48 protein-coding genes and 1 pseudogene (2 of these 49 cut by a window edge) are annotated in these 57,671 nt (G+C 30.0%); 8 read left to right on the plus strand and 41 right to left on the minus strand.

The window, feature by feature from the left end; translation table 11 throughout:
- On the plus strand, positions 1-254 hold the final stretch of the coding sequence (locus tag HV819_RS05215) for a manganese efflux pump MntP (RefSeq protein ID WP_154541219.1). Its footprint begins 301 nt before the window's first position; the window shows 254 of its 555 coding nt (coding positions 302-555); its start codon lies beyond the left edge, outside the window; it ends in the stop codon at positions 252-254.
- A 14-nt stretch (positions 255-268) separates the two neighbouring features.
- Here the strand turns inward: HV819_RS05215 and HV819_RS05220 are convergent, their stop codons facing one another.
- The 18 genes from HV819_RS05220 to HV819_RS05305 form a co-directional block, all read right to left on the minus strand.
- Positions 269-1,021, minus strand: a complete 753-nt coding sequence (locus HV819_RS05220; protein WP_154541221.1) for an iron ABC transporter ATP-binding protein — start codon at positions 1,019-1,021, stop codon at positions 269-271.
- Positions 1,018-2,025: an iron chelate uptake ABC transporter family permease subunit gene (locus HV819_RS05225; RefSeq protein WP_176269669.1), complete on the minus strand. Its 1,008-nt coding sequence runs from the start codon at positions 2,023-2,025 to the stop codon at positions 1,018-1,020. Before HV819_RS05225 ends, HV819_RS05220 begins: the two co-directional genes overlap by 4 nt.
- A complete protein-coding gene (locus tag HV819_RS05230) occupies positions 2,018-2,989 on the minus strand; it encodes an ABC transporter permease (protein ID WP_176269670.1) in 972 nt (323 codons plus the stop codon). The genes HV819_RS05225 and HV819_RS05230 overlap by 8 nt, the downstream gene beginning before the upstream one ends.
- Positions 2,990-2,992: 3 nt before the next feature.
- Complete coding sequence (locus HV819_RS05235) at positions 2,993-4,057, minus strand: siderophore ABC transporter substrate-binding protein (RefSeq protein WP_154541227.1); 1,065 nt, start codon at positions 4,055-4,057, stop codon at positions 2,993-2,995.
- A gap of 212 nt (positions 4,058-4,269) precedes the next feature.
- A complete protein-coding gene (locus HV819_RS05240) occupies positions 4,270-4,695 on the minus strand; it encodes a MarR family winged helix-turn-helix transcriptional regulator (protein ID WP_154541229.1) in 426 nt (141 codons plus the stop codon).
- 83 nt (positions 4,696-4,778) lie between these two features.
- Positions 4,779-5,315 (minus strand): phosphoribosyltransferase family protein, encoded by a 537-nt coding sequence (locus HV819_RS05245; protein ID WP_154541230.1) that lies wholly within the window; start codon positions 5,313-5,315, stop codon positions 4,779-4,781.
- 8 nt (positions 5,316-5,323) lie between these two features.
- Positions 5,324-6,379: an NCS2 family permease gene (locus tag HV819_RS05250; protein WP_154541231.1), complete on the minus strand. Its 1,056-nt coding sequence runs from the start codon at positions 6,377-6,379 to the stop codon at positions 5,324-5,326.
- 107 nt (positions 6,380-6,486) lie between these two features.
- Positions 6,487-7,005 (minus strand): peptidylprolyl isomerase, encoded by a 519-nt coding sequence (locus tag HV819_RS05255; protein WP_154541233.1) that lies wholly within the window; start codon positions 7,003-7,005, stop codon positions 6,487-6,489.
- An 8-nt stretch (positions 7,006-7,013) separates the two neighbouring features.
- Entirely contained in the window at positions 7,014-7,805 is a 792-nt protein-coding gene (locus HV819_RS05260; protein ID WP_154541235.1) for a hypothetical protein, read from the minus strand.
- A gap of 68 nt (positions 7,806-7,873) precedes the next feature.
- On the minus strand, positions 7,874-10,378 hold the full coding sequence (gene mprF / locus HV819_RS05265; protein ID WP_176269671.1) for a bifunctional lysylphosphatidylglycerol flippase/synthetase MprF: 2,505 nt from the start codon (positions 10,376-10,378) through the stop codon (positions 7,874-7,876).
- Positions 10,379-10,579: 201 nt separating this feature from the next.
- Positions 10,580-11,776: an elongation factor Tu gene (gene tuf, locus HV819_RS05270; protein ID WP_154541239.1), complete on the minus strand. Its 1,197-nt coding sequence runs from the start codon at positions 11,774-11,776 to the stop codon at positions 10,580-10,582.
- A gap of 18 nt (positions 11,777-11,794) precedes the next feature.
- Entirely contained in the window at positions 11,795-13,867 is a 2,073-nt protein-coding gene (gene fusA, locus HV819_RS05275) for an elongation factor G (protein ID WP_154541241.1), read from the minus strand.
- Positions 13,868-13,875: 8 nt separating this feature from the next.
- On the minus strand, positions 13,876-14,346 hold the full coding sequence (gene rpsG / locus HV819_RS05280) for a 30S ribosomal protein S7 (protein WP_176269672.1): 471 nt from the start codon (positions 14,344-14,346) through the stop codon (positions 13,876-13,878).
- Between the two features lie 135 nt (positions 14,347-14,481).
- A complete protein-coding gene (rpsL, locus tag HV819_RS05285) occupies positions 14,482-14,892 on the minus strand; it encodes a 30S ribosomal protein S12 (protein ID WP_154541245.1) in 411 nt (136 codons plus the stop codon).
- A 291-nt stretch (positions 14,893-15,183) separates the two neighbouring features.
- Positions 15,184-15,945 carry a MurR/RpiR family transcriptional regulator gene (locus tag HV819_RS05290; RefSeq protein ID WP_154541247.1) on the minus strand — a complete coding sequence of 254 codons (762 nt, stop codon included), beginning with the start codon at positions 15,943-15,945 and terminating at the stop codon, positions 15,184-15,186.
- Positions 15,935-16,618 (minus strand): MurR/RpiR family transcriptional regulator, encoded by a 684-nt coding sequence (locus tag HV819_RS05295; RefSeq protein ID WP_154541249.1) that lies wholly within the window; start codon positions 16,616-16,618, stop codon positions 15,935-15,937. The genes HV819_RS05290 and HV819_RS05295 overlap by 11 nt, the downstream gene beginning before the upstream one ends.
- A gap of 84 nt (positions 16,619-16,702) precedes the next feature.
- The gene (locus tag HV819_RS05300; protein ID WP_154541251.1) at positions 16,703-18,028 is read right to left on the minus strand and encodes a 6-phospho-alpha-glucosidase; all 1,326 of its coding nucleotides are present in this window, start codon (positions 18,026-18,028) and stop codon (positions 16,703-16,705) included.
- A 10-nt stretch (positions 18,029-18,038) separates the two neighbouring features.
- Positions 18,039-19,613, minus strand: a complete 1,575-nt coding sequence (locus HV819_RS05305; protein ID WP_154541252.1) for an alpha-glucoside-specific PTS transporter subunit IIBC — start codon at positions 19,611-19,613, stop codon at positions 18,039-18,041.
- 239 nt (positions 19,614-19,852) lie between these two features.
- Here HV819_RS05305 and HV819_RS05310 point away from each other — a divergent pair, with 239 nt between their 5' ends.
- Positions 19,853-21,013, plus strand: a complete 1,161-nt coding sequence (locus HV819_RS05310) for an aldehyde ferredoxin oxidoreductase N-terminal domain-containing protein (RefSeq protein WP_176269673.1) — start codon at positions 19,853-19,855, stop codon at positions 21,011-21,013.
- A 107-nt stretch (positions 21,014-21,120) separates the two neighbouring features.
- Here the strand turns inward: HV819_RS05310 and HV819_RS05315 are convergent, their stop codons facing one another.
- From HV819_RS05315 to HV819_RS05355, 9 genes are read right to left on the minus strand one after another with little or no spacing between them, the layout of a single operon-like run.
- Positions 21,121-23,019, minus strand: coding sequence for a molybdopterin biosynthesis protein (locus HV819_RS05315; protein WP_176269674.1), 1,899 nt, complete (start codon positions 23,017-23,019; stop codon positions 21,121-21,123).
- A complete protein-coding gene (locus HV819_RS05320) occupies positions 23,016-24,233 on the minus strand; it encodes a molybdopterin molybdotransferase MoeA (protein ID WP_176269675.1) in 1,218 nt (405 codons plus the stop codon). The genes HV819_RS05315 and HV819_RS05320 overlap by 4 nt, the downstream gene beginning before the upstream one ends.
- 7 nt (positions 24,234-24,240) lie before the next feature.
- Positions 24,241-24,945: a formate dehydrogenase accessory sulfurtransferase FdhD gene (locus HV819_RS05325; RefSeq protein WP_176269676.1), complete on the minus strand. Its 705-nt coding sequence runs from the start codon at positions 24,943-24,945 to the stop codon at positions 24,241-24,243.
- Positions 24,926-25,546, minus strand: a complete 621-nt coding sequence (gene mobA / locus HV819_RS05330; protein WP_154541257.1) for a molybdenum cofactor guanylyltransferase — start codon at positions 25,544-25,546, stop codon at positions 24,926-24,928. Before mobA ends, HV819_RS05325 begins: the two co-directional genes overlap by 20 nt.
- The gene (locus HV819_RS05335; RefSeq protein WP_176269677.1) at positions 25,546-26,043 is read right to left on the minus strand and encodes a ferritin family protein; all 498 of its coding nucleotides are present in this window, start codon (positions 26,041-26,043) and stop codon (positions 25,546-25,548) included. The genes mobA and HV819_RS05335 overlap by 1 nt, the downstream gene beginning before the upstream one ends.
- The gene (fdhF, locus tag HV819_RS05340; RefSeq protein ID WP_176269678.1) at positions 26,036-28,732 is read right to left on the minus strand and encodes a formate dehydrogenase subunit alpha; all 2,697 of its coding nucleotides are present in this window, start codon (positions 28,730-28,732) and stop codon (positions 26,036-26,038) included. The genes HV819_RS05335 and fdhF overlap by 8 nt, the downstream gene beginning before the upstream one ends.
- A 1-nt stretch (position 28,733) precedes the next feature.
- A complete protein-coding gene (locus tag HV819_RS05345) occupies positions 28,734-29,684 on the minus strand; it encodes a 2Fe-2S iron-sulfur cluster-binding protein (RefSeq protein ID WP_176269679.1) in 951 nt (316 codons plus the stop codon).
- A 4-nt stretch (positions 29,685-29,688) separates the two neighbouring features.
- Entirely contained in the window at positions 29,689-31,227 is a 1,539-nt protein-coding gene (locus HV819_RS05350; RefSeq protein ID WP_176269680.1) for an NADH-ubiquinone oxidoreductase-F iron-sulfur binding region domain-containing protein, read from the minus strand.
- A 9-nt stretch (positions 31,228-31,236) separates the two neighbouring features.
- Positions 31,237-31,737 carry an NADH-quinone oxidoreductase subunit NuoE family protein gene (locus HV819_RS05355; RefSeq protein WP_176269681.1) on the minus strand — a complete coding sequence of 167 codons (501 nt, stop codon included), beginning with the start codon at positions 31,735-31,737 and terminating at the stop codon, positions 31,237-31,239.
- A 336-nt stretch (positions 31,738-32,073) separates the two neighbouring features.
- Between HV819_RS05355 and HV819_RS11940 the strand changes: the two are divergent.
- A pseudogene (locus HV819_RS11940) lies at positions 32,074-32,351 on the plus strand (transposase); the annotation flags it as partial.
- Between the two features lie 422 nt (positions 32,352-32,773).
- On the opposite strand, the gene HV819_RS05365 reads toward HV819_RS11940, so the two are convergent.
- The 9 genes from HV819_RS05365 to HV819_RS05405 all read right to left on the minus strand — a co-directional run bounded on the left by HV819_RS05365 (position 32,774) and on the right by HV819_RS05405 (position 44,988).
- On the minus strand, positions 32,774-33,403 hold the full coding sequence (locus HV819_RS05365) for an ABC transporter ATP-binding protein (RefSeq protein ID WP_154541269.1): 630 nt from the start codon (positions 33,401-33,403) through the stop codon (positions 32,774-32,776).
- Positions 33,400-34,140, minus strand: a complete 741-nt coding sequence (locus HV819_RS05370; protein WP_154541271.1) for a hypothetical protein — start codon at positions 34,138-34,140, stop codon at positions 33,400-33,402. Before HV819_RS05370 ends, HV819_RS05365 begins: the two co-directional genes overlap by 4 nt.
- Positions 34,137-34,937, minus strand: a complete 801-nt coding sequence (locus HV819_RS05375; RefSeq protein WP_154541273.1) for a hypothetical protein — start codon at positions 34,935-34,937, stop codon at positions 34,137-34,139. Before HV819_RS05375 ends, HV819_RS05370 begins: the two co-directional genes overlap by 4 nt.
- Positions 34,930-35,472 carry a DUF5067 domain-containing protein gene (locus HV819_RS05380; protein WP_154541275.1) on the minus strand — a complete coding sequence of 181 codons (543 nt, stop codon included), beginning with the start codon at positions 35,470-35,472 and terminating at the stop codon, positions 34,930-34,932. Before HV819_RS05380 ends, HV819_RS05375 begins: the two co-directional genes overlap by 8 nt.
- A complete protein-coding gene (locus HV819_RS05385) occupies positions 35,472-36,155 on the minus strand; it encodes a hypothetical protein (protein ID WP_176269682.1) in 684 nt (227 codons plus the stop codon). Before HV819_RS05385 ends, HV819_RS05380 begins: the two co-directional genes overlap by 1 nt.
- Positions 36,156-36,199: 44 nt before the next feature.
- On the minus strand, positions 36,200-36,613 hold the full coding sequence (locus tag HV819_RS05390; protein ID WP_176269683.1) for a hypothetical protein: 414 nt from the start codon (positions 36,611-36,613) through the stop codon (positions 36,200-36,202).
- 297 nt (positions 36,614-36,910) lie between these two features.
- Entirely contained in the window at positions 36,911-40,474 is a 3,564-nt protein-coding gene (rpoC, locus tag HV819_RS05395; protein WP_176269684.1) for a DNA-directed RNA polymerase subunit beta', read from the minus strand.
- A 10-nt stretch (positions 40,475-40,484) separates the two neighbouring features.
- Positions 40,485-44,210, minus strand: a complete 3,726-nt coding sequence (gene rpoB / locus HV819_RS05400; protein ID WP_176269685.1) for a DNA-directed RNA polymerase subunit beta — start codon at positions 44,208-44,210, stop codon at positions 40,485-40,487.
- A gap of 265 nt (positions 44,211-44,475) precedes the next feature.
- Positions 44,476-44,988, minus strand: a complete 513-nt coding sequence (locus HV819_RS05405) for a nitroreductase family protein (protein ID WP_154541281.1) — start codon at positions 44,986-44,988, stop codon at positions 44,476-44,478.
- A gap of 108 nt (positions 44,989-45,096) precedes the next feature.
- Here HV819_RS05405 and HV819_RS05410 point away from each other — a divergent pair, with 108 nt between their 5' ends.
- Together HV819_RS05410 and HV819_RS05415 are read left to right on the plus strand one after the other, a co-directional pair.
- Positions 45,097-45,672 (plus strand): hypothetical protein, encoded by a 576-nt coding sequence (locus HV819_RS05410; RefSeq protein WP_154541283.1) that lies wholly within the window; start codon positions 45,097-45,099, stop codon positions 45,670-45,672.
- A gap of 297 nt (positions 45,673-45,969) precedes the next feature.
- Positions 45,970-47,886: a fructose-1,6-bisphosphatase gene (locus HV819_RS05415; RefSeq protein WP_154541285.1), complete on the plus strand. Its 1,917-nt coding sequence runs from the start codon at positions 45,970-45,972 to the stop codon at positions 47,884-47,886.
- A 359-nt stretch (positions 47,887-48,245) separates the two neighbouring features.
- On the opposite strand, the gene HV819_RS05420 is transcribed toward HV819_RS05415, so the two are convergent.
- Positions 48,246-49,487, minus strand: coding sequence for a hypothetical protein (locus tag HV819_RS05420; protein WP_176269686.1), 1,242 nt, complete (start codon positions 49,485-49,487; stop codon positions 48,246-48,248).
- Between the two features lie 132 nt (positions 49,488-49,619).
- Here HV819_RS05420 and HV819_RS05425 point away from each other — a divergent pair, with 132 nt between their 5' ends.
- Entirely contained in the window at positions 49,620-50,417 is a 798-nt protein-coding gene (locus HV819_RS05425; protein ID WP_176269687.1) for a histidinol-phosphatase HisJ family protein, read from the plus strand.
- A gap of 130 nt (positions 50,418-50,547) precedes the next feature.
- Here HV819_RS05425 and hydE read toward each other — a convergent pair whose 3' ends face one another.
- Positions 50,548-51,609, minus strand: coding sequence for a [FeFe] hydrogenase H-cluster radical SAM maturase HydE (gene hydE, locus HV819_RS05430; RefSeq protein WP_176269688.1), 1,062 nt, complete (start codon positions 51,607-51,609; stop codon positions 50,548-50,550).
- Between the two features lie 241 nt (positions 51,610-51,850).
- Here hydE and apf point away from each other — a divergent pair, with 241 nt between their 5' ends.
- Positions 51,851-52,696: an aggregation-promoting factor gene (gene apf, locus HV819_RS05435; RefSeq protein WP_176269689.1), complete on the plus strand. Its 846-nt coding sequence runs from the start codon at positions 51,851-51,853 to the stop codon at positions 52,694-52,696.
- Positions 52,697-52,762: 66 nt separating this feature from the next.
- Here the strand turns inward: apf and HV819_RS05440 are convergent, their stop codons facing one another.
- The 3 genes from HV819_RS05440 to HV819_RS05450 form a co-directional block, all read right to left on the minus strand.
- Positions 52,763-54,391 carry an ABC transporter permease gene (locus HV819_RS05440; protein WP_176269690.1) on the minus strand — a complete coding sequence of 543 codons (1,629 nt, stop codon included), beginning with the start codon at positions 54,389-54,391 and terminating at the stop codon, positions 52,763-52,765.
- Positions 54,381-55,106, minus strand: a complete 726-nt coding sequence (locus HV819_RS05445; protein ID WP_154541297.1) for an ABC transporter ATP-binding protein — start codon at positions 55,104-55,106, stop codon at positions 54,381-54,383. Before HV819_RS05445 ends, HV819_RS05440 begins: the two co-directional genes overlap by 11 nt.
- 252 nt (positions 55,107-55,358) lie before the next feature.
- The gene (locus tag HV819_RS05450) at positions 55,359-57,047 is read right to left on the minus strand and encodes a Na/Pi cotransporter family protein (protein ID WP_154541299.1); all 1,689 of its coding nucleotides are present in this window, start codon (positions 57,045-57,047) and stop codon (positions 55,359-55,361) included.
- 215 nt (positions 57,048-57,262) lie between these two features.
- On the opposite strand from HV819_RS05450, the gene HV819_RS05455 reads away from it, so the two are divergent.
- Positions 57,263-57,671 carry the 5' portion of an SDR family NAD(P)-dependent oxidoreductase gene (locus HV819_RS05455; RefSeq protein ID WP_176269691.1) on the plus strand. It continues 377 nt past the right edge of the window, so 409 of the gene's 786 nt are visible here — the first part of the coding sequence; the start codon lies at positions 57,263-57,265; its stop codon lies off the right edge, out of view.

Raw genomic sequence — 57,671 nt, forward strand, 5'->3', positions numbered from 1 at the left:
TCAAAGATTTAATTTCATTGGGTATTGCCACAAGTATAGATGCCATGGCTGTTGGTGTATCTTTTGTTTTTTTAGATGTAAATATAGTGAATGCAAGTCTAATAATAGGGATAACAACCTTTATCCTATCATCTTTTGCATTTAATATAGGAAGTAAATTAGGTACAAAAAGCAAGCAGATTTCAGAACTTATAGGTGGACTAATCTTGATGTTTTTAGGATTTAAGATATTAATAGAGCACTTGTTTTTATAATACAAGTGCTCTTTTTAATAGCATGCAACAGGTCCGTAAGGTCCTTTTATTATAGAAATATCCGTATCAAAAATTTTAGATAATTTATTATTACACATTATCTCTTCTGGTCTTCCAAATTCTTTAATCTTTCCTTCTTTCATACAACATATATAATCAGAATATTTAGCCGCAAAATTTATATCATGAATCACCATAACAATTGTCTTTTTAAAATCTTTGCTTATATTTTTTAGATGTTCTAACATCTCAACACTACGTCTTATATCAAGATTATTTAAAGGTTCATCTAAGAGTATATAATTTGTTTCTTGACTTAAAACCATTGCTACATACACCCTTTGCCTTTGACCTCCCGAAAGCTGATCTAGGTACCTGTCCTTTAGTTCAGATAAACCAAGATATAATATATATTTATCTACTATTTTTGCATCTTCTTCGTTAAGCCTACCCTTGCTATAGGGAAATCTTCCAAAAGATACCAATTGCTTTACAGTAAGTTTTGTTACAAAATGATTTTCTTGTCTCAAAATTGCAAGATTTTTAGATAGAATATTTGATGGTGTTCTTTTAATATCAAAATCATCTATAAAAATATCTCCCTTATCCATCTCTAAGAGCCTTCCTAGCATAAGTAAAAGAGTAGACTTACCTGCTCCATTAGGTCCTACTATAGATGTAAAAGAGCCTTTTGGAATTTCTAAATCTATAGGACCAATTTTGACCTTACTTGAATATTGTTTTTCTAAACTACTAATCTTTATCATAAGGATTCCTTTCTAAGTATAACAGATAAAAATAAAAGTCCTCCAAATAACTCTATTATTATAGTTACTACTCCTTGAGATGAAAATACATGAAACATTAAGAAATATGATAAACTAAGGATTGAAAAAGCAAGAAGTATTGCCATAATAAATAAATACTTATGGTCAAAACTTTTACATATTTCATAGGTAAGACTTGCTGATAGGAATCCAAAAAATGTCATTGGCCCTACAAGGGCAGTTGATACTGACATTAGTATGGATACTAAAATCAATATTAAGTTAGCAAGTCTTTTATAATTTAATCCAAGATTAACAGCTATATCTTTTCCTAGGCTTAAAACATTTAACTTATTTGCATATAAAAATAAGATAAGACTTGATATAAGCACTATAGGTATAGCTATCTTAAAATATGATGGGTCTGACTTTGAAACTGATGCAAAAAGCTTAGCTTGCAAGATATCGAATTCTGATGGAGATAATATTCTTCTCATGAAAGCAGAAAGTGATCTAAGTCCTGTTCCTATTACAACCCCAATCAAAAGCATATAGTGAATATTTGCATACTTACCATTTAACATAAATCCATAAAGAAGAAGGCAAAGAACCACCATTATAGCTATTTGTAGTACAAAAGATGATACATCTCTAAAAGCTAAAAATGCACTTACTCCAAAAAAGAACATCATAGCTGTATGTATAGTTGAATATACAGCTTCAAATCCTAAGAGTGATGGAGTTATAACCCTATTATTAGTTATAGACTGAAAACTAATAGTTGAAAGAGCTTGACAAACAGAAGCTATAGTAATAGCAATTATTGTATTCATCCTATTTTTAACAATAATCTTATACGAAGAAGAATCTATAGGTACTGGGTTATTATAATTTAACAATAAAAAGCTTAACAATATAGAAATTATTACCATAAAAGTTAATATAAGCATATAATTTTTAAAATCTTTTTTACTTTTAAAAGAACTTCTTATAATATTATACATTTTTCCTCCTTTTATATAAGATTAAAACAATAAATACAAATGAGCCAAATGTTCCCAAAATCAAAGAAACCGGAACTTCAAAAGGCATAATAATAGTCCTAGAAATGATATCTGCTAGACATATTGTTATCATTCCAATTAAAGCAACCCACCAAAGGTTAGTTTTTAAATCATCACCCCTAAAGGTTGATACAAGATTTGGCACTACTAGTCCTAAAAATGGAAGATTTCCAATAACTGATGAAACTATACCCACACATAAAGAAACCAAGCTTGTTCCAATAAGTAAAAGCAACTCATAGTTAAGACCTAAGTTTTTTGAAATATCTTCTCCCAGTCCTATTATAGTAAGTCTGTCAGCTAGAATAAAGATAAGTATTGAAACTAAAATTATTAAATATAAGTATTCATATCTTCCTCTTTCTACTGACGAGAAAGAGCCTTGAAACCAAATTTCAAGTGACTGACTCATCTTAAATACTAGGGATAAAAAAGTGGAAATACTTGATACTACCGCACCAAGCATTATCCCGATTATAGGTACAATGAGAGATGATTTTAGTTTGATTTTTCTTAAAAATAAGAAAAATACCATGGAACCAAAAAAAGAAAAGATAATAGCAAAGCTCATTCTCATTGTTAAAGAAGGTGCCTTAAAGATTAGAAAAGATACTATTATCCCAAGACCTGCCCACTCAATAGTTCCAGTAGTTGTAGGTTCTACAAACTTATTTTGAGTCAAAAGCTGCATTACTATTCCTGACATACTCATAGCAAGACCAGTAAGCATAAGGGATATAGTTCTAGGTATTCTAGTAATAAATATCATCCTAAGTCCATCTTCATTTCCACTTATATCATATGCTCCAGTAAATACTGACAATATGCATAAGGCAATTGTCAGTATTACAGTTAGTATAAAAGGCTGAGTCAAAATTTTATTCTTCTTAACTCTAATTTTCATAAATTACTTAAAACTTTCTGCAAGTGATTCAAAAATTTTAGTAAAGGTTTGAATTGACTCATTTAAATATGTGTCATTTGGTGCATATACAATCTTTTTATTTTTAACAGCATTAGTGTTGGCTAGTGCCTCAGATTCTTCTATAACATCCTTAGCAGGTTTATTTTCTTTATCTGCCATTGACGCATCCCTATCTAAAACTAAAAGATAATCTGGATTAGATTCTGCTATAGCCTCAACTGAAACATCATCTCCCTTATGATCTGATGATGAATCTTTCACTTCTAAAGCAGGTTTAAAGTTAAAGATATCATAAAGTGGTCCCCATACTCTTCCTGAATGAGGAGCAGCAAATCCTATCTCCCCTCCACTTACAACAAGACTCATTACAGATTGATCCTTATAATTATCTTTAACATCTTTAATAGACTTATCTAATTTCTTAATTAATTCATTGGCTTCATCTTCTTTTCCAAATATTTTTCCCAAACCTTCTGTGGATTCTTTTAAGCCATTTATTAAATTTTCTCCAGAATTTCCTTCTTTTGCTGATACATCATAAGAATAGTCTATAATTGTTGCTTCTGGAAGTAATTCCTTTATTTGATCATAGTATTGAGCAAATCTTTGACCGACTATTACTAAATCAGGTTTTACAGCAGCTAATACCTCAAGGTTAGGTTCTCTATGGTTTCCAATGTTTTCTACCTTATCATCCTTAACATAGGAACTATCAGATTTCATAACATCCTTTGGTACAGCCTTTAGTTCAACCGACCAAGATTCAAGTGTCTCAAAAGTTCTATTATCTAAAGAAACTACTGATTTTGGATTTTTCTTAACTTCTACTTCTCCATGAATATCCTTAATTTTTACAGTATCATTTTCTTTATCTTTATTTGAATTATCATTTGAAATTACATTAGATTCTTTTACATTATCACTTGATTTTTCATTGCTTACTAAATCAGTATTTTTATTACTTGCTACATCTGCACCCTGACCTTGTCCACAAGCAGTTAATACAAAGGCAAGTATTGATATTGCTATAATATTTTTTATTTTCATATTCTACCATCCTATTATTATTTTTAATATTATCACGCGCGATCAATATTGAAAGTAATTATCATTACAAATAAGATTTTAACATATGATTTAAAATAAAACAAGTTAAAATATTAAAATTATTCTAATGTTAATATTATTTTAATATTTACTTTATTTTTTAATCCTAAATATTTATATAATATTATGATTTAAAAAACTTGCTGTTTTATTTATAGCAAGTTTTTTAAATTATCTATCTTTTTTAACAATTTTACAAAGTCTTTCATTTCATTAGAGTTTAAATTATTGAAAGAATCTTCTATAATCTTTTGGTTTCTTGGAAAAATTTCATTAATTAATTCATATCCTTTTTTTGTCAACGAAAGAATCTCTCTTCTCTTATCTTTCTTATCCTTGTATGAAAAGATATAGTCTTTTTTCTTTAAATTTCTAACAATAATTGGCATAGTGCCAGATGTAGATAAAATCTTCTTTTTAACTTCTCCAATACACATATCACCTTTGCTATAAAGAGCTTCCATAACCGCAAACTGAGGAAGACTTAAGTCATATTCTCTCATAAGCTTACTAGATCTTTTATCTATTGAGTTTTTTAATCTGGAAATTCCAATAAAGGCTCTTAATTCATAATTCATAATATCTCCTATAATATATATTATATCTAGTTAGATGTAATTTTGAAATTAAAAACTTCCAAGAAAATCTTGGAAGTCTCTTACTATACATAAAATAGAGGTAATTTTTCTAAATATACAATATCATCTCTTTTGCTAGCATCACCTTCAGCAAGTATTGAAAGCTTTTTGACTATCTTACCTCCTGCCTTTGTAACTAAATTAGACAAAGCCTCAAGTGACTTACCTGTTGATATTACATCATCAACTAAAGCCACCCTTTTTCCTTTGATTTTATCTAAATCTTCTTTATCTAGGTATAATTTCTGAATATTCTTAGTAGTTATAGAATCTACATCAACGTCTATAGTTTCATTCATGTAAGCTTTTTTAGATTTTCTAGCTACAATAAAATCTTTCATTCCAAGATTTTTTGCTATTTCATGAGCAAGAGTTATACCCTTAGCCTCGGCTGTAACAATAATATCACACGAAAGATTCTTACTCAATTCATAAGCCGCCTTAGTAGCAAGCTCACAATCTCCAAGAAGCACGAAAGATGCTATCTTAAGATTATCAGATATTTGAATTATAGGTAGTCTTCTTTTAAGTCCACACACTTCTAAGTTATAATATTCCATCTTATCTCCTATAAAATTATAAATTTAAGAATAGTTCCTGCCAACAGTCCCATAAAAGGATCACTCGCAGCTGTGGTTGCCATTGCAATACCTGCTACAAGTATTGTATCACCACCTGCTGCAAAAGCAAGATTTGCATTTGTTGGTACGGTCACTAATGCTCCTAAAACAAACAAAAAACCATGAATAGACTCACCTGGAACATACTTTCCAAGTTTTGGTAAAAGTCCCATAAACATAATTACACCTAAAATCACCATCATCAAAACACCACTATTTACAGGATTATCACTTGCGCCTGTTGCAGAAATTATTGCCTCTACTGGTGCACCACCAAAAAGTGATGATACAGAATCTGCAAGACCTGAATAAATTGTTAAATGATCAATATTTGCTTGAAAGCTTCCTAGAGATGCAGTTATATTTCCAAAGGCAATATTAGCTCCTATTGTAAGACATGCCAATGATAAGGCACCCCTTAAAATATCTTTGTTCATTATAGGTTTTTTTATGGATAATTTTCTCTCTTCTTTTTTTAAATTTTTACCTATTTCCATTTTCTTTACATTTGCATAAATAGATGAAATTGTTACTGATACTATAATTGTATAAACCAAATCCCTATTTGAAATAAAATAAGTAAATAAGGCTGTTAATATTGATATTAAACTTACCATCTTAGTTTCAAGCTTAAGCCCATCTACAGCAATTTTTGCAAGTATAAGTCCAACCCCTGCCATCATACCGTTAAGTACATATTCACCTGCAAGATTTACAATAAAATTTAAACTTCCTGTGATACCTAAAATGGACATTATAATTCCTGCCCAAAATACAACAGAAAGCCTTTCTCTTATATCCTTTCCATAAGAGCCTGCCAAGGCAATAGTCTCAGCCTGCATGGATATAGGTATAGGAGATTGTAATAAAAGACAAGCAATTACTCCAATTGCAAATCCAAGAGATGTAGGAAATGCAGCAAAACCAACAGATAGGCCCAAGAGTGCTTGTGGTATACCATTTATCACAACACCTATAGCAGCCAATAAATCATTAAATGTCATAATTCCTCCAATAATTTTAAATTGTCAATGAATTTATTATACCTTATTATTTTAAATTTCTATAAAAAAAAGAGACTTTTACAATTTTTTTGTAAAAGTCTCTTGCCTTATATTTTTTCTACTTCTTTATAATCATAATCCTTGGTATCAACTGTGATTTTTTTTATTTTTACATCTTCAAGAGGTTTATCATTCATATCTGTCTTAACTTCTGCTATTTGATCTATTACTTCAATACCTTGAATAACTTTTCCAAAGGTAGCATATTCACCATCTAAGTGAGGAGATTTTTTATGCATTATAAAAAATTGGCTTCCAGCAGAATCTGGCATGAAAGATCTTGCCATCGATAAAACTCCTTTATCATGTTTTAGATTATTCTCATATCCATTGTGGGAGAATTCCCCCTTAATTGAATAACCAGGTCCTCCCATACCACTTCCCTCAGGATCTCCACCTTGAATCATAAAATCCTTTATCACTCTGTGAAAAATAAGACCATCATAGAAACCAGATTTTACTAAAGAAATAAAATTATTAACTGTATTTTCTGCAACTTCTGGAAAAAGTTCTGCACTAAAGCTTTTACCATCTTCCATTTCAAATTTTACTATTGGATTTTCCATATATCCCCCTATTTTTTATTCTTAGTTCTTTCTTTTCTATCTAAGTCAATATCCCTCTTATCACTTGACATAGTAGATCTAGAAACATGGATGCTTGACATATCAAAAGAGTCATCAAAATCCATCATTTTATCATTATACTCTTTTTTCTTTCTTTTTTGTTCTAGATATTCTTCTATCTTTGAAATATCAAATCCCTTAACTAAATTATTGATATCAATTTTCTTTTCATAGGAATAATTATTTTTAACTTTTATATTTTCTTTTTTTGTATTTATCTTTATATAAATGGAATCATCTATGTATTTTAGATTATATCCATTATTTTTCTTGATTTTTTCAAACTTATTTGTAAATAGCTTTATTAGATCATTAGGATAGTTTCCATCTCTTATTATCTCTAATTCAGATTTTATTTTCTTTAAGATTTTTTTACTATTTTCTTTATATTCATTACTTAGATCCTTCTCTAAATATTTATTTAAGTTTTTAAAATCATCCTCATCTATATCATCATAATCAAAATGGCTTATAGCATAAGCATCAATTGCGTTTTTGGAATTTTGATCAAGCTCAACCCAATCACTCGGCTTGTCATTATTTATTATCCATGAATACTTAGTGTCTATTTCTATACTCTCACCTTCAAGCTCTTTTGAAATCCTAAGTCCACTATATTCTCCTGACTTATAATCAATAAGTAAGTCTACAGATGTCTTCTTATCCTTAAATATAGTACTAATTTGATTTTTATCGGTAATTTCTTTTATTTTGTTTTTTACTTCTAAAACCTTGTTCATAAATCCCCCTTTATATTTGCTTTTTAATAAATCTACCCTTAATGAGAGTTTAATTTGTAAAATTAATTTTACTTTCTATTTGAAGCATACATTAAAGAAAGAGCTGAAAAGAAAAGTGAAGAGCCTCTTGAATATGAAAGATATCTCTCATCCCATTTTGTAGCATACTTATCTTTATATGATTTTAACCCCTCAAAGGAATAAAAAAAGTCACCAAATTTAAATATCAAATAAACGAGTTTTTCTTGTAAAAAAGAATGTCTCATAACACCAACATTGTATAAGGGTGCCATTCCTAAGTCAAAGTATTCTATATCATTTTGCTTACAATAGTTAAAAATATTTATAAATAAAAAGTCCATAAGCCCATCAGGATTTGCATCCTTCTTATAGCGCATTAAATCAACAGTCATCCAATTTTCAATATTTCCATAAGGAAGATTAGCAAACGCTATAATGTTTCTATCTCTATCATAAACTACGGCTATATCTGATTCATTAAGGTAAGTTCTATCAAAAAAGCCTAAAGAAAATCCCTTTTCTTTTTTACCATCAAGCCATGAATCTGAAATCTTCTTTAGTTGTTGAAGGAATTTTCCCTTATGTGGCTTTTCATAGATTTCAAATACATACCCTTCTCTATTTAGCTTATTTATAGACTTCCTTAAATTCTTGTTCTTCTTGCCATCTAAATTAAAGCTACTTAGATCAACTCTAGCACATTCACCAAATTTCATAAAATTAAATCCATATTCATGAAGCTTTAAAGTGATTTCTTTACTTACCTCATAAAAGACGATATTATAGCCATAATCATCTGCTTCATTAATAAAGGAATCTAATAGGTTAAAAAAGAAAGTTTTATCCCCAATGGGATCTCCCATTACTATTAATTTGTCTGAAACTCTCCTAAATTGAAGGCATGCTAAGTCTTCATCATCTTTCTTGTACCAATATAGATATTTATCATTTAAGAAGGCTAAAAAGGCTTCTTTTGATCCACCTTTATTTTCACAAAGACTTACAAATCTATCTCTATCAAAGTCCTCACCTATAATAATTTTTTTACCTTGAAGATATTTTATTATAATAAACACAACAAAATAAATTAATGAGATACTTACTACTATAGAAATAAAATTATACTCAAAATGTACTACCACAAAGTCACTATTTTTAGCTATGTAAGCATCAATTATGGAGCCTGACTTTAGTATGCCTCCAACATAGATTATAAGCATAGTATTGGTTAGGATAAAATCAACAAGTCTATCTTCATTTGCATAGAGGAATTGTTTTGTATACATACCTTTTCTTGTAAATATCCAAATAATAAGCATTAATAATATATAGACCATAGTAGATATGCTATAGCCTGTAAGATAGGTATAGATTAGGACTAAGGATAATACTATAGGATTTAGAATATTTGATTTTTTTTGCCTTGATATATAGGCCCTTGCCATAATTATAAAAATAAAACCAAATAGAATTGATGGAAACTGGTAAATTGCAGATGCTTTTATAGGATTTAATCTTGCAATAATTCCTGACCCATAGGCCTTACTTGGAAGAGTTGCAGCAAGAATCATAAAAAGACCAAACACATACATCAAAACCGAATTTACTATAATAAGGATATTTCTTGTAAGTCGTCTTATAAATTTTTCATCTTTTATATTAAATACTTTACTTAAATTTTTAATAAAAAATCCAGATGCTATTAAAAATGGAAGTAGGTAATAAAATATCCTATAAAGTAGAATCCATGTGAAAGCCAGCTCCTCATCTATTCCTTGACTTGATAATGCTAGAAGAATTACCAAATCAAATGACCCAATAGAACCTGGAATCATAGAAATATATCCAATAATATTTGCAATTACTACAAGTATAGCAAGTTTAAATATATTAAATTTAACCCCCATTAAAAGTCCTATAACTACAAAGGAACTCATTACACCAAACCATTCAGAAATCGAGATCAAAAATAGACTAATTTGACTTGACTTACTAAATTCAATCTTTTTTAAAATTGAAAGACCCAGTACAAATAGTAAGTATAAACTTGCTCCTATAAGAAGAATATAATAATTTTCTAATTTTTCATTAGGATGAAAATGTAAAGAAATTAAAGACAAAAGTGAGAAAAACCCCAATCCAGTAGGAAGAAAGACTAAAAGCTTCATAATTTTTCCAATCATTTCAGATGAATTTCTTCCCTTGCCATAGTAGGTCTTTCTTAAACCTATTGAAATGAGCCCTCCAAGACCTAGTACATCATTAAAATTATTAATTGTAAAAGCAGTTTCTCCTATATATCTTTTATCTAAATCACTATTTATCTCCTTATTAAAAACAAAGTCATATAAAACTTGGGGAAGGTTGGCACAAATACCGTAAATTGCCATAAAAATTAGTGATATGAAGGACTGTTTTCTAAAAATATTATTTACTTCATCAAAACTTAATTCCTTAGAGATTTTTCTAAATTCTAAAACTATTAGTATTAGCACAGATATAAAAAATATATTTTTAAATACCTTTTTTAATGTCTTAAATTTTTCATTCATAATTACTCCTTAATACCTAAAATTTTAGAATATACTTTTAATATTCTTTAGAAATTTATTTACATATATTATAAATATCATTTTTTTATAAATTTATTTAGGTATTTACTATTTTATCATTATTAACTTATTTAAATTTATGTACTTTAAAAAATCCCAGGCTAAGGCCTGGGATAAATCAAAATATTAATTCTTATTTAATTAAGCTATAACTTTTGTTACAACTCCTGAAGCAACTGTTCTTCCACCTTCTCTTACTGCGAATCTTAGTCCTTCTTCAAGAGCTATTGGTTTTTGTAATGTGATTTTGAATGTTGCATTATCTCCTGGCATTACCATTTCTGTTCCTTCTTCTAATTGGATGTCTCCTGTTACGTCTGTTGTTCTAAAGAAGAATTGTGGTCTATAGCCTGAGAAGAATGGTGTATGACGTCCACCTTCTTCTTTGGTTAGTACGTATACTTGGCCTTCAAATTCTGTGTGTGGGTGTACTGAACCTGGTGCTGCTATTACTTGCCCTCTTTGGATTTCGTTTCTTTGAACTCCTCTTAGTAGTAACGCACAGTTATCTCCTGATTCTGTTACTTCTAGTGATTTGTGGAACATTTCTATTCCTGTTACTACTACTTCTCTTGTTTTGTCAGTTAATCCTACAATTTCTACTGTTGAGCCTAGTTTTAGGGTTCCTCTTTCTACTCTTCCTGTTGCTACTGTTCCACGTCCTGAGATTGTCATTACGTCTTCTACTGGCATTAGGAATGGTTGGTCATTGTCTCTTTCTGGTATGTCAAAGTATTCATCTACTTGTTCCATTAAGTTTAGGATTTTATCTGACCATGGTCCTTCTCCACCTTCTTGGATTGCTTTTAATGCTGATCCTACTACTACTGGTGCTCCATCTCCGTCGAAGTCGTATTCGTTTAGTAAATCTCTTACTTCCATTTCTACTAGTTCGATTAATTCTGGATCATCTACTTGGTCTTCTTTGTTTAAGAATACTGCGATTTTTGGTACTCCAACTTGTCTTGCTAGTAGAATGTGTTCTCTTGTTTGTGGCATTGGACCGTCTGCTGCTGATACTACTATGATTGCTCCGTCCATTTGGGCTGCTCCTGTTATCATGTTTTTAACGTAGTCAGCGTGGCCTGGTGCGTCAATGTGTGCATAGTGTCTGTTTGGTGTTTCATATTCTACTACAGATGTGTTGATTGTGATTCCTCTTTCTCTCTCTTCTGGAGCTTTATCGATTTTATCATAATCAATTGATTCACCTGTTCCGTATTTTTTATTTAATACTAATGTGATTGCTGCTGTTGTTGTTGTTTTACCATGGTCAACGTGTCCTATTGTACCAATATTAATATGTGGTTTACTTCTTTCAAATGTTTCTTTACTCATTTCATCCTCCTGTTTGTTTTATTTATTTAATACTTCTTCTTTTACACTTTCAGGTACTTGTGCATAGTGGTCAAATGTCATTGAATATGTTGCCCTACCTTGAGTTTTACTTCTTAAGTCTGTTGCATATCCAAACATTTCTGAAAGTGGAATGAATGCATTTAGCACATGGATTCCATCTTTAGGATTCATTCCATCAATCTTACCTCTTCTTGATGAAACATCTCCCATTACATCTCCTAGGTATTCATCAGGTGTTGTAATTTCTACTTTTTCCATTGGTTCAAGTAATATTGGTTTAGCCTTAGCTACTGCATTTTTAAGAGCCATAGAACCTGCTACGTGGAAAGCTACTTCTGATGAGTCTACTTCGTGGTATGAACCATCAAATACTTCTACATGCATATCAACCATTGGATATCCACCAAGTATACCTTGAGTAGCTGCTTCCCTAACACCTTCTTCAACTGGTTTAATATATTCTTTAGGAATTGCTCCTCCAACAATTTTGGATTCAAATGTAATTCCTGAGCCTTCTTCGCCAGGCATAATTCTAAGAACAACGTCACCATATTGACCAGAACCACCAGATTGTCTTACAAATTTACCTTGTGCTTCTGCAGGAGCTGTTATAGATTCTCTATATGCTACTTGTGGATTACCTATATTTGCTTCTACTTTAAATTCACGAAGCAGTCTATCTACGATAATTTCAAGGTGTAATTCTCCCATTCCTGAAATTATTGTTTGTCCTGTTTCTTCATCTGTCTTAGTAACAAATGTTGGATCTTCTTCAGCAAGTTTTTGAAGTCCTAAAGCCATCTTATCTTGTGAAGCTCTTGTTTTTGGTTCAATGGCTACCGAGATAACTGGGTCTGGAAATTCCATATTTTCAAGAATGATTGGATCATCTTGAACACATAAAGAATCTCCTGTTGTTGTATTTTTAAGTCCTAGAAGAGCTACAATATCTCCACAATAACCTGTTTCGATTTCCTCTTGTTTGTTAGAGTGCATTTGTAGTATTCTTCCAACTCTTTCTCTTTTACCCTTTGTTGCATTATAGATGTATGAACCTGATTCTATAACTCCTGAATAGATTCTTACATAAATTAACTTACCTACATATGGATCAGTTACTACTTTAAATGCTAAAGCAGAAAGAGGCTCTTCATCTCCAGGGTGTCTTTCAATAACTTTTTCTTCATCTTTTGGATCTGTACCTTGGACATCTGGAATATCAAGTGGACTTGGCATGTAATCAACTATTGCATCAAGTAGTGCTTGAACACCCTTATTTTTGTATGCGGATCCACATAGACATGGGAATATTTTCTTTTCGATTGTTCCCTTTCTTATAGCAGCTTTCATTTCATCTTCAGTTACTTCTTCACCTTCTAGATATTTCATCATGATTGTATCATCAATTTCTGACAATTCTTCTAAAAGATTAGATCTGTACTCTTCTGCTTTTTCTTTCAAATTATCTGGGATTTCGCCTTTGATTGGGTGTGCTCCTAAATCTTCTGTATTGTATGTTACAGATTCCATTGTTACTAGGTCAACTACACCTTCAAATTCAGATTCTGCTCCTATAGGTATTTCTATAGGTACAGCATTTGCTTTTAACTTTTCTTTGATAGTATCTACAGACATGAAAAAGTCAGCACCTGTGGCATCCATCTTATTTATAAAACAAAATCTTGGAATATCATATTTATCAGCTTGTCTCCAAACTGTTTCTGATTGTGGTTCTACACCACTTTTGGCATCAAATAAGGCAACAGCACCATCTAGTACCCTTAGAGATCTTTCAACCTCTACAGTAAAGTCAACGTGACCTGGTGTATCTATGATGTTAATTCTGTGATTATTCCAGTAACATGTTGTAGCAGCAGATCCTATTGTGATTCCTCTTTCCTTTTCTTGCTCCATGGAATCCATTACTGCTGTACCATCGTGAGTATCACCTATTTTATATATCTTACCAGTATAAAATAACATTCTTTCTGTTACTGTTGTTTTACCAGCATCGATATGAGCCATGATACCTATATTTCTGGTTTCTTTTAATGAGACATCTCTTGCCATCGATCCCCCTAATATCTATAGTGTGCGAAAGCTTTATTAGCTTCTGCAGCTCTGTGCATTTCTTCTTTACGTTTAACACTTGCACCAGCATTATTTGATGCGTCTAAGATTTCTTTAGATAATCTTTCAACCATAGTTTTTTCACCACGAGCTCTTGAGAAATTAACTAACCATCTTAAGCCTAAAGTTTGTCTTCTTTCTGGTCTAACTTCCATAGGAACTTGATAGTTTGCACCACCAATTCTTCTTGCTTTAACTTCAAGTGTTGGCATAACATTCTCTAAAGCTTGGTAGAATACTTCTAATGGATCATTTCCAGAAGTTTCTCCAACTATATCGAAAGCATCGTAAACTATTTTTGTAGCAACACCTTTTTTACCGTCAAGCATAACGTTGTTGATAAGTTTTGTTACAACTCTATCGTTATACTTAGCATCTGGCATTACCTCTCTTTTTGGTATATGTCCTTTTCTTGACACTTTGCTTCCCTCCTTTACCAATTTAGTAATATCTTTAGTACTCGACCCTAAGGCCTTAAACGACCTTAAAGCCGTTTGTGTGCACATATACTTTATTTTAAGCTTAGTACATTATGCACTACATCTAAATACTAATTATTCGCCTTTTTTAGCTCCGTATTTAGATCTACCTTGTTTTCTTCCTTCTACTCCTGCTGTATCAAGAGTACCTCTTATAATATGGTATCTAACACCTGGAAGGTCTTTTACTCTTCCTCCTCTTATAAGTACAACTGAGTGTTCTTGAAGGTTGTGTCCAATTCCTGGTATATAAGAAAGAACTTCTGCTCCATTTGTAAGTCTAACTCTGGCAACTTTTCTTAAAGCTGAGTTAGGCTTTTTAGGTGTTACTGTTCTTACTGAAGTACAAACTCCACGTTTTTGTGGTGATTGAACCTTAGTTTGTCTTCTTTTAAGTGTATTGAAGTTGTAACCTAAAGCTGGTGTAGCTGACTTTTCTTTAATTGTCTTTCTACCTTTTCTAACAAGTTGGTTAATTGTAGGCATAATGCACCTCCTTTTCTTTTAAATTTTTTAATGATAATTAATAGGACTGACCTTATGCCAATCCTTATTAATTTTACTATCTAATGTCTCTAATGTCAAATATTTGAAACACTTTAATAAAATATTTCTTTTTATTTATTTTACAAAACTTAATAATTGATTTTTGAATGTCTATAAATTATTAAAAAAATCTTAATCATAGCTATTTATAAAGGTATTTACTAAGATATAGTCCATATAATTATTTATAAAGAAAGAGTCATATTTTTCTAATTTATCAAATATTTTACTTTATGAAGTATTTTTTTTACTTTTATAATTGATATATTTAAGAACTAAAAAATCTATAATAACATAATATTGACTTACTGGAGATATGGATGTGTTTTTTTCATACCTATAGACCTCATGAGATATAAAGTTTAAATTTACATCAGATATCTTTGAAAGTTTATTATTAGAAAGCTTTGTAATTGATACAACAAAGACTTTTTTCTTAATATTATTTAAAAAGTTTATAACTAGCTTATTATCTCCTGAAAAAGATAAGGCAAATATAATATCTTTTTCTTTTATATTCTCATTAATTAAGGCTATATCTCTTCTTGCATCAATGATAATTATAATTTTTCCTATATTAAGAAAATTTCTTTTAAGCTCTTGGGCAAGATTCCTTTGGATAAAGCCTGAATAAATTACATATATGTTTTCAGCCTTGTCTAGATTTTCAAATAAAAAGTCGAGATTTCTATTTTTAATCATATTCATACTTATTAAAATGTCATTATAGGTAAACTCTATTTCGTTTTCATCAAAATCTACAATTTTCCCATCTTCCCACTTTATTAGATACTTAAGTTCTGAGTAACCATCAAGTCCTAATTTTTTAGCTAAATTTACTATAGAGCTTGTTGAAAATTTTGTATTTTTAGAAAAGTCTTTTAAGTTCTTTTCTACAAAATCATCCTTATTTTGAGTTATATAAGAAAATAGTTCTATATCTTTACTATCTAAATTTTCATAAGATTCTTTTACTAAATCACTAACTTTCATTACTTATCCTAAATTCTCTATATTTTTTAAAAAAATCTTCTATCTTCCCTAAATTTTTTGTTATTAGATTTAAACTCTTATCATGAATTTTTTCTAAATTTATAAAATAATCACAAAGAAATGCATTCTTAATTCCATCGCTTATAAGAATCTTTAGACAATCTATATTTGATATTATTGACAAAAGCTCTAGAGCATACTGATCTTTTGATAAATCTATTACAAATATTGTCGAATTTTCTAATAATTTCTTATTAAAGGTTGATAGTTCATCCCTTCCCTGATAACTCTCTGAAAATTGACCAAAATCTTTTAAATATAGTTTAATGGAAGAACACAAAACTTCTTCATATTGTCCATTGCCGTATATAAAGATATTGTTAGTATTAATAAGTTTTTCAAAAATTTCACTTAAGTCTTCTTTAATTTTACTTTCATCTATGCTTTCAGCATTTCTATCCTTATTGATATAAAATTTAAGTTCACTATATCCATTAAATCCTAGTTTTTTAGAAAATCTTAGTACACTTGTCCTTGATGTAAAGCATAGTTTTGCCAAATCATTAATAGATTGGTCTAAAACCCCTCTATTATTTAATATAAACTCTGCAATCGTTAGGTCAGTTTGACTTAGCTTTTTTTTATTTTTACTTATCAATTTTTCTATTGTCATGGAACCTCCAAAAAAATCCTAGTAACATTATACTGCTACTAGGATTTTTATTTCCTATATTATTCTAATTTTCAAAAAATTTAATTATTTTAACTCTGGCCAATAATCTTTATTAGCATTGATTAAGTCATCTAAAATAAGCTTTGCAACTTTTGCACTTGGAACTGTCTTTGAAAGTGTAAGTGCTTGCCATAATTTTTGGTAAGATCCTTCAATCCAAGCTTCTACTGCAAGTTTTTCCACAGATACTTGCTCTTCCATCATACCTTTTTGAAATTGTGGAATTTTTCCTTGGCAAATTTTCTTATATCCAGTTTTATCAACAATACATGGAACTTCTACCATAGCTGTCGGATCAAAATTTGAAATTGCCCCATCATTTGGAACTATTAGCAAGAATACTTCTTTTGTATTTTCAGCTAATGCTATAGCTAAGTCTACTATATATGATGCGTGAGCGTCTATTTCAAAGTCTATACCTTCTGCTGTTCCTCTTTCGGTAATAGTATTACATAGACCAAATACTTCTTTTTCTCTACCTTCTTTAACTTCATCTACCCTGGTGTGCTTGATATCTGTATGCTCCATTACGAAGTCTGGATATAGGTAGTATTTTAGGTAAGTATTTGGAATTGTTTCTGGATCTAGGGCATATACATCTTTTGCCTTTGTAAATGTTTCAACCCATGATTCATCTAGATGTTGAGCTGTTCCTATTCCATCTGCAAAACCATTTTTAGAAACATGTTCTTTAATTTGTGGCATTAAGTCATTTCCTTCTTGATCTCTTATATCTGTAAACCAACCAAAGTGGTTAAGTCCATAGTATGAAAAGTCGAGATCTTTCCAGTGGCTTAATCCAACCATATCTGCCATCTTATACATTAAGTCAATTGGCATGTCACATATATTTATAATCTTTGAGTCAGGTCTTAATCTTCTTGTTGCTTCTGCAACTATAGCTGCAGGATTTGAATAATTAAGCATCCAAGCATCTGGTGAGTATTTTTCCATATAATCAAGGATTTCTATAACCCCGCCTATTGATCTAAGACCGTAAGCTATTCCACCTGGCCCACAAGTTTCTTGCCCTATAACACCATATTTTGGAGGAATTTTCTCATCTTTTGATCTCATTTCATACTTACCAACCCTTATTTGAGCCATAACAAAATCAATATCAGTAAAGGCTTCTTCAGGGTCTAGGGTGTGGATAAATTCAATATCCGGATGTCTTTCCCTCATGAATATATCAAAGGCATTACCAATTTTATCCTGTCTTTCTTTATCGTTATCATAAAGCTTAATAGCTCTTATTGGAAACCTATCAAGGTTGTCCATAAGCATTAGAATCATTCCCGGTGTAAATGTAGATCCACCACCTGCAATAGTTATAGCATATTTTTTCATTTTTCTCTCCTTAATTTTCTTCTAGTATTTTTCCAAATTCATCTGCCACATATTGAATATTTGTCCCAACTATAACATGGACTGATTTGCCATTTCTACTTGTTCCGTAAGTTCCTATTTCCTTAAAATAATCATTTTCCATTATTTTTTCTGGATCATTGACATTTACCCTTAGTCTTGTAACGCAATTTGTAAAATCTTTAATATTTTCTGCCCCACCAAGTCCTATTAGGATTTCATCAGCCATTACTTGAAATTCGTTAGCTTGAGACTTTTTATTTGTATTCTTTTCTCTATAGTCTTTTTTATTATAAAGTTTTATATCAGATTTAACTTCCCTACCTGGAGTTTTAAAATCAAACTTCTCAATTAAGAATTTAAATACTAAATACCAAACTCCAATAGCTACTATTCCTATTATTAACATCTTAACATAAGCTGGCCAATGGTTAGCCATAAGTGGTATCCAGTTAAGCGACGCCATTTCTATGGCACCTCCCGAGAATATTCCTATAACTCCAAAGAAGTACATTATTGTTGATAGACATGCAGCTAAGATAGCATGAACTATAAATAATGGTGGAGCTATAAATAAGAATGTATACTCAATAGGTTCTGTAACACCACACATAACAGCTGATATTGTAACCGGTATTAAAAGTCCTGCTACTTTCTTTTTATTTTCAGGTTTAGCTGTCTTATAAAAGGCAAGTGCTATACCAACACAGCCAAATAACTTTGACCATCCTGTTGAAGTGAAGGCTGCAAATGGTGCAAGTTCTATAAGTGGTTTAGAACTTGCTGCTATTTCTGGCAAAGCTTTTGCCCACGCGGCATATATACCACCAGATACCAATACTGAATCATAATAAATTGGTGCATAAAGTAAGTGGTGGAGTCCAAATGGTATAAGTAATCTTTCGAGTAAGATAAATATCCAAACACCTAGTCCACCTGCATTTGTTACAAATCCTTGGAATGATGTAATAATCATTTGAATCTTAGGCCAAATAAAACACGCAAGGACTGCCACTGGAATCATTACTATAAAACCAAGTCCTACTACAAAAGCAGAACCTCTAAAAACACCTAACCATTCAGGAAGCCTTGTGTCAAAATATCTGTTATGTAGAAAAATTGCTAATCCTGAAATTAGTAAGGCTCCCATCATACCCATATCTAAAGTTTTAATATTAGCAACACTTGCAAGCCCCGTATCAGCTCCAGCTTCTAATGAATAATCTACACCAAAAACACTCCCCCAAGTTCCAAGTATTGAAGCTACATAATAATTGAAAATTAAGTATATAACTAACGATTCCATACATGCTCTTGCATTTTGTTTGCTAGCAAGTCCAATAGGTAACGAAACCGCAAATAATAGCGGCAATTGGTTAAATACTGTCCAACCACCATTTAGAATCATATCCCAAAAACCACGCCAAAATGTACCCTCAGCTGCGATAGATCCTAATATTTGTTCATTTGTAAACAATATTCCAAATCCAATAAGTACTGCAGATACTGCAAATAACATTACTGGGGTAAACATCGCTCCTCCAAACTTTTGAATCTTTTCCATCATTTTTATCACCCTCCTTAGGTAAACGATATCTATATATTGATATGATATTATTATTTTTAGTGATTGTCAATAGATATTGAAATTTCGGGATATTTTGTTATTTTATAAATATATTTTTAAAATGTGAATATTCTCCTTTAATATTTTCACAGATCAAGTACAATCATGAAAACAATTTTAATGAATTAACTTCTATAACTACAAAAAATAAATTTTGAAATAAAGAATTTGAGGTAAGTATGACTTTATATAAATTATTAATCTTGGATTTGAAAGAAAAAAAGAAAAAAATTGAATATATAGATAAGCAAGTAAGTGATTTTTATATGGGAGGTATTTCTCTTTGTCTTTATTGGATAAATAAAAATAAGCAAGTAAAAGATTTTTGGGCTATTTTTACATCTGCTCTTATTAACTATAAGAATCCAATTAGTAAATATATAATTTGTAAAGGAAAAAATTCTAAAATCAAATCATATGCTAGCATAGGAGGAGATTTTTCATATTTTTTAAAAAGTAACTCCTATGACGCATTGATTCTACTAAATAAGGCAGATAAAATATATGACTTATATATAGATGGTACAGATATAAAATTTAATAAAATATCTAATGATAACAGTAATAATGATACTTTCACCTACCTTAAAAATACATATGGCAATGATACATCTTCTATTTATATAACTTCTTCTACAAAAAGAGGAGATAAATTGTCAAGGCTAATTGTTGATAAGTATCGTGGATGCTCTAGAAATCTATCAAATTTTCTATATGAAAAAAATCTAAGATCAATTATAATAAGAAAAAATAAACTTAAATCCATCTACTTAAATTTATATAAAAAATCTTCAAGTCCTTGTGAAGGCTGTCTTATATCATGTAAGTCAAGGAGTAAAAAAGAAGAATCTAGTAACCTATTTTCTAAAAAAGATTCTTATCTAAAAGGCGATTTGAATAAATTAAAAGAAATAAAAGAAAGACTTAACCAATATGGTATAGATATTTTCGGCTTATCTAAAAGCATAGAATTCTCGTTTAATCATCTAAATCACATCTACAATTTCAAGGATTTAAGTCTTAATAGCTTAGATAATATCGTAAAAAAAGTAACATCAGATAGAAGAGATAAATTATATGCTGACCTTTCTAATGGTAGGGAGTTTTTAAAAGATAAATATGGTATAAAAACACTGGAAAAAATGAAAAAAACAGACAATTACTCATATAATAAAAAGATAATTGATTCTATTTGCATTTGTTTATTTGCAGTAAACATAAATGACATAGAAGATATAGTGGAAACAATAAATATAGTTTCTATGAAAAACTTTAAAAAAGATAATATTTATTCTTTAATAGCTGAAATAAAAAAAATGAATGCTTACTATAAAATATAGCTAGCATCCACTTGTACTTAACTAATTAATATTGTGTCAAGTTTGATTTTTATCTTATATAAGTTTTAAATTGATATACAAAATATTTTAACTCCCATTATAGACCTTTATATTATTATAGAGCCACTTTTATCAGTATTGTATCCTCCAAGTTTTTCCATAGTATCCTTGAATTTTTTTGATTTAAGGATTTCAATAATGTCCTTAATTGAATTAAGTTTCAAATTTTTTTCCTTTACTATAAATTGATATTCTTCATCCTTTAAGTAAATAAAGTCAATGTCCATTTTTATGGCAGCCGACTCAACTCCAATAGAAAAGTCACAGTCCCTATTTTTTACAGCAAGAGCTGCTGAAAGATGGGTTGTTACTTCATTGTCATAGCCCTTTATTTTATATTTATCTATATTTTTCTTATCCAATAAATAATCAAATAAAAGTCTTGTTCCAGCTCCCCTTTGCCTATTTATCATGGTCTTATCAAGCAAATCTTCTATAGTTTTTATACCTAAAGGATTTCCCTTTTCTACATATATACCTTGCCTTCGACCAACCACATTTATTTTTCCTACCTTTTCATTTTTAAAAAATAACTTTATAGCATCATTATTATAAGTACCATTCTTATCTAAAAGATGGCTAGGAGCTATTAATGAATCCCCTTCACTTAAGGCCTTAAAACCTGAAAGTGATCCAACATGAGAAGATGATAATCTTGTATTTTTATTTTCTATAGCAAGTAAATCATTTATCACATCCAAAACTATATCATGTGAGCCTATTGACACTATCCTATTTTCTAAAACGTTTTTTGGAATAGGTCTATGAAGACTTACATTTACAACATCTCCCCTATTATAACCCTCAATATTTCTATCTATAATTACATATCCATCAGATTCTGATAGGGAATATAGGCTTCCTGCTTTTCTATCTAGAGGTGTTGCTATGAGCTTTCCATCGACTATCCCAATCTTTATCCTTATATATTCCCTATTTTTAAGAGATGATATAATTGGCCTAGTAAGCTTAGCCTTTAATATTAGCTTATCTTCTATATTTACTCTCATTTTTTTAAGTATTGTAGAAATCACAATTTTATCAAAGATTATATGAGCTGATACTGGATAACCAGGTAATCCTACAAAAGGTGTTTCTCCTATTTTCCCCAATATTGCAGGCTTTCCTGGTTTTATTGATAATCCATGGGCATAAACTTCACCCATTTCTTCCAAAACTTCTCTTGCATAGTCTTTACTTCCTGCAGAAGTTCCTGCAATAAGTGTTATAAAATCACATTCATTTAAGGCTTTTTCTAAGACTGTTTTTATATCATCTTTATTATCTTTTACTATTGGATAAAGCAATGTATCAATTCCATTTTCCCTTGCCATGCTTATAAGCATGGCAGAGTTTGACTCTATAATTTTACCAATTTTTAGCTCATCTTCTTCTCCAATTATTTCATTTCCAGATGGAATAATAGCTAGTTTAACTTTTTTTAATACTTCAACTTCAGTTATTCCACTTGCTATAAGAACAGAAAGATCTACCGATGAAAACTTATGAAATGATGTAAATAAGAGATCTTTTTCCACAACATCTTCCCCTTGTATTCTTATATTCTCCCAAGGATTTACTGCTTTCATTATAGTAATTCCATCTTTTTCAATTTTTACATCCTCAATCATTATCACTGCATCATAACCTTTTACTAGGGCAGAACCTGTATTACAAAATATAAAATCTTCATTTTTTAAAAATAATGGTTTATTTTCTCTAGCATATTTGGTCATCTCACTTTTTACCATTACTCCATCCATAGCAGATGAATGATAAGCAGGAGATGAATATTTTGCATAAATTGCATTTCGACTTACTCTTCCAAATGCATCTTTTGAACTTATAGTTTCAGATTCTAGTTTATAAAAAAATTTTAATATATTTTCTTGGAAAATCTTTAAAGCTTTTTCTAATTCCTGAGTATCTAAATATATATTTCTCATTTAATAAGGCTTACCCACACATATTCATTTTCCCTAAGTCCTTCACTGTATTCATCAATTAAAATATATCCCCTTACTTTCTTTAGTAAGGAAATATTATTTGAAAATCCAAATATCGGTATGGCGATAAGCTCATCCTCCCTTCTTTCTATGTCTACTAATTGAATCAAGGTTTTGGCAGATTTAGCATGAATATTTCTAACCAATCTGCATTTAATTTTAAGACTATCTTCTATATTATAATATCTGTTGTAGGCCTTTTGAAATACACATTTAAAAACTGTATAAGCACTTATTGGATTTCCAGGTAAACCTAGAATTATCGTTTTATTATTTAAGCTAAGACTTGTTGGTTTTCCTGGTTTTATAGAAATACCATGATATATTAGACCAGGTTCTAAATCTTTTGCTATAAATGGTATAAAATCTTTTTTTCCCTTTGACGATGATCCAGATACTATTATTAAATCAATATCTTCTAAAAGCTCTTTTCTAATAATCTCTTTATCATCTTTTAAATGTTTCATAGAAACTACATTTATGCCCATAGAATTTAGCAATGAGTAAAGCATATAAGAGTTTATATCCCTAGTCTTTGCTGGATAGAGTTCAGATGATACTGGAAGAATCTCATCTCCAGTTGATATTATTTTGCAATTTATCTTATCATATACCTCAATCTTATCATAGCCTAAGCTTGCAGCCATTGCTATAGTTTTTGGATCTATAATTTTGCCACTTCTCTGATAAAGATCTCCCTTACTAGAATCTTCTCCTATATCTATAACATTATCCATAAAGACTATGGGCTTATTGATAGAAATTAAATCATTAGAAAATTTTTCTGTAAATTCTATTGGTATTACTGAATCTGCCCCTTCAGGAAGCATTCCTCCAGTATAGATTTTTGAAGCTTCTCCATTTTCTATCCTACACTTGGGTTCAGATCCCATTTCTATCTCTTCAACAATTCTTAAGATTGTTGGTATAGTATCGCTAGCTCCTTGGCTATCCTTATATTTTATTGCATATCCATCCATAGTTGATTTTCTAAAACTAGGCAAATCATCTCTAGATACTAAGTCACTAGCTAGTATATAGCCTAAAGAATTTTTTGTTTCAAGTAAAATCTTTTTCTTTAATGGAATTTCTTCCATAACTTTTACTTGAAGGTTAATAGCTTCATTTATTGTTTTTACATCTAATAAATCCATAATATTTTTATTCTACAATAAGATTTTTATTCTTATTGTAGATATTAAACCTTTCACCTCTTGCAAAGCCTATTAAATTTATATCCTTACTTCTTGCAATTTCAACTGCCCTACTTGTAGGAGATGATTGAGATACTATCAAAGAAAAACCGATTTTTTCTATTTTTTCTATTATTTGCTCATTCACCCTACAAGATGTAAAAATAAATTTATCGCTTATATCTATCTTTTCTTTTAAAATATGTCCTATAAGTTTATCTACTGCATTGCTCCTAGATACATCTTCTACAAATTTAACTATTTTACAATCTTTAATGAGACCTACAGAATGGGCTCCACCCGTACGTTTGAAAATTTCTGATTTATTTTGAAAGATTTCCGAAAGTTTAAATAAGTCATTTTTTTTGATTCTGAGTATTTTTGTATTATAAACAATTTCTTTTGATAGTTGTGTATTTAAAATTACATAAGAATCTTTATCTTCTATCCTTATACAATTTATATCATCAATTGAACTTATATATCCTAAGTTATAAAGATAACCTATAGTTAGATTTTCAATATCTTTTGGACTTATTAAAAGCCTTGCTATAATCTCATCTTTTATATGAATATTAAGATCTTTTTCAACTATAACCTCATCTATCATAAAAAATGATTTATCTTTATTTATTTTTTCTATCTTAAAATTTCTAATCAAATCTTTTTCCATTTTCTTCCAAATAGTTTTTCCAATCTTGAGGATAATTTAAATTTCTAAAAACTTTATTTATATTTTCTATATTTTTAATTTCTTCATACTCAACCGTATATGCAGAAATTTCATTTAAAAATCCATTTATACTTCTTCTACCTTTATTTAAATAAATCTTTATATTTTCAAACAATTCTTTTTTATATAAGGCAAAAAATGGCTCTAAATATTTTCCATTATCATATACTAAGGCTTTCTTATATTCTTTATTTTCTAAATATTCTAAATATTGACAACTAAAATAAGGCATATCACAAGCCATCAAAAAATTATCTTCATTCGATGAAGAAATAAGACCTGTATACAAACCAGCACATGGTCCTATATTTTTTATTATATCTTCCCTTATAATTATATTATTATCATAAGAATTATACCTATCTTTAAAAAAGTCTACTTCATTACTTACTATTACAATCTCATTAAAATATCTAGCTAAGTTTTCTACAATGGTATCTATCAAGAATGAGCCTTTATAATTTAGTTTTTTTTTATCTTTTCCCATTCTAGTTGATTTTCCGCCAGAAAGTAAGATAGCTGTCAATTCTTTTTTATCCATTAACCACCCCAACTAATATTCATATACTTATCCATCAACCTATCATACTCATCCTTGAAAATCTTAGCATGATTATCTTCCCATCCAGCAAAATGACTTAGAATTTCTCTTAATTGTTCATCTTCCACTTTTTTTGACATACTATAATAATCTCTAAAATCTTCTTCTATGAGATAAGCCATACGAAGTACATTCATATCTTGAATCATAGATTGTTCAAAATTTTGAGCTAAATTCTCACTTTCTTTTCTTTTTTCGAAAAAGATTTCTCCCTTATCTTCAGGTAGATTCAATTCTTCACTGACAGTTTCTCCATCCTTATATTTTTTAAGCAATTTCTTAAGATATTCATAATGCTCAAGCTCTATTTTGGATAATTTTTCAAAGATTGCTTTTGTTTGTAAATTTCTACTTTTTATTGAATTATCTTTGCAAAAGTTATAACCATGCAATTCCATAGCCATGACAAGATTTATTACTTTTATAGAATTATACATAAGATTTCCTTTCAATCTTTTCTATAAGAACACTTGATACCTTTAACTCAGGTATTTTCGCTATAGGGTCCAAAACAGGATTTGTTAGTAGGTTTGCAGGTCCATCTGCATAATGAAATGGCATAAATACTACACCAGGCTCTACCTTTTCGGTTATTTTTACAAAAGATTCAACAAATCCTCTCCTTGACTTTACCCTAATTTTTTCACCATCTTCTACATTATAAATTTTTGCAGTCTTTGGAGAAATTTCTATATAAGATTTCCCTGCTATTTCATTTAGACCTTCGATTTTCCCTGTCATAGTTCTTGTATGATATTGATAAAGCATTCTACCGGTTGTAAGAATTAATGGATAATCCTCATCTGGTAATTCCTTACTTTCCTCATATTCAATAGCTTTAAAAAGCCCCTTTCCCCTTGCCATAGTATTTTTGTGCATATACTTTGTTCCTGGATGTTCTTTGCCTACACAAGGCCATTGCAAAGACTCTTTTTCTAATCTTTTGTAACTTATACCACTATAAGATGGGGTGCAAAGAGCTATTTCATCCATAATTTCACTAGGAGAATTATAATATTCTTCATATCCTAGTAAATTTGATATCTCCATTATAATTTTCCAATCTGCTTTAGACTGACCAATAGGATTTATAGCCTTATTTACTCTTTGAATCCTTCTTTCAGTATTTGTAAATGTTCCATCTTTTTCTGCAAAAGAGCTGGCAGGTAAGACAAGATCTGCAAGTTCTGCTGTTTCTGTTAAAAATATATCTTGTACGAGGAGAAAATCTAAGTTTTCAAGTGACTTTTTAACATGCTTTAAGTCTGGATCTGAGATCATAGGATTTTCACCCATTATATATAAAAATTTAATATCTCCTTTTCCAGCACTATTTATCATTTCTGTTAAAGTAAGACCCTTTTTGCTTGGAAGATTGCTTTTCCAAAAACTTTCCATACTCTCTCTTACAGGATCTATAAAAACTTTTTGATATCCTGTATAGTCTGTAGGAAGAGCTCCCATATCACAGGCTCCTTGAACATTATTTTGTCCTCTTAGTGGATTAATCCCTGTAGATTCAAATCCAACATTTCCTGTAAGCATCTGTAAATTGGATGTTGACATAACTCCATTTGTTCCGCTTGAATGTTGAGTTATCCCCATTGAATAATATAGGCTTGCCTTATTGGCCTTGGCATATATTCTTGCAGCCTTTATTAAATCATTCTTATCAATACCACAAATTTTCGAAACTAAATCTGGCTTGTATTTTTCAATTGTTCTTTTAAATTCTTCAAATCCTTCTGTTCTTTCATTTATGTAGTCCATATCATGAAGATTTTCTTTCAAAATTACATTCATAATACCGTTTAAAACTGCTATATTGCTGCCAGGTTTTATTTTTAAAAAGACATCTGCATATTTAGCAAGTTCAATTTCTCTGGGATCTATAACTATTAGTTTTGCTCCATTTTTAACCCTTCTTTTTATCTTGCTCCCTATAACAGGATGATTTTCAGTTGTATTTGTTCCTATTATCATAAAAGCATCAGTTCCATCTATCTCTTCTATTGAGTTTGTCATAGCTCCACTGCCTAATGTATTAGCAAGTCCTGCGACTGTCGATGCATGGCAAAGTCTTGCACAGTGGTCAACGTTATTTGTTTTAAAAACTGTTCTTACAAATTTCTGAAAGAGGTAATTTTCTTCATTAGTACACCTTGCTGATGAAAAACCTCCGAAAGCATCTGGTCCATTTTCTTTCATAATTTTAGAGTATTTTTCTTTTATAAGCCTATAGGCTTCTTGCCAGCTAGCTTGAACAAATTTACCATTTCTTTTTATAAGTGGCTTAGTAAGTCTATCTGTATGATTTATAAATCTATATGCAAATTTACCTTTTACACATAATAATCCATCATTTGGTATGGTATTTACAGGTTCAATTTCTACTATACGATTGTCCTTACTAAGTAAATTCATCTGGCAACCTACTCCACAATATGAGCAAGTAGTTTGAGTCCTTTTGACTTCCCAATACCTAAATTTATCCTCTATATATTTCTTTTTAGGATTTAAGGCTCCCACAGGACATGCTGAAACGCAATTTCCACAAGAGACACAATCGCTATTTCCAAATCCCTTATTAAATGGCGTTTCTACAATTAAATCAAATCCCCTACCTGTAAAACTAATGGCTTGACTATTTTGAAGATTATTGCAAATACTTACGCATATACCACATTTTACACACTTATTTGGGTCATAGGTGAAAAATTTGTTTGTCCTATCTATGGGTAAATTACTTTCTTTATTTTTAAAAGTTGCACTTACTATTCCATACTCATAGCAATAATCTTGTAATTTACACTTACCTGACTTATCACAATTTAAACAATCATTTGGATGGTTTGAAAATAGCAAATCTAGAATTTGTCTTCTTAATGATTTTATCTTTTCACTATGGGTATAAATTTTCATTCCATCTTTCAATTTCTCCAAACAAGAAGTGACAGGATTTTTGTAGCCTTCTATTTCAACAATACAAAGCCTACAAGCTCCATTTGGTAAAACTCTTTTATCATAACATAGGCTTGGGATATCAATTCCTTGTTTTTTACAGAAGTTAAGAATAGTCATTGGCCTATCTATTTCGTATTCTATATCGTTTATATAGACTCTCATATTATTCTCCTTCATTTTTCTTTTCTAATTTTGAAATTTTCTTAAAGACATTTTTAAATCCTATTACTGTTATCCAATCACTTTCAATAAATTCTCCACTTGTCTTTATATAAGGTGTATCAGGATTATCTAAGTATAAAAGTTCTGTCATCATTCTTCCCTTAAGGCATAGTGGTCTTCCGTCACTTGGTTTTTTAGCAATAACCGCAATATTATTTCCATTTTTTGAATAAATTTCAAAATCACATCCAAACTCACAAACTTTACACTTAACAGTCTTTTTATCAGCATCAAAACTTCTAACTTTTCCTAATATCCTCTTATCTGTTAAGGCTCCTACTGGACATATAGAAACACACCTATTGCAAGATATACAATATGAATGAGCAAAATCTTCTCCCAAATCACAAGCTATATATGTATCATATCCTCTATTTGCGAAAGATAAGATAGACCTATCTTCTATTTGTCCACAAATTGATACACACTTCCCACAAAGAATACATTTAGCATTATCCTTCATTATATAAGGACTAGATAAGTCATAAAATTTTTCTCTTTTTTCTCCATCAATGTCCCTAAAATTAACATCATAATCATAAGCATATTTTTGAAGCAAACACTCCCCTGCCTTTTGACAAGTTAGGCAATCATTTGGATGTGAATCTAATAAAAGTTGTAAAATGCCCTTTCTTTTCTTGATTAAATTTTTACTACTTGTCTTAATCTCCATACCATCTTTAACTTTCGTTGAGCATGAAGTGTCAATCTTTGTCCAACCATTATTTGTAATTTCAACTATACAAAGTCTACAACCACCAAACTTTTCAAGACTCGGGTCATAACACAAACTTGGAATTTCAATGCCATTTTCTCTAGCAACATCCAAAACGAAGCTATCTTTTTGAGCTTTTATTTCTTTACCATCTATTTTGATACTTACATAACACATAAAATCACCCTTTAGCTACAGCTTTTGGCTTGATTGGACATACATCTAGACAAGTACCACACTTAATACACTTTTCTTGATCTATTTTATGAATTTCTTTTTTACTTCCACTAATACATGAAACCGGACAATTTCTCTTACAAGTACCACATCCTACACAATTATTTTTTATACTAAAATGTATAAGATTCTTACATATACCAGCAGTACAATGTTTATTTTTTATATGATCAATGTATTCATTTTTAAAATATTTCAACGTTGAAATTACAGGAAAAGCTGCTGATTTACCCAAGCCACAAAGAGAAGTTTCTGTAGTTAATTCACAAAGTTCCATTAATTTGTCTATATCTTCACTTTTTCCATCACCATTAACTATTCTTTCGAGTATTTCTAGAATTCTTTTAGTGCCTTCTCGACAAGGGACACATTTGCCACAAGATTCATCACATGTAAATTCCAAAAAAAATCTTGCTATATCAACCATACAGGTATCCTCATCCATAACCACCATTCCGCCAGAGCCCATTATGGAATCTAGTTCTTTAAGCGTCTCATAGTCAACCGACTTGTCTAGGAATTTAGCTGGTATGCAGCCTCCAGATGGGCCTCCAGTTTGTATAGCTTTAAGCTTTTTATCATTTTCTATTCCTCCGCCTAAATCATATATAATCTCTCTTAGGCTAGTTCCCATACTTACCTCTATCAAGCCACTTTTTTTTACATCTCCTACTAAAGAAAATACCTTGGTTCCTGGAGATTTTTCTGTACCAATACTTCTGTACCAGTTCGAGCCATTTAAAATAATTTGGCAAACATTTGCTAAGGTTTCAACATTATTAATTACGGTAGGTTTTTGCCACAAGCCCTTAAAAGCTGTTCTGTGAATCTTAACCCTTGGCATCCCTCTTTTACCTTCTATCGACTCCATAAGAGCAGTTGATTCTCCACATACAAAAGCTCCTGAACCTAACCTAAGTTCTATAGTAAAATTAAATCCAGAATCCATAATATTTTCACCTAAAAAGCCCTTCTCACTAGCCTCTTTTATAGCATAATTAAGACTTTTAACAGCTTTTGGATATTCTGCCCTTACGTATATAAATCCTTCAGCACTACCAATTGCATATCCTGCTATAATCATAGCCTCTATTACTGAATGTGGATCATACTCAAGTATGGACCTATCCATGTAGGCACCAGGGTCTCCCTCATCGGCATTGCAAATAATATATTTTTTATCAACATCATAATCAAAGGCAGTTTGCCACTTGCGACCCGTTGGAAAACCTGCTCCACCCCTGCCTCTAAGCTTTGAATCCTTTATAATATCAATAACTTCTTGTTGACTCATCTCTTTTAGCACCTTATAAAGGGCAAAATAACCATCTCTTGCTATGTACTCATCAATATTTTTAGAATCTATAACTCCTAAATTTCTTAAGGCTATTTTAACTTGAATATCATCTTTTTTATCTAAGTTTTCTGGATGACTTATTTCTGTATTTTCTTTTATATTTATAAGATATTCTAAATCAATCATTTTTATCGCCTACTTATATTTTTCCAAAACTTTTTTAACATCTTCTTTAGTAAAGTGAGCAAGCTGCTTACCATTAATCTCAACAACAGGAGACTTCCCACAATCTCCTAAACACCTTGTTTCAGATATTGAGAATTTTCTATCTTCTGTTGTCTCCCCATTTTTTATATTAAGTCTTTTTTCAAACTCCTCTAAAATATCTGCCCCTCCCTTTACATAACAAGCAGTTCCAAGGCATATATGTATATCTGTTTTTCCATTAGGTATAAATGTAAATTGCGAATAAAAGGTAGCCACTCCATAAATCTCAGCCAAAGGAATATTTAGTTTACTTGAAATAAGCTTTAATATGTCTTCTGGCAAATATCCAAAAAAATTTTGACCTTCTTGCAAAATTGGCATCAATGGTCCTTTTCTGTCCTTATTTTTTTCAATAAATTTCTTAAATTCATCAATCTTTTCTTTATTTTCTTCTTTATCAAATATAAAATTTCCCTTAATTGTTTTCATATAATCCTCTTTTTAGCTAAAACTTAAAGCTTTTAAAATAAAAAATATAAAACTCTTAACTTCAAAATATAAAGCTAAAAATATACATCTTTAATTATTATTTTAGCATATATATATTAATTTATTTATAATTGTAAAACATTTTCCTATCTATGTCAAAGCAATATAGATAAAGTCCATATAATTGTGTCAAAAGAAAATGTCATTTGAAAGCTTAACTAGTACAATGTTTTTAACTAAAAAAATAAACTAGGAGGTATCAAATGACTCAATTACATTTTTCAATTAATCAGGAAGATATTCAAATTTTAATTAACTCGTAAGTTGAAATTATATGGAAAATTCTCCACAAAAGTCTTTGAATGATACCAGAAAAATTAAAAAACACTGCCATTACTATATTAGAAATGTACATCCAAAGAGTATCTACTAGGAAAGTATCTAAAGTAATATAGAATATATGCACAAAAACATATTCTAAATTATTTGTATTATCACTAACTAAATATCTTGGAAAAGAGGTAAAGCTATGGAGAAATAATGACCTAAGTATAATAAAGTATCCATATTTACTTGTAGAATTAGTTTATATAAAGTTAAGAGAAAATTATAGATAAGATGTTTTTTCATAATTGATAAATAATATGATTAATAATATACTTGAATTGATAATTTCTTTAGAAAGACTAAAAAAATTAGAAGACTTGAAAAAGCAATAAAAATATTCGCTAATGAAGAATCAGATATTAAACTAATAGGCGAAATCCTCATTTATATCAATGAGGATTGGATTATATCTTATAAATTATATATTAGAATGAAATAGTAGATATTGGACTAGTAATTTTATGCAAGATTTTGGACTTTACAACCTTTAATAACATTGAAATTATAAAAAACAATATATCATGTATTGCTATTATTAATTTATATTTTTTAACAATTTTCATATTTACTTCAATAATCTAGGGCTAATACAAAAATTATCCATCTAGTATTTCACAATTTATATAAAACTTTAAACAATTAAAATTTCTTAACTAATTTCACTTAAGCTACCATTTTCCATAAAAAAAATCTTATCACAAAGCTCTTCTATTATATTTTTTTCATGAGAAGATACTAATATTGTTTTTCCTTTTTCTTTTTCTTCTTTTATTATATCTATTAAAGAATCCACTCCTTTTTGGTCTAAAGCTATAGTTGGTTCATCAAATATTAATATCTTTGGATCTTCTAATATTACATTTGCAAGTCCTAATCTTTGTTTCATCCCAAGTGAATAAGTCTTATAATTTTTATTCATAGCATGTTTTAAACCAACTTTATCCAAGACTTCTATTATTCTATTTTTGTCGGCAATTTTTCTTATTGATGCTATCATTGCTAAATTGTTAAAACCTGAAAGTTCATCTATAAAGGACGGATTTTCTAAAAGCAATCCTATATCATTATAAATCGCATTTCCATCAATTATTAAATCATCAATTTCTATACAACCACTATCTAGTCTAATAAAACCACAAATCGCCCTAAATAACATTGTTTTTCCTGAACCATTCTCCCCTTGAAAACCATATACTTTTGCTGATTCAAGTTCTAGATTTATCTCACTTAATACTTGATTTGATCCAATCTTTTTAAAAGCTTTAGTAACTTTTATCATTCTTCCCTCCCATAGTAATCATAATATTTTGGCAAAAAATATAATAATAAAATAATAATTATAAAGTAAATTAAGATAAACAGCAAATTTACTTTCAAGTCGAATTCTCCTCCATAAAAATCTTGCTTCATAATAAGTGATCCTTGCCCTAGGATAAATCTTACGTTAGATAGGATTGCAATAAGGAGATTTATTATAAATACAGACAATGCAAATAAATATTTTGTAAATAAGGCTATCATAAAAATCATATTAGTAAATAAAATATTTTCTAATATATAGAAAATAGCAACTCTCACAAAACCTTTCATAAGATATAGATCATTTTTACCTTGTAAAGAAAGATATAATAAAATTATTGAAAAAAACAACAAGCCAATAAATACATTGAATATACTTGCTCCTAAAATTTTCCCAAGAAAATATTGTCTTTTGCTTTTAAATTTAGGCATTATATAAGTTCCGAATTCTATGTGATCCTTGTAAAATATTTCAGATATTCCAAAGACTGGTACAAAATGTATTACAAAAAATGAAATTGGAAGTATGAAATTATTGAAATCAATAAAATTTCCATTATCTTTAAATGCCTGCTCAATAAAAACTTCTATAGGTGGAGTTTCATTAAAAGCCCCAAATGTTATAAGAATTAATAAAATTAGATAAATTCCCATAAAAATCATAATTTTTTTGCTTTTTTTTAAAAGCAAGTCTATTTCTCTAAAAAATCCACTCATATTATTTCCTTATTTTTCTTAAAAATTAAAAAGTAAAGGCAAGATATTAAAAATAAAAGCAAAGGATATATAAAACTTGAAAAACTATGTTTTATTATTACCCCATTAAGAAAAGAGCTCAAACTCAAAAAGTTGTTAAAAATCTCGAACCTACTTCTCAATATAGACATTAGTAAATCCAATATTATATCAAGTATAAAAACCCCGCCTATTCCAAGATATTTAGACTTAAATATATCATTTAAGAACATAGCAAAAGAGCCTATAATTCCTCCTATAATAAAATCTATAAATATACTAGCTAAATAAAAAAGCAAAGGACTCTTTACTATGAGCTTTATCAAAAATAAATCATTGTTGAATGTAGTATTATAGTAAGTTATAGGTAGGCTTGGTCTTAGTAAAAGCCATACTGCAATATTTATAAGTAAAACTAGGCTAACACTTAAACCTGCATATACAAAATTTATCAAAAATTTTTTGACTGTATATTCCTTATCTGTTATTTTAAGCATATATGTCTTGTATATACCACTTTCCCTATCTTCAACAAAGGAATCTGCCATAGGTAAACTTGCTAAAATAAAAGATAAAAAAACAAACATGATAATAGCGTTACCAAGAGAACCATTTATCATAATATTTTCAAGAAAAGATGATTGTACTATAAGCTTATCATTAAAAATTATAGCTTTTCTTCTAGGTAAAATATCCACTAAATTTATTAAAATTATTATGAAAATAGTAAAGAAAAACCTTTTTCTTTTAAAAAATCTATAAAAACTTTCTTTAATCATAAACATCTCCTAGGTCAATTGTCTTATAGTATAGATTTCCTTTTTTATATTCTTTTTTATATTGATCTAAGTAAGTATTGATACTTATTAATAAGGCATTCTTATAATCACCCTTATCTTCTATCCAGTAATAAAAAGCATACCTTTTCTTCTCTCCCTTTTTTATGTTTAAATCTTTTAAATTATAAGTCGGTTCGAATATAAGTTCTTGCTTTTCAGATTCTCTTATATTCTGAACTATACATGAAGAAAAATCCTGATATAAACTAAATGCATATCCTAATTGTACTATATTCATATCATTTTTTTGATTCATATATTCAATATCTACACGAAGAGCTTTCCTACCTCCAAAATTTTCTATCTTTCTATTATATATTTTTACTTCAATATCTCCTAAATCAATATTATCTTTGTAAGAATATTCCTCTATCTTAGACTTGCTTGGATATCCTGCATTAGCCCTTTGATAAAGAAAAATATATGAAAAAATTAAAACTATAAAACCTAAAGATATAAGAATCTTCTTTTTCATTATTTTATATCCTCCAAGCTTTCAACTTCTTGCATTGAAGATATCATATTTTCATAATCTTCATATAATTTATCCAAATTAGAATCTTTTCTATCTAAAATTATGGTATTTTGTGCACCTTCACTAATAGTGCTTGCTTTTGTCATTATAAAATCACTATTATAAATCCTATAAGTTCCATCAGACAAATCAATTCTTATCCCATCATCTTCTTTTTTTATAGAACTTATATTATTATCCATTAAATTATCATATAAATTTGAAATATCAGGGTACTTGCGACTCAAACCCTTTACAAAATCAGAATCATCAGAAATTTTCCCTCTATAAAATTTATTTTCTATTATATTTATATATAAGGCTTTATTTCCTTTAAAAAGATAAACTATTTCAATTGGTTTATTAGGATTATAATAATTTTTCATATAAGAAATATTTTTATCATCCCAATTTACATTCATGTTTTCTGATAATAAACTTCCATCTTCATAATAAGTTTTGTAATATAAAGCTTGTTTGGGATTTGCTTTATAGATATTTTCTAAAAGCTCAGCATCCTCTTTGTCCATATTAGATAAACTTTTTTCTATATTTTGGTTTTTTTCATTCTGATAGTCATCATTACTACATGATGAAAATATAATCACTATTAAAATTAATATAAGAGTAAATTTCTTTTTCATAAAAATATATTAATACATGAACTGACTTAGTATTAACTTAAATTTTACCAACCACAGGACCAAGAATCAGGAGACCATAATCCAGATGCTGATAGTGTAGAAAATGTACTATATTTAGATCCATGCACTAGGGCTGTTCTGTAACCATCTTCATGTATATTGCTAGAAATACAGTACTTTCCTCCCTTATTTATATAATATACAGGTGCATAAGATGTAACTTGTTTATTTCCAGCTAAGGCCCTTGCTTTTAAAGTATCCCCACTTATATTATTTACATAAAAGTATATAGGAGATGCATCTTGTTTTTCCCTAGAAGGAGTATAAAGATTAAAATTTGTCCTTCCAAAATTAAAAGACCAAGATGTGTCGCCAGTATTTGCTGCCAAAGAAGTCCCCATCATAAGAAACAAAAACGTTATCATAAAAATCGAAAATAAATTTTTAATTTTTTTCATAAGATTTTCTCCTTTAATCTATTTCTTATATTAGTCAGTTCATGTATGAATCCTTTCTTAGATTAAAGATATCATAATTTATTTTTCGTGTCAATTAAATGTATTTATTTGATGTATTAATTAAATATATACTATATATTGATATATGCACATATATATTTTATACTCATTATTTCTCCTTTATTCTTTTAAATTTTTATTTAACAATCAATAGCAAGTATTTTATTATTTAGGTCTAAAGAATACAAAATAAAAATACTATGGAGCAAATTACTAGTCCATAGTATTTTTTCTTAATTATTGATTTTGTTCAGTTTCAGCCTCTGCTTTTTTTACTTCTTCTATATTCAAAGCTATTTGAGCATCTTCTAAATCCTTATTTTCATAGTCTATATCAAAGTCATTGTAAACTTTCATACCTGTACCTGCTGGTATCAACTTTCCTATGATTATATTTTCTTTTAGTCCCTTCAAGTCATCAACCTTGCCCTTGATTGAAGCATCTGTAAGAACTCTTGTTGTTTCTTGGAAGGATGCTGCTGATAACCATGATTCTGTTGCAAGTGATGCTTTGGTTATTCCTAGAAGCTCTTGGCTGTATTCAGCTTTTTTCTTGCCTTCTTTTTCCATCTCTTCATTTACAATACGAACATCTCTTATCTCTTGTAGTGAACCTGGCAAGAAGTCTGTATCTCCTGCTTCTTCTATTTTTACTTTTTTAAGCATTTGCTTTGTTATTACTTCTATATGTCTATCATCAATTTCTACACCTTGAAGCCTATATACTTTTTGTACTTCTTTAGTGATGTAGTCTTGAACACCGATTTTGCCTAATACTTTTAGTACATCATGTGGATCAAGAGAACCTTCTGTAAGTTGTTGTCCCTTTTCTACAACGTCTCCTTCTCCAACTAGAAGTCTTGCACCATATGGTATATTGTATTTTTTAGAATAACCATCTTCTGAAAGTATTTCTACATCTGTTTTCTTTTCGTTTTTAATAAGTGATACTGTACCTGAGTTTTCAGCTATGAATGCAAGTCCCTTTGGTTTTCTTGCTTCAAATAACTCTTCAACTCTTGGAAGACCTTGAGTAATTCCAACACCTGCTATACCTCCAGAGTGGAATGTTCTCATTGTAAGTTGTGTACCAGGCTCACCAATTGATTGGGCAGCTATAATTCCTACAGCTTCACCTATATTCACTTTCTTACCTGTTGCTAGATTTCTACCATAGCATTTTTCACATACTCCATGTTTTGACTTACATTCTAGTACTGAACGTAATTTAACTTCTTTGATACCTTCAGCTACAATTTTTTCTGCTCTTTCTTCATCAATAATTTGATTTTTAGCTACAATTGTTTCGCCTTCACTATCTTTTATCTCCTCAAAAGATGTACGTCCTACTATTCTTGTATATAGGTTTTCTATAAGCTCATTACCATCTTTAAACTCATGAGCCACTACATATCCATCTGTACCACAGTCTTCTTCTGTAACTATAACATCTTGAGATATGTCTACCATTCTTCTAGTTAAGTAACCTGAGTCTGCAGTTCTTAAGGCTGTATCTGTAAGTCCCTTACGTGAACCATGGGTTGAGATAAAGTACTCTTGTACTGAAAGACCTTCCCTAAAGTTAGCCTTTATAGGAATTTCTATAATCTTACCATCAGCCCTTGACATAAGACCACGCATACCACCTAACTGTCTGATTTGGTTTGTAGAACCACGGGCACCAGAGTCAGCAAATATCTTGATGTTGTTATCAGATTTAAGTTCATCTAGAAGGGCAGCTGTAACATCATCTGTTGCCTCTCTCCATATGTCTATAACTTTTTCGTATCTTTCATTGTCTGTTATAAAACCACGTCTATAAAGTTTTTCATACTTATCAACTTCTTGATCAGCCTTTGATACTATATCCCATTTTTGATGAGGAATTGTAACGTCTGACATTGAAACTGTAAGTCCTGATAGGGTTGAATACTTATACCCTGTAGACTTAATGTAGTCAAGAACTGATGCAGTCTTTATATTTCCATGCTTTCTAAAGCAACGATCTACTATATCTTTTAACACACCTGATGAGGTAACTTGATCAATTTCAAGAGAATAAGGATCTTCTTTTCTATTTACATAACCTAAATCTTGTGGGATTCCTTCATTATAGATAAATCTACCTACTGATGAATTTACAATCTTTCCCGGGTCATTTTTATCTTTTTTTATCCTAACTCCAACTTTTGTTTGTAGGGTTACATTGTGGTTAAGTAAGGCTTTTTTCATCTCTGAAATGTCTGCAAAGGTCATTCCCTCTCCCTTTGCACCTTCCTTTATTGTTGTTAGGTAATACGCTCCAAGTACCATATCTTGGGATGGTGTTGTAATCGCCTTACCATCTTTAAGACCTAGGATATTATTTGTAGACATCATTAAAAGTCTTGCTTCTATTTGTGCCTCATTTGATAAAGGTAAATGAATAGCCATTTGGTCACCGTCAAAGTCCGCATTAAAAGCAGGACAAGCAAGTGGATGAAGCTTAATTGCCTTACCTTCTACAAGTACTGGTTCAAATGCTTGGATACCAAGCCTGTGGAGTGTAGGGGCACGATTTAGAAGTACTGGATGGTCTTTTATAACTTCTTCTAAGATTTCATAAACTCTTGGATCCTTCTTCTCCACCATTTTCTTTGCAGATTTAAGATTGTGAGCCATTTCATTTTCTACAACCTTATTCATAATAAATGGCTTAAATAATTCAAGAGCCATCTCTTGAGGTAGGCCACATTGGTTAAATTTAAGATTTGGTCCTACTACTATTACAGATCTACCTGAATAGTCAACCCTTTTACCAAGAAGATTTTGTCTAAATCTACCACTTTTACCCTTAAGTAAATCAGATAGAGACTTCATATTTCTATTTGAAGCTCCTGTTACAGCACGACCTCTTCTACCATTGTCTATTAGAGCATCAACTGCTTCTTGAAGCATTCTCTTTTCATTTCTTACAATTATTTCTGGAGCTCCAATATCAAGTAGTCTTTTTAGACGATTATTTCTATTTATAACTCTTCTGTAAAGGTCATTTAAGTCACTTGTTGCAAATCTTCCACCTTCAAGTTGGACCATTGGTCTTAGCTCTGGTGGCATGACTGGAAGCACATCAAGAATCATCCATTCTGGTTTGTTACCACTTGTTAGAAAGGCATCTACCACTTCAAGTCTTCTTGATATTCTTATTTTCTTTTGTCCCTTAGCATCTTCAAGTTCTTTTAATAAGGATTCATATTCTTTTTTAAGATCCATCTTAGCTAGAAGTTTCTTAACAGCCTCTGCTCCCATTTCAGCTTGAAATTCTGTATCATCTGGATAATTATCAAGAGCTTCTGAGTATTCAGCTTCTGATAATTCTTGTTTTTCATAATATTCAGTTTCACCAGGATTGATTACTACATATGATGCAAAGTAAAGAATCTTTTCTAGAACTCTTGGGCTCATATCAAGTAAAAGACCCATTTTTGAAGGTATTCCCTTGAAAAACCAAATATGGCTTACTGGGGCAGCAAGTTCTATATGTCCCATTCTTTCACGTCTTACCTTAGATTTTGTTACTTCAACGCCACATTTTTCACAAACAACGCCCTTGTATCTTATTCTCTTGTACTTACCACAAGAGCATTCATAGTCTTTTGTAGGTCCAAAAATCTTCTCGCAGAACAGGCCATCTTTTTCAGGTTTTAGTGTTCTATAATTGATAGTTTCTGGCTTTTTAACCTCACCATGAGACCATGATCTAATTTTTTCAGGAGATGCTATTTTCATCCTCATAGCACCAAATTCTTGTAATTCTGACAAAAAACCCCCCTTACTCTGTTAAACCTTGACTTGTAGAATCTTTGGCATCTTTAGTCTCAGTTTCTGAAACTTCCTCATCATTTTCAGATTTTGCCTTTGAAGCAAGTCCTGCAAGTTTTTTAGATTGATTTCTAATCTTTGCAGCATCAATCTTTTCCACTTGTGAGAACTTATCTTGCTCATCTATATTTTCTTTAATTTCTATTACTTCTCCATTTTCATCTAAAAGCTCAACATCCAAAGCTAGAGATTGGAGTTCTTTTACAAGCACCTTAAATGATTCAGGTGTACCTGGTTCTGGAACATTTTCTCCTTTGACAATTGCTTCATATGTCTTAACTCTTCCTGTAACATCATCTGATTTTACTGTAAGAATTTCTTGGAGGGTATGACTTGCTCCGTATGCCTCTAAAGCCCATACTTCCATCTCTCCAAATCTTTGTCCACCAAATTGTGCCTTACCACCTAGAGGTTGTTGGGTTACTAGTGAATATGGTCCTATACTTCTTGCGTGGATTTTTTCTTCTACCATGTGGTGAAGTTTAAGCATATACATAACTCCAACTGTTACTGGATTTTCAAATTCTTCACCTGTTCTTCCATCACGAAGTCTAATTTTCCCTGTTTTGTTTACATATGGAGCAATCTTTTGTGCTTCTTCTAATACTTCCTCTATTTCTGTATCCATAGCTCCATCGAATACAGGAGTTGCTATCTTCCATCCCATAGTTCTTGCAGCAAGACCCATATGAACTTCCAAAACTTGTCCTATATTCATACGTGATGGGATACCTAGTGGATTTAAGCAGATTTGGATAGGCGTACCATCTGGTAAGAAAGGCATATCTTCTCTTGGCATAATCCTTGAAACAACACCCTTGTTACCGTGTCTACCACACATCTTATCACCAACCATAATCTTTCTTTTGGTTGCTACATAAACTCTTATTACCTTATTTACTCCTGGTGAAAGTTCATCTCCATCTTTTTTGTTGTATTCTTTTACATCAACTACAATACCATTTTCTCCATGAGGGACTATTAGTGAAGTATCACGAACTTCACGAGCTTTCTCTCCAAAGATTGCTCTTAAAAGTCTTTCTTCAGGTGAAAGTTCTGTCTCTCCTTTTGGAGATACCTTACCTACAAGTATATCTCCACTTTTAACTTCGGCACCTATCCTAATAACCCCATTTTCATCAAGGTTTTTCTTCATGTCATCACCAACATTTGGAATGTCTTTTGTGATCTCTTCAGCGCCAAGTTTTGTCTCACGGGCTTCACATTCATGCTCTTCTATGTGAACTGATGTTAGGACATCATCCATTACTAGCTCTTCATTTAAAAGCATAGCATCCTCGTAGTTATATCCTTCCCATGTTGTAAAAGCTATAAGAATATTCTTACCTAAGGCAAGCTCACCATTTTCTGTAGATGGTCCATCAGCAAGGATTTCATTTTCTTCTACATGTTCTCCAAGTTTAACTATTGGCCTTTGGTTAATAGTTGTACCTTGGTTAGCACGTCTAAATTTAAGAAGTCTATAATAATCTATTTCTCCATCAGAGTCTCTTTTAACCCTGATTTTTTCATCTCCAACATATACTACTTCACCAGCATTTTTACTTACTACACAAACGCCTGAGTCTTTTGCAGCCCTATGTTCTATACCTGTTGCAACTATTGGTGCTTGTGTCTTTATTAAAGGAACTGCTTGTCTTTGCATGTTAGCACCCATTAGAGCACGAGTAGAGTCATCATTTTCCAAAAATGGTATTAAACTTGCTCCTACTGATACAATCTGTTGTGGAGAAACATCCATATATTCTATTGTTTCTCTTGGATAAATATCATTCTCACCATTTATACCACGACCTGATACACGATCGTTAATGAATCTTCCCTCATCATCTAGTGGCTCATTAGCTTGAGCTATGATGTAATTATCTTCAACATCAGCTGTTAGGTAATCTATTTGATCTGTTACATAACCATCTTTTCCGACTTTTCTATAAGGAGTTTCTATAAAACCATATTTGTTAATTCTTGCATAAGTTGTAAGGGAAGTTATAAGTCCTATATTTGGTCCTTCTGGAGTTTCTATTGGACATATTCTTCCATAGTGGGAATCATGTACATCTCTTACTTCAACTCCTGCCCTATCTCTTGAAAGTCCACCTGGTCCTAAAGCTGAAAGTCTTCTTTTATGTGTAAGCTCACTCATTGGATTTGTTTGATCCATAAATTGTGAAAGCTGACTTGAACCAAAGAATTCCTTTATAACTGCTGTTACAGGTTTAATATTTATAAGTCCTTGTGGTGTTGCAAGATCTGGATCTTGAGTTGTCATTCTTTCTCTAACAACTCTTTCCATACGTGCAAGACCTATTCTAAATTGATTTTGTAAAAGCTCACCTACTCCTCTTACTCTTCTATTGCCTAGATGGTCTATATCATCAACATTACCAATACCTTCAAATAGGTTAAATTGATAATTTACAGCAGCAAGAATATCACTTTTAACTATATTTTTAGGACATAATTCTTTCTTTCTCTTTTCAATTTCATTTAAGATGTCTTTTTTATCTTCGTTATTATCTAAAATTTCTCTCATTACTGGATAATAAACTTTTTCTGATAATTCTACATTAGATAGGTCAACATCTTTTAATTCTTCAAATGAATCAAGATAAACAAAATGGTTTCCACAAATCCTTAGCTCTTTATCTTCACCATTTTCTTGTTTGACAATGATATCAACAACATTTATACCACTTGCCTCAATATCTAAAGCAGTTTGTCTATTAATTCTTTCTCCTGCCTTAACAAAAAGTTCACCTGTTTCATCATCTATAACGTCACTTGCAGCTACTTGGTCTATTAGCCTTTCATTTAGTGCAAGCTTCTTGTTGTATTTGTACCTACCTACTTTAGCAAGATCATATCTTCTATCATCAAATAAAAGATTATTTATTAAATTTTGAGCAGACTCAAGACTAGCAGGATCCCCTGGCTTTAATTTTTTATAAATTTCAATTAAGGCTTCCTCACTTGACTCTGAATTTTCTTTTTCGAGCGTATTTCTTAAGTGTTCTGTATCTCCCAAGGCTTCTATTATTTCTTCATCTGTATCAAATAATAGCGCACGAACAAGAGTTGTTGCTGGGAGTTTTCTTGTACGATCTAATCTAACATTTACAGTGTGGGATGCGTCTGTATCAAACTCAATCCATGCTCCCCTATTAGGAATAACTGTTGAAGAGTACATATTGTTTCCTGATTTATCAAGCTCTGATGCATAATATACTCCAGGAGACCTAACAAGCTGACTTACTATAACTCTTTCTGCACCATTTATTACAAAAGTAGCTGAGTCTGTCATCATAGGGAAATCCCCCATAAATACTTCTTGTTCCTTAACTTCTTCGGTTTCCTTATTGATAAGCCTAGCTCTTACCTTAAGGTCTCTAGAATAAGTTGTATCCTTATATTTTGACTCTTCAACTGTATACTTTGTCTCATCGTCAAAATCATATCCAACAAATTCAAGTATTAAATTGCCATTATAATCTTCGATTGGGGAAATATCTTCTAAAATTTCTCCTAAGCCCTCTTCAATAAACCACTTATAAGAGTCCTTTTGGACCTTTAATAAGTTTGGCAAATCAAGAACTTGAGGAAATTTAGAAAAGCTAACACGTTCAGTTTTACCAAATAACTCTTTATGATATTGCACTATAAATTACTCCTTCATAATACTCTTAAGCCGACTGCTTAACTAGACTTTTTTATGTAAATTTAAAGCTTTGCAAAAAGAAAAAAGCCCTCCTTACATAAATAAAAAAATCTCGCTAAATTAGAATTCTAGCAATTGCTTATTATATCACTCCATGCTAGCACATGTCAAATAATCCAGGAGATTTTCTTAAACTTATAAAACCTTTTTTAATAATTTTTTATATTATATTGTATTTTAGAGCGTTGTCAAACAAATTTCTAAACTAATCTATATAATTTACGTCTATATGATGTTTCTTTCCCTTTATTTCTTCATTAGTTTTTCCGAGAATAAGACCATGGACAGGATAAAAATCCTCTTTTACTCCTAATTTTTCAATAAATCTTGCCTTCTTATCAAATTTTTCAAACATTCCTCTTATATAGCATGAGCCTATATCAAGATCAGTTGCCTTAAGACTCATATTCTCTATTATACATGCTGTATCTTCAAGCCTAGTTTCATGACCTTTTTTGGCTGATACAATTATAAGATATGGTGCAGAATAAATAGGATTTGCCTTATAATTATTAGCTACTTCCCTAGCTTCTTCTAAAATCTCACCTATGTATTCTTTATTTGTAATTACTGTAATAGCCATATTTGCATAAAGTCCCTTACCAACTGGTGCCTTAGTTCCCGCATTTACAATGGCCTCTAAATCTTTTCTGTCAATTATTTCATCAGTAAATAGTCTAGTTGAACATCTCTTATCTATTACTTTATCAAAATCCATAAAAACTCCTTTCTTTATATTATATAATTATACGATAAAATAACTCAAATAAAAATAAAGATTAAGTACATGCTTTTTGTGGTATAATTAATGCAAAAGGAGGTAAGGATGAAAAAACTAAGTAATATTTTATTGAGGATATCTGGATTTTACTATTTATTGATTAGTATAGGTCTAATACTTTCTACTCTTTTTTCATTATTTGTTGATAGAAAGTACATATTTTCCATATTTGATTTATTAGGATTTTCAAATATTTCTCTAAGCCTTATAAAACCCATCTTTTTTATATTGCTATTTTGCTTATTTATCCTAATAAGTCTTTTAACAAATAGGATATTTTCTTCAATAAAAGATAAGAAACATTTCCCATCTAATATGTTTGCTGGATTCTTCCTCTTATTTACCAGTGTTATTGGACATGTATTTTTTAGAGATAGGATATTCATAATCTCTTATATTTTCAATATCTTCCTTATTATAGGATCTATGCTTGGACTTCATGAAAAAAGTATTGAATATTATGAAAATGAAGGTGATTTATACAATTCTAAGATTGACAATGAGGATAAAGAAAATATAGATAATAAAGAAGTAGAAATTATTAATAATAACACAATTAAAAAAGATTCAGAAGAAAAAAATGAAGAAGTAACAACATCAAAAAACACAAGAAATATTTAAAGATGAAAGCGAAATATTTTAGTATATAAAATTAAAAAAGCACTTAAGTTTTTAATATATAGTTGTTAACTAAAAGATGTCAAATTAACAAAAAAGGAAGCAAGAGGGGGCTGTTGCAGAATGAATTAATCGTTATTCCATCATTACAAGCTCCTCCACGACAATTTGGCCTTCATGAGCTGGTAGGCTATTCTCAAATTGTCTATGAGTAATTTGTAATGATGGAATGATAGAAATTCATGGTTTTGCAACAGTCCCTTTTTTGAATAGTAAAAAATATTAAGGAAAGGTATTCATATGAATGAAAAGTATTTAAATCTACTTAAAGAAAGTTACCCAACAAAAACCCACTTAGTCGATGAAATTATAGGTCTTAAGGCAAAACTTTACCTACCAAAGGGAACTGAGTATTTTTTCTCGGATCTTCATGGCGAGGCCAAGGCCTTTATTCACCTTCTAAGATCTGCTGCTGGAAATATAAGAGATAAGACTAGCCAATACTTTGGAGATACCCTAGTAAAAAAGGACCAAGATGATCTTGCAAACCTTATCTATAATCCAGAAAGAGAACTTGTTAGACTTAAAGAAGAAAATTTGATAGATGATGATTGGTACACAATTAATATTCATAGGTTAGTTAATCTTTTTAGGTTTGTATCAACAAAGTATCCAAAAGATACAGTTAAAAATAAGTTTCCTACAAATTATAAGGAAATTATAGATGAACTTTTATATACTAATGATTCTGAATTTAATAAGAAATTATACTATGAAAAAATAATTGAAAATATAATAAAATATAAGGCTGCTGATGATTTTATAATAGTATTATCATCACTAATCCAAAGAGTTTCTGTAGATAGCCTTCATATAGTTGGAGATATTTACGACAGGGGGCCTGAACCTAATATTATTATGGATGAACTTTTAACTTTTCCTAATGTAGACATACAATGGGGAAACCATGATATAGCTTGGATGGGAGCATGTTCTGGAAACAAGGCCTTGGTAGCAGCATGTCTTTGCAATGCAATCTCATATAATAACTTTGATTTTGTTGAAGAAGGTTATGGAATAAATCTCAGACCACTTTATGAGTTTTCTATGAAAACTTATAGAGATGACCCATGTGAGAGATTTATGCCAAGAATATTTGAAGAAAATATCTATGATAAAGTAAATAAGGATGTAGCAGCCAAGATGTATAAGGCTATGAGTGTCATAAGATTTAAGCTTGATGGTAAACTTTTAGAAAGAAATCCTGAATTTCATATGGATGATAGAAATTTCTTAAAACACATTGATTTCACTAAAATGACCTACAAGGGTGTAGAACTTTTAGATAAAAACTTTCCTACTATAGATAAAAAAGATCCTCTCAAGCTCAGCTTAGAAGAAAAATTCATAATAGACATATTGCAAAAAGAGTTCTCCAAAAATATCCTCCTAAATGAACACATTAAGTTTATGTATAACAATGGTTCTATGTATAAAATATCTAACGGCTCTCTTCTTTTCCATGGTTGCATACCTTTAAATCCTGACGGTTCTTTCCAAGAAATAAAAATCAAAGGAAAAGCCTATAAGGGAAAAGAGTTGATGGATTTATTTGATAAGCTTGCAAGAGATGCCTATTTCTTACCAGAATCTGAAGAAAAACAATATGCAAAAGACATAGTTTGGTATCTAGTATGTGGCAAAAAATCCCCTTTATTTGGTAAAAGTCAATATTCTTACTTTGAAAATCTTTTAGTTGATGATAAAGAACTTAAAAAAGAAGAGATGAATCCATATTATGATTTAAATAAAAAAGAAGATATTTGTAATATGATTCTTGATGAATTTAATTTAAAAGACCAAAGAAGAAGAATTATAAATGGTCACGTTCCAGTAAAAGTAAAGGAAGGCAAAAAACCTGTAAGAGCAAATGGTAAGCTTTATGTAATAGATGGTGGCATATCAAAGCCTTACCAAAAAAAGACAGGCATAGCTGGCTATACTCTAATGTATAACTCTCACCACATAGCACTTGCAGAACATGTATCTTATAAAAATATAAGGGATAATATGGGCTCCTATACCCCAAAAATTTATGAAACTGAAAAATTAATTCCTAGAATGCTTATAAAAGATACAGATGAAGGTGAAAAAATCAGAGAAAGAATTCTAGTTCTTGAAGAACTTCTAGAAATATTTGATAGAACAAAAATTTAGGCAAATAAATTATTATAAATATCTCAAATCTCCTTTTTAGAATAAAACTAAAAGGGAGATTTTTATAAATATACCTATCTTATTAAGCTTAAGTAACAAACACCCTTATGATGTTTTCCAATAATATTGATAGTAAAATTTTCATTAAATCTTATTATAATAAAGTTAAGTTTTTTGAAATAGGATTATTATGAGGCTAGTTTCTAAACAAACTCAAGCTTTTTATCATAGATTTAAAAAATAAATTAATAAAAAACTGTTGTTAGAAAAAATTCTTTCAACAGTTTTTTTATAAAAGATTATTATATTGCTAGAATTAAATTAAGACTTATGCTTAAATAATTAAAGAAAAATTCAAATCATTTCTTTTTCTTTAAATATAAGTGTCCACCTGCTGCAAGAACTAAAACTCCAGCCACTTTAGCAATTGATCCAATTCCTGTCCTTACAAAAGAACGACTTTTCTTCACAACTGGATTTTTGGATCTAGATACTGTAACTCTTTTAGGTGTTTCTTGTTCTAAGTAACCAGGTTTTTCATTTACTGCATCTTTTATTCTTTTTTCAAGATCCTTTAATTTTTCACTATCAAATTGATCATCATCAACTACAGAATTAAGTTCTTTAGAAAGTTTTGCTTTCTTTTCTTCATCTTTTATCTTGTCTTGATTTTCATTAAAATACTTAATAAGGGCATTGAGTTCATCAATAAATATTTTACCATCAAGATTATTGACAAGCTCATTATACTTATCTATAATTTTTCCAAAATCCTCTTCCTTACCTTCTTTTAAAGCTATTTGGCTATTTTTTAATTCATTAAAAGCCTTCTCCAATTCATCTTTGTCTTCTTTACTTGATTTTTTATAAACTATATCTTTTTTTACTTCTTCGTGATTTTTGATAGCATCTTCAATTTCTTTTGCTAATTTTTCTTTTTCTTCTTTTGCCTTTTTCCTTACTTTTTCATTAAAATCATCTACTTTTTTATTAATAGATTTTATAGCTTCATTAACTGAATCAAGATTAGAATCTTCATTATCTAAAACTTTTTTCTCATCAGCTAAATCAAGATTTTTATTTTTTTCAATTCCTTCTTTTAAGATATTTCTATCAAGAGAAAGTTCTTTATTGTAGGCATTTATTTTATCTTTTAAAATATTCAAATTATTATAATTTTGATTATATTCTTGTACAGAATCATAAGATTCTTTTATTTCATTAAAATTATTTTTTAGCTTATCTGATAAATTCCCCTTTATCATTGTCTTTATTTCTTTATAAAGTTTCTTATATTCAGCTAACTTTATTTCTGAAATTTTTTCACTAATCTTATTATAAGATTCTTGAGTAAAGTTTTCTTCATTTAAATTTCCTATTAAATCATCAAAATCTTTTTTGACTTTTTCATTTAAGTTTTTATATATCTCACTTTTTTTAAAGTCTTCAATTTCGCTTATAATAGAATCATAAGTATTTTCTTCGCTTGTTGTTATATCTCCGGCAAAAGCTATATTTTTATAATTTTTTTCAATTGGATTAATAGGGCTTGTTAACATTAGAAGGCCAAGTCCTAAGCCTAGAATGTTTTTTTTCTTCATTACTATCTCCTGTTTAACTTTATTATCCTTATTATAACAAATTTCAAAGTATTTTTGTACTTATATTTACGGACTTTATATAATATTTAAAACTAGTATGATATTATTATATAAAATAAGGAAAGGAATAATATGCAAGACTTACATATGCACTGCAAGTTTTCTTTCGATTCACATACTAATCCAGAAGAAAATATAAAATCATGTATTAATAATAATATTAAGATTATGGCTTTCACAGACCATATAGATAAATGTTGCCAAAAAAACGCCGATGATATGACCTTTGACCTTGATGATTATTTTTCTACCATTAATCATTTAAGGGAAAAATACAAAAAAGACATAAAAATACTAACCGGTGTTGAGATAGGTATAGCCTATGAAAACAAAGATATTATCAATAAAATAATAAAGGATAATCCTTTTGATTTTATAATAGGCTCGATTCATGCAGTTGAGTTTGTGGATGTATGGGGACAAAGAAAGATTATAGAAAAAGATCCTATTAATTCTTTTAGAAAATACTACTCTTATATGATTGATAGTGTAAAAGCTATTAAAGACTTTTCAGTTTTAGGTCACATAGACTACATAGATAGGTATATAAATGATAAGTCTTTAATACCAAAATATGAATTATATGAAGATTTAATTGAAAAACTACTAAAAGAATTAATAGATACAAATAGGGGTATTGAAGTAAATACTGCGGGTTTTAGAAATAATCTTCCGCATGCCAATCCAAAGGATAATATCCTAAAAAAGTATAAGCTTATGGGAGGAGATATTATAACACTAGGATCAGACTCCCATACTCCTGATACATGCGGATATATGATAGACGAAACTATAAAACACCTAAAAGACTTGGGATTTGGCCATATTTCATACTTTGAAAATAAAATGGAAAAACAAATAAAGATTTAAAAAGAGGCACTTGCAAATAACAATTATATCTTGCATCATTATAAGTTACCCAAAGACAATTTTGTGAACAAGCTTTCCAGCTCATCAAGGTCAAATTATCTTAGAGAAACTTGTAATGATTTAGTAAAGATTAATTTAATTTGCATAAGCCTCTTTTTTCTACATAAAATCTTTTAGTTTTTGAAACATCTCCTCTAGCTGTAACTATATTATAGCCTGCTTTTTTAACTCTTAACTCTAGACATGACCTACATTCAGCAGCCTCATCCCCAGTACAAATCTTATTATCATATAGAGAATAAAGTTCTCTATATGAAGTAGGTGAAAGATTTGGCATAAGGACATTTGCACCTGCCCTAAGTCCTTCTTCCCTACCAAAAGGATTAATAGTCCCTAGAGCAGTAGTAGCTGGTATTAAGCAATATGGAAACATAAGCCTAAGTATTGAAACAAGCCTTAATGTCTTTTTATATGACCCATTTTCCATATCCTTAAATGGGGTATCATGTTGAGAAATATAAGGACCTATGCCCACCATATCTGGCTCAAGTTCTTGTAAAAATCTTAAATCTTTAACAAGATCTTCATCTTCTTGGTAAGGTGAACCTACCATAAATCCTCCACCAACTTGAAATCCTATTTCCTTTAAGTCAAATAAACACTGTCTCCTATTTTCAAAGGACATCTCACTAGGATGGATTTTATAATAATGCTGTCTATTTGAAGTTTCTTCCCTTAATAGATACCTATCAGCTCCTGCATTATAAAAGGCTCTATAAGAATTTTTACTTCTTTCTCCAAGAGAAAGGGTTATAGCACAATCTGGATGTATTTTTTTAATCTCTTCAACTATCCTACATATATCATCATCCTTATAAGCCATATCCTCCCCGCCTTGAAGGACAAAAGTTCTATAACCTAATTTGTAACCTATTTTAGCACACATTATAAGCTCATCAAAATCAAGCCTATATCTTTCTATATTTTTATTTGAACGTCTTATTCCACAATAGTAGCAATCATTTTTACAATAATTAGAAAATTCAATAAGACCTCTTACATAAACATCACTTCCATAAATTGCTTTTCTAACCTTATCAGCTCTTTTGGCAAGTTCTTCATTATATTTATCATCTGAAATCAACTCAACAAGAGTAGAATCAGTAAATTCTTCTGCTTTTATAAAGTTCATTTAGACCTTCCTTCTAACTTAATTATCTAATATTATAACAAATAAGATAAAAAAATGATAATTTTTCTAAATTTTATATATTTCCACATATTTTCTACACAATCTTGATATATTATATGCCTTGTAAATGATAAGTTGTAATTATTTTGTAACCAATGTTACAAAAAAAATAAATTTAATCAAAAATAACTAGAAAATAGTTACAAATAAATTAAAAACAATATTAAGGAGAGTAATCATTATGACAAAAATAAAAAAATATGGACTAGTAGCTGCTTTAGTTCTACCGACAATCTTCACAGCAACAAATAAGGCAGAAGCTTCAAAGGCTGTTAAAAATTCCGATAAGGCAGCTGCAGTAAATGTAAGAAGTGAAGCTAAGGAAGCTAATAACGTTATAGGACTTATAGATAATGATAAAGCTTATGAAGTTATTGATAATCAAAATGGTTGGTTAAAAATCAAATATGATGATAAAGAAGCTTATGTAGGAAGCTACTGGTTTAACGTAGTTGAAGAAGCAAAGGTAATAAACCCAGCTAACTTCAGAAAAGATGATCACTTAGAATCAGAAGTATATCAAGTACTAAAAAAAGATGACGTAGTAGAAGTTATCTCATATGCAAACAATGGATTTGTTAAAGTAGTGTTTGAAGGAAAAGAAGGATACATACATGAATCACTTTTAGATCTTCCAGAAAGTTTTGCAAATACCAATAAGCCACAAGTGGTTGTAGCTAATAATAATTATACACAAGAAACTTCTTATCAAGCACCAGCTCAAAATTATCAATCTTCAAACCAAACTCACTATGAAGCCCCAGCACAAACTCACTATGAAGCTCCTTCTCAAAACTACCAAGGATCAAGCTCATCAGCTAAAGAAATCATAGCTCAGAGAGAATCAGGTGGATCATACAATGCTAGAAACGGACAATATATAGGAAGATACCAACTTTCATCTTCATACTTAAATGGAGACTATTCAGCAGCTAACCAAGAAAGAGTAGCAGACCAATATGTAGCTCAAAGATACGGTTCTTGGGATAATGCTCTAGCATTCTGGAATAACAATGGTTGGTACTAAAATTAAATAGATTTGAATTTCAAAAAGACTGCCCATATCATGATTTGGCAGTCTCTTTTCATCTATTTATACATCATAAAATCCATTTCTATATGACCTTATACAAGCCATATAAAGAAACTTAATAACTAAAATTATAAGAATAAATATAAATAAAAATGCAACATAGATATTAGTTAAATTATATATTAAAAAACTAAATACACCTACTATTAAAAGTATAATACCACTTGCAAGATAATATCCTATATTTGCTGATGAACCCCTAGTCAAATCTTTCTCTCTTTCCCAGTGGATATTAACAGACTTAGAGTCCATCAAAATTCCCTGCATTGATGAAAGAAGACTTGCTAAAGTAAATCCTATAAATAAGGATAAACTTGCCAAAAAATCTACTTTAGTAAGCAAAGATAAAATAATACATAAACCTATGTTTAAAATGGTATTTAATAAATTTATAGAAATAAGCCTTCCTAGAACATTATCCCTTGGGGCAATCGGATAAGTTAATGTTTGATAAAGCCCCTCTCCTTCCCTTGATAAAGACGAATTTATAGCTACATCATTAGCCGATATAAAATATCTAAAGACAAATCCGCCAATAATAAAGATTAAATATAAATCCTTATTCGAAAAATCAAGTGTTTTTATCATATCTAGAAATCCACTTGCTCCAAATCCCCAAAATATAGTAAAAATTATCATAGAAGATAAAACAGGATAAACATATACTGGAGTGCTTATTAGAGATTTGAAATCTTTTCTACATATTGCTATAATTTTCGAATTTTGTGAACTTTTAACCAAGCCTTGCTTTTTATCTCTTTTCTTCTGTCTCAATTCAGAAAATGAATCTAAGTATATTTTTGAGGAAATCTTTTCACTTATAAAAATCAAAATAGCAAAATAAAGGTATAAAACTAGGCTATAGCCTATAAAGCTTATAAAAGAAGCGTTTAAACTTTTTGCATATATCCTTGTATGGATAAATAAATATGAAAGAATGCTATCAGATGATATAAAAATTTTTCCTATTTTTGAAAATGCATCTCCACTATTTGACCTGAAAGCGTAAAAATAGACAAAACCTATAAGTAATAAACTTATACCATAGCCTATGAATTTGAATATATTAGAATAAGACCTTATATTTGAAAATCTCATTATAATCATGATAATAAGGGACATAAGTAGAATTGGTATAACAATCATAGGAAGAAAATTTATTACATATCCTATAAGTCTTATGGCTTTAAATCCGTCTATATAGAAATAAACTATACCCATTAATATATAAAATAAGAAAACTTCAAAACTTGATAAAATTTTAGCAAAAAATTTAGATAAGTAAATCTCACTCTCCTTAATAGGCATAGTTCTTAGTATAGTAATCTCCTTACTCCTACTATAGTCAGTAATCAGGTCATTTATACTTAAAATAAGGGCAAAGAAACTTATTACAAGAGATGATGACATAAAATATGAAAACTCATCTCCATTTTTAAGGTAAACGAAGGCTAAAAACATAAAGATAGAAAACCCTACCCCTAGATAAAAACCGTAAATTACTAATATCAAGAGTATTCTTAACACATAGTCATTAGGATATCCGTAGACCTTGGTATTTGGTAGGTATTTGAGATTTTCTTCTCTGAAATTTTTAATAAATAATTGTCTAAATCTTTTATTTAACATCTGTAAGCTCCAAAAACATCTCTTCAAGGGACTTATCTTCAGAAAGATTCTCTTTAATGTCATCTAGGCTTCCCATTGCCACAATTTTTCCTTCTGATATTATTGCAATCCTGTCACAAATATTTTCAGCAACCTCCATCATATGGGTTGAAAAGAAAACCATCTTGCCCCTATCTGCCCTATCCCTCATAATCTTTTTAAGATTAAATGATGATTTAGGATCAAGTCCTACCATTGGTTCATCCAATATTAAAAGATCTGGATTATGGATTAGACTTGCTATTATGGCAAGTCTTTGCTTCATTCCATGGGAGTAAGATGAAATATCATCTACCATAGACTCTCTTATATTAAAATAATCAAGATATTTGTTGAGTCTTCTGTCCCTATCTTCTTTACTTACGCCATATATATCTGCAACAAAGTTTATGTATGAAATTCCATTATATTTTTCAAATAGCAAAGGATTGTCAGCAAGATATGAGAATTTAGACTTATATAATAAAGGATTATCTTCAATCATAATATTATCTATAGTAATATCACCACTACTCTTTTTTATAAGCCCTACTATGGCTTTTATTGTAGTTGACTTTCCTGCACCATTTGGTCCTAAAAATCCAAAAATTTCCCCATTTTTTACAGTAAATGAAATATTATCTACAGCAAGCTTTCCATTTTTATATTTTTTGGTAAAATTCTTAACTTCTAACATGAAAACTCCTTTTTATATACTAAAAAACACCCTAAATAAAGCTAATAAAACTGCTATTTTAATATTTTTACCATAGATAGATAAAATTATTATTTAAAATTCCCCTTATTATTTCTCTATCAATACTACTTTCTCGTATATTTATCTTTTATTTTTATACCCAATATATTATAATTAAATGCAATAGATTGTAAAATAATAAATTTGATTTATAAAATTAAAAGCTTTCGCAAATATACGAAAGCTTTAATCTTATTCTTCATGCAATTTTACTATTTGTTTTTCATACTCACTATGAACCTTTACAGGATCTACTGTTAAACGGGCAATATTAAAAGCATGATCTCCAATTCTTTCAATAGTTGAAGCTATATCGACAAATACAGAGCTTGCAACTGTAGTTAGATTCTCACCATTTCTAAGTCTTTTATAATGTGATTTCCTTAAGTTTTGCTCAAGAAGATCAAGGTTAGCTTCATCCTCTTTTAGTTTTTCATAAAGTGCTGAATCTTCCGACTCAAATACTTCTATTGAATTAACATAGTTGTTTATAACCAAGTCATATATCTTATTTAAATCCTCTAAAGCTTCCTCATTATATTTTTCATTGGCCTCATTTATTTCGTCAAAATACTCTCCCAAATTTTGAGCAAGATCTGAGACTCTTTCCACATTTATTTGTACTTGTAAGTAGTTATGTATTTCACCTTCAAGCTCACTTACTAAATTCGACTTAGATATATCAAGTATATATTTTTGAATCTTAGTATCCATCTCATTTACTAAGGCTTCTGCTTGATTTGCAGTGGAAAGGTCATTTTTATCTCCACTATTTAGATATTTACGAGTAGCCTTAATAGTTTCAAGAGCTATCTTACTTTCCTTAATAATAGCAGACTTGGCCTGGTCTAAGGCTGCAGCTGGAAAGGTATTAATTAAACTTTCTTCAAGTTCAATATCCTTAACATCAGAAAAGATTGAATCCTTACCAGGTATAATTTTATGAAGTACCCTTGATACTTGCCTAATAATTGGTAAGAATAAAATCATACCAACAAAGTTAAAGCTAAAATGTGCCACTGCTATAGTCATCATTGGATTAAGCGAAAACTTATCAGATACAAAAGTTACAAATCCTTGGTAAGGCACCAACAATATTAAAAATATGATTGATACCAACACATTGAAAAGTACATGAAACAAACTTGTTCTTTTAGCAGATAAAGAACCACCCAAAGAAGCAAGAACTCCTGTTATACAAGTACCAATATTGGCACCAAATAAAAACCCAAGCGATAAGCTAAGCCCTATTGCCCCAGATGCATAAAGAGATTGGACAATACCAATAAAGGCTGATGATGATTGGATAAGTGCTGTCAGTAAAGCACCTACTATAACCGCTATAAGTGGATTTCTTCCTAAAGATGTAACTATATCTTCAAAGCCAGGGATGTTCTTAAGTTCTGCTAGGCTATCTCCCATCATCTTTAGACCTATAAATAAAAGTCCAAAACCAACAAGAATTTCTCCAATATATTTTCCCTTCCTTTTTTTAGAAAATAAAAACACGATTACACCTATAAGGCATATAAAATAGGATAAGTAGTCTAGGTTAAAACCAATCAAAATGGCAGTCACAGTTGTACCTATGTTGGCACCCAAAATGACACCAATAGCTTGCTCAAGACTCATTACACCTGCCCTAACAAAGCTTATGGCGATAACTGTAGTTGCTGATGAAGATTGAATTAAACCAGTAATAAGTACTCCCACCAATACTCCTTTGATTGGATTAGATGTGTACTTTTCTACATATCCCCTCAATTTTGGTCCAGCAAAATTAGTAAGGGCATCTCCCATAAGGTTGATACCAAATAAAAATATTGCAAGCCCTCCTGCAATCAGATTCCATTGCAAAGACGATAATGTCGATAATTGCATAATTCCTCCATTTAATAATATTCAATTTACAAGATTTTAACAAAAATCTCACCTTAATATAATATTATCATAAAAGGAATAAAACAACAATTGAAATTTAAATAATTTAAAAGCCTATTCTTTTTTTTGATTTATCAAAGTAAAGAATATTATTAGAAATTATCTTTTAGAGTAAAATATAAATGTAAGCTTATTAAATTAAAGAAAGGATAATTATGGATTTAAATTTAAAAGATAAGGTAGTACTCATAACAGGATCAACAGGTGGAATAGGTAGGGCTATAACAAAGGCTTTTTATAAAGAAGGTGCAAAACTTGCCCTTACATCTACTAGAAAAGAAAAGGTAGATAAACTAATAGAAGAATTGGGAAATCCACCAGAAGATAAGGTTCGTGGTTATGTATTAGATATAACAAATGAAGAAGAAGTAAAAAGGGTAACAGATCAAGTAGTTAAAGATTTTGGCACTCTTTATTCCCTAGTATCAAATGCTGGAAACAATGGAGACTACCAAGAGATAAAAGATTCAACAAAAGAAAATTATGACAAAGTATTTTCTATAAATGTGTATGGTGTTTTATATTCTATGAAATATGCCATTCCTTATATGTTAGAAAATAAAA

This window comes from Anaerococcus faecalis, from assembly GCF_013371425.1.
Taxonomy (GTDB): domain Bacteria; phylum Bacillota; class Clostridia; order Tissierellales; family Peptoniphilaceae; genus Anaerococcus; species Anaerococcus porci.

Bases quoted from the DNA above. Each gene is read 5' to 3' on its own strand.
- HV819_RS05240 (WP_154541229.1), bottom strand. From the start codon at position 4,695: ATGAATTATGAATTAAGAGCCTTTATTGGAATTTCCAGATTAAAAAAC.
- HV819_RS05255 (WP_154541233.1), bottom strand. From the start codon at position 7,005: ATGGAAAATCCAATAGTAAAATTTGAAATGGAAGATGGTAAAAGCTTT.
- HV819_RS05295 (WP_154541249.1), bottom strand. From the start codon at position 16,618: ATGACAATAGAAAAATTGATAAGTAAAAATAAAAAAAAGCTAAGTCAA.
- HV819_RS05405 (WP_154541281.1), bottom strand. From the start codon at position 44,988: ATGGATTTTGATAAAGTAATAGATAAGAGATGTTCAACTAGACTATTT.
- HV819_RS05305 (WP_154541252.1), bottom strand. From the start codon at position 19,613: ATGATGGAAAAGATTCAAAAGTTTGGAGGAGCGATGTTTACCCCAGTA.
- apf (WP_176269689.1), top strand. From the start codon at position 51,851: ATGACAAAAATAAAAAAATATGGACTAGTAGCTGCTTTAGTTCTACCG.
- HV819_RS05300 (WP_154541251.1), bottom strand. From the start codon at position 18,028: ATGAAAAAATATGCTATAACTATTGCAGGTGGTGGATCTACATTTACA.
- HV819_RS05325 (WP_176269676.1), bottom strand. From the start codon at position 24,945: ATGGAAAAAGATTTGATTAGAAATTTTAAGATAGAAAAAATAAATAAA.
- rpsL (WP_154541245.1), bottom strand. From the start codon at position 14,892: ATGCCTACAATTAACCAACTTGTTAGAAAAGGTAGAAAGACAATTAAA.
- HV819_RS05415 (WP_154541285.1), top strand. From the start codon at position 45,970: ATGAATGAAAAGTATTTAAATCTACTTAAAGAAAGTTACCCAACAAAA.
- HV819_RS05355 (WP_176269681.1), bottom strand. From the start codon at position 31,737: ATGAAAACAATTAAGGGAAATTTTATATTTGATAAAGAAGAAAATAAA.
- tuf (WP_154541239.1), bottom strand. From the start codon at position 11,776: ATGAGTAAAGAAACATTTGAAAGAAGTAAACCACATATTAATATTGGT.
- HV819_RS05245 (WP_154541230.1), bottom strand. From the start codon at position 5,315: ATGGAATATTATAACTTAGAAGTGTGTGGACTTAAAAGAAGACTACCT.
- HV819_RS05310 (WP_176269673.1), top strand. From the start codon at position 19,853: ATGACTTTATATAAATTATTAATCTTGGATTTGAAAGAAAAAAAGAAA.
- HV819_RS05290 (WP_154541247.1), bottom strand. From the start codon at position 15,945: ATGAAAGTTAGTGATTTAGTAAAAGAATCTTATGAAAATTTAGATAGT.
- HV819_RS05420 (WP_176269686.1), bottom strand. From the start codon at position 49,487: ATGAAGAAAAAAAACATTCTAGGCTTAGGACTTGGCCTTCTAATGTTA.
- HV819_RS05445 (WP_154541297.1), bottom strand. From the start codon at position 55,106: ATGTTAGAAGTTAAGAATTTTACCAAAAAATATAAAAATGGAAAGCTT.
- mprF (WP_176269671.1), bottom strand. From the start codon at position 10,378: ATGAATGAAAAATTTAAGACATTAAAAAAGGTATTTAAAAATATATTT.
- HV819_RS05440 (WP_176269690.1), bottom strand. From the start codon at position 54,391: ATGTTAAATAAAAGATTTAGACAATTATTTATTAAAAATTTCAGAGAA.
- HV819_RS05220 (WP_154541221.1), bottom strand. From the start codon at position 1,021: ATGATAAAGATTAGTAGTTTAGAAAAACAATATTCAAGTAAGGTCAAA.
- fusA (WP_154541241.1), bottom strand. From the start codon at position 13,867: ATGGCAAGAGATGTCTCATTAAAAGAAACCAGAAATATAGGTATCATG.
- hydE (WP_176269688.1), bottom strand. From the start codon at position 51,609: ATGAACTTTATAAAAGCAGAAGAATTTACTGATTCTACTCTTGTTGAG.
- HV819_RS05425 (WP_176269687.1), top strand. From the start codon at position 49,620: ATGCAAGACTTACATATGCACTGCAAGTTTTCTTTCGATTCACATACT.
- HV819_RS05410 (WP_154541283.1), top strand. From the start codon at position 45,097: ATGAAAAAACTAAGTAATATTTTATTGAGGATATCTGGATTTTACTAT.
- HV819_RS05375 (WP_154541273.1), bottom strand. From the start codon at position 34,937: ATGATTAAAGAAAGTTTTTATAGATTTTTTAAAAGAAAAAGGTTTTTC.
- HV819_RS05260 (WP_154541235.1), bottom strand. From the start codon at position 7,805: ATGAACAAGGTTTTAGAAGTAAAAAACAAAATAAAAGAAATTACCGAT.
- HV819_RS05320 (WP_176269675.1), bottom strand. From the start codon at position 24,233: ATGGATTTATTAGATGTAAAAACAATAAATGAAGCTATTAACCTTCAA.
- HV819_RS05235 (WP_154541227.1), bottom strand. From the start codon at position 4,057: ATGAAAATAAAAAATATTATAGCAATATCAATACTTGCCTTTGTATTA.
- HV819_RS05370 (WP_154541271.1), bottom strand. From the start codon at position 34,140: ATGAGTGGATTTTTTAGAGAAATAGACTTGCTTTTAAAAAAAAGCAAA.
- HV819_RS05385 (WP_176269682.1), bottom strand. From the start codon at position 36,155: ATGAAAAAGAAATTTACTCTTATATTAATTTTAATAGTGATTATATTT.
- HV819_RS05345 (WP_176269679.1), bottom strand. From the start codon at position 29,684: ATGTGTTATGTAAGTATCAAAATAGATGGTAAAGAAATAAAAGCTCAA.
- fdhF (WP_176269678.1), bottom strand. From the start codon at position 28,732: ATGAGAGTCTATATAAACGATATAGAATACGAAATAGATAGGCCAATG.
- HV819_RS05390 (WP_176269683.1), bottom strand. From the start codon at position 36,613: ATGAAAAAAATTAAAAATTTATTTTCGATTTTTATGATAACGTTTTTG.
- HV819_RS05350 (WP_176269680.1), bottom strand. From the start codon at position 31,227: ATGATTGATTTAGAATATCTTATAAATATAAAAGAAAATACAGAAATA.
- HV819_RS05450 (WP_154541299.1), bottom strand. From the start codon at position 57,047: ATGCAATTATCGACATTATCGTCTTTGCAATGGAATCTGATTGCAGGA.
- HV819_RS05380 (WP_154541275.1), bottom strand. From the start codon at position 35,472: ATGAAAAAGAAGATTCTTATATCTTTAGGTTTTATAGTTTTAATTTTT.
- HV819_RS05315 (WP_176269674.1), bottom strand. From the start codon at position 23,019: ATGAGAAATATATATTTAGATACTCAGGAATTAGAAAAAGCTTTAAAG.
- HV819_RS05335 (WP_176269677.1), bottom strand. From the start codon at position 26,043: ATGTATAATTCTATAAAAGTAATAAATCTTGTCATGGCTATGGAATTG.
- mobA (WP_154541257.1), bottom strand. From the start codon at position 25,546: ATGGATAAAAAAGAATTGACAGCTATCTTACTTTCTGGCGGAAAATCA.
- HV819_RS05230 (WP_176269670.1), bottom strand. From the start codon at position 2,989: ATGAAAATTAGAGTTAAGAAGAATAAAATTTTGACTCAGCCTTTTATA.
- HV819_RS05250 (WP_154541231.1), bottom strand. From the start codon at position 6,379: ATGACATTTAATGATTTATTGGCTGCTATAGGTGTTGTGATAAATGGT.
- HV819_RS05365 (WP_154541269.1), bottom strand. From the start codon at position 33,403: ATGATAAAAGTTACTAAAGCTTTTAAAAAGATTGGATCAAATCAAGTA.
- HV819_RS05225 (WP_176269669.1), bottom strand. From the start codon at position 2,025: ATGTATAATATTATAAGAAGTTCTTTTAAAAGTAAAAAAGATTTTAAA.